At 71.3% G+C, this 55,243-nt stretch carries 50 protein-coding genes (1 of these 50 cut by a window edge); 23 read left to right on the top strand and 27 right to left on the bottom strand.

All coding sequences use genetic code 11. The features are described 5' to 3' along the window. Window positions 1-364: the 5' portion of a carboxymuconolactone decarboxylase family protein gene (locus KIS93_RS41240; RefSeq protein WP_080042579.1), read on the bottom strand. Its footprint begins 164 nt before the window's first position; only the first 364 of its 528 coding nucleotides appear in the window; the start codon lies at window positions 362-364; its stop codon lies beyond the left edge, outside the window. A 64-nt stretch (window positions 365-428) separates the two neighbouring features. Between KIS93_RS41240 and KIS93_RS41235 the strand changes: the two genes are divergently transcribed. Next, on the top strand, window positions 429-1,874 hold the full coding sequence (locus KIS93_RS41235; RefSeq protein WP_080042580.1) for a nitrilase-related carbon-nitrogen hydrolase: 1,446 nt from the start codon (window positions 429-431) through the stop codon (window positions 1,872-1,874). Between the two features lie 233 nt (window positions 1,875-2,107). Here KIS93_RS41235 and KIS93_RS41230 read toward each other — a convergent pair whose 3' ends face one another. The 6 genes from KIS93_RS41230 to KIS93_RS41205 all read right to left on the bottom strand — a co-directional run bounded on the left by KIS93_RS41230 (window position 2,108) and on the right by KIS93_RS41205 (window position 12,089). Beyond that, on the bottom strand, window positions 2,108-5,344 hold the full coding sequence (locus tag KIS93_RS41230) for a CHAT domain-containing tetratricopeptide repeat protein (RefSeq protein WP_155128472.1): 3,237 nt from the start codon (window positions 5,342-5,344) through the stop codon (window positions 2,108-2,110). A gap of 32 nt (window positions 5,345-5,376) precedes the next feature. Then, on the bottom strand, window positions 5,377-6,894 hold the full coding sequence (locus KIS93_RS41225) for a glycoside hydrolase family 13 protein (protein WP_186404688.1): 1,518 nt from the start codon (window positions 6,892-6,894) through the stop codon (window positions 5,377-5,379). A gap of 4 nt (window positions 6,895-6,898) precedes the next feature. Next, complete coding sequence (locus tag KIS93_RS41220; protein ID WP_080042582.1) at window positions 6,899-7,831, bottom strand: carbohydrate ABC transporter permease; 933 nt, start codon at window positions 7,829-7,831, stop codon at window positions 6,899-6,901. Next, window positions 7,828-8,694: a carbohydrate ABC transporter permease gene (locus KIS93_RS41215; protein WP_080042583.1), complete on the bottom strand. Its 867-nt coding sequence runs from the start codon at window positions 8,692-8,694 to the stop codon at window positions 7,828-7,830. The genes KIS93_RS41220 and KIS93_RS41215 overlap by 4 nt, the downstream gene beginning before the upstream one ends. A 4-nt stretch (window positions 8,695-8,698) precedes the next feature. Further along, window positions 8,699-10,048, bottom strand: coding sequence for an ABC transporter substrate-binding protein (locus tag KIS93_RS41210; RefSeq protein WP_186404687.1), 1,350 nt, complete (start codon window positions 10,046-10,048; stop codon window positions 8,699-8,701). A 1,051-nt stretch (window positions 10,049-11,099) separates the two neighbouring features. After that, the gene (locus KIS93_RS41205) at window positions 11,100-12,089 is read right to left on the bottom strand and encodes a LacI family DNA-binding transcriptional regulator (protein ID WP_080042585.1); all 990 of its coding nucleotides are present in this window, start codon (window positions 12,087-12,089) and stop codon (window positions 11,100-11,102) included. A gap of 238 nt (window positions 12,090-12,327) precedes the next feature. Between KIS93_RS41205 and KIS93_RS41200 the strand changes: the two genes are divergently transcribed. After that, a complete protein-coding gene (locus KIS93_RS41200; RefSeq protein ID WP_080042586.1) occupies window positions 12,328-15,612 on the top strand; it encodes a discoidin domain-containing protein in 3,285 nt (1,094 codons plus the stop codon). On the opposite strand, the gene KIS93_RS41195 is transcribed toward KIS93_RS41200, so the two are convergent. Then, window positions 15,609-16,481: a sugar kinase gene (locus KIS93_RS41195; protein WP_080042587.1), complete on the bottom strand. Its 873-nt coding sequence runs from the start codon at window positions 16,479-16,481 to the stop codon at window positions 15,609-15,611. The two genes, KIS93_RS41200 and KIS93_RS41195, sit on opposite strands and share 4 nt — an antisense overlap. Window positions 16,482-16,673: 192 nt before the next feature. Here KIS93_RS41195 and KIS93_RS41190 point away from each other — a divergent pair, with 192 nt between their 5' ends. From KIS93_RS41190 to KIS93_RS41175, 4 genes are all read left to right on the top strand, one after another. Beyond that, window positions 16,674-17,411 (top strand): hypothetical protein, encoded by a 738-nt coding sequence (locus KIS93_RS41190; protein ID WP_080042588.1) that lies wholly within the window; start codon window positions 16,674-16,676, stop codon window positions 17,409-17,411. 130 nt (window positions 17,412-17,541) lie between these two features. Beyond that, entirely contained in the window at window positions 17,542-18,237 is a 696-nt protein-coding gene (locus KIS93_RS41185) for a DUF4344 domain-containing metallopeptidase (protein ID WP_080042589.1), read from the top strand. Between the two features lie 16 nt (window positions 18,238-18,253). Further along, window positions 18,254-18,958 carry a maleylpyruvate isomerase family mycothiol-dependent enzyme gene (locus KIS93_RS41180; protein ID WP_080042590.1) on the top strand — a complete coding sequence of 235 codons (705 nt, stop codon included), beginning with the start codon at window positions 18,254-18,256 and terminating at the stop codon, window positions 18,956-18,958. 19 nt (window positions 18,959-18,977) lie between these two features. Continuing rightward, the gene (locus tag KIS93_RS41175) at window positions 18,978-19,244 is read left to right on the top strand and encodes a DUF6343 family protein (RefSeq protein ID WP_080042591.1); all 267 of its coding nucleotides are present in this window, start codon (window positions 18,978-18,980) and stop codon (window positions 19,242-19,244) included. Here the strand turns inward: KIS93_RS41175 and KIS93_RS41170 are convergent. Further along, a complete protein-coding gene (locus KIS93_RS41170) occupies window positions 19,215-19,454 on the bottom strand; it encodes a DUF3040 domain-containing protein (RefSeq protein WP_080042592.1) in 240 nt (79 codons plus the stop codon). The two genes, KIS93_RS41175 and KIS93_RS41170, sit on opposite strands and share 30 nt — an antisense overlap. A 129-nt stretch (window positions 19,455-19,583) precedes the next feature. Between KIS93_RS41170 and KIS93_RS41165 the strand changes: the two genes are divergently transcribed. Beyond that, on the top strand, window positions 19,584-20,174 hold the full coding sequence (locus tag KIS93_RS41165; RefSeq protein ID WP_080042593.1) for a TetR/AcrR family transcriptional regulator: 591 nt from the start codon (window positions 19,584-19,586) through the stop codon (window positions 20,172-20,174). Between the two features lie 6 nt (window positions 20,175-20,180). Here the strand turns inward: KIS93_RS41165 and KIS93_RS41160 are convergent, their stop codons facing one another. From KIS93_RS41160 to KIS93_RS41150, 3 genes are read right to left on the bottom strand one after another with little or no spacing between them, the layout of a single operon-like run. Beyond that, on the bottom strand, window positions 20,181-21,128 hold the full coding sequence (locus KIS93_RS41160; protein ID WP_080042594.1) for a DUF1152 domain-containing protein: 948 nt from the start codon (window positions 21,126-21,128) through the stop codon (window positions 20,181-20,183). A 3-nt stretch (window positions 21,129-21,131) separates the two neighbouring features. Next, the gene (locus KIS93_RS41155; RefSeq protein WP_080042595.1) at window positions 21,132-21,377 is read right to left on the bottom strand and encodes a type B 50S ribosomal protein L31; all 246 of its coding nucleotides are present in this window, start codon (window positions 21,375-21,377) and stop codon (window positions 21,132-21,134) included. Window positions 21,378-21,405: 28 nt separating this feature from the next. Further along, on the bottom strand, window positions 21,406-22,146 hold the full coding sequence (locus tag KIS93_RS41150; RefSeq protein WP_080042596.1) for an SDR family NAD(P)-dependent oxidoreductase: 741 nt from the start codon (window positions 22,144-22,146) through the stop codon (window positions 21,406-21,408). A 140-nt stretch (window positions 22,147-22,286) separates the two neighbouring features. On the opposite strand from KIS93_RS41150, the gene KIS93_RS41145 reads away from it, so the two are divergent. After that, window positions 22,287-23,444 (top strand): MFS transporter, encoded by a 1,158-nt coding sequence (locus tag KIS93_RS41145; RefSeq protein WP_080047209.1) that lies wholly within the window; start codon window positions 22,287-22,289, stop codon window positions 23,442-23,444. A gap of 163 nt (window positions 23,445-23,607) precedes the next feature. Next, window positions 23,608-25,482: a DNA helicase RecQ gene (recQ, locus tag KIS93_RS41140; RefSeq protein WP_080042597.1), complete on the top strand. Its 1,875-nt coding sequence runs from the start codon at window positions 23,608-23,610 to the stop codon at window positions 25,480-25,482. A 554-nt stretch (window positions 25,483-26,036) separates the two neighbouring features. On the opposite strand, the gene KIS93_RS41135 is transcribed toward recQ, so the two are convergent. From KIS93_RS41135 to KIS93_RS41125, 3 genes are all read right to left on the bottom strand, one after another. Next, the gene (locus tag KIS93_RS41135; RefSeq protein WP_155128474.1) at window positions 26,037-27,131 is read right to left on the bottom strand and encodes a hypothetical protein; all 1,095 of its coding nucleotides are present in this window, start codon (window positions 27,129-27,131) and stop codon (window positions 26,037-26,039) included. Next, entirely contained in the window at window positions 27,122-27,430 is a 309-nt protein-coding gene (locus KIS93_RS41130; protein ID WP_155128476.1) for a hypothetical protein, read from the bottom strand. The genes KIS93_RS41135 and KIS93_RS41130 overlap by 10 nt, the downstream gene beginning before the upstream one ends. A gap of 571 nt (window positions 27,431-28,001) precedes the next feature. Then, window positions 28,002-29,003, bottom strand: coding sequence for a maleylpyruvate isomerase N-terminal domain-containing protein (locus KIS93_RS41125; RefSeq protein WP_080042600.1), 1,002 nt, complete (start codon window positions 29,001-29,003; stop codon window positions 28,002-28,004). Window positions 29,004-29,139: 136 nt separating this feature from the next. Here KIS93_RS41125 and KIS93_RS41120 point away from each other — a divergent pair, with 136 nt between their 5' ends. Next, window positions 29,140-30,762: a CocE/NonD family hydrolase gene (locus tag KIS93_RS41120; RefSeq protein ID WP_080047210.1), complete on the top strand. Its 1,623-nt coding sequence runs from the start codon at window positions 29,140-29,142 to the stop codon at window positions 30,760-30,762. 214 nt (window positions 30,763-30,976) lie between these two features. Further along, window positions 30,977-31,312 (top strand): hypothetical protein, encoded by a 336-nt coding sequence (locus tag KIS93_RS41115; RefSeq protein ID WP_155128478.1) that lies wholly within the window; start codon window positions 30,977-30,979, stop codon window positions 31,310-31,312. A gap of 7 nt (window positions 31,313-31,319) precedes the next feature. Here the strand turns inward: KIS93_RS41115 and KIS93_RS41110 are convergent, their stop codons facing one another. Further along, entirely contained in the window at window positions 31,320-32,132 is an 813-nt protein-coding gene (locus tag KIS93_RS41110) for an alpha/beta hydrolase (protein ID WP_080042602.1), read from the bottom strand. Window positions 32,133-32,244: 112 nt separating this feature from the next. On the opposite strand from KIS93_RS41110, the gene KIS93_RS41105 reads away from it, so the two are divergent. From KIS93_RS41105 to KIS93_RS41090, 4 genes are read left to right on the top strand one after another with little or no spacing between them, the layout of a single operon-like run. Continuing rightward, entirely contained in the window at window positions 32,245-32,736 is a 492-nt protein-coding gene (locus KIS93_RS41105) for a methylated-DNA--[protein]-cysteine S-methyltransferase (RefSeq protein ID WP_080042603.1), read from the top strand. Beyond that, a complete protein-coding gene (locus KIS93_RS41100; RefSeq protein WP_080042604.1) occupies window positions 32,733-33,419 on the top strand; it encodes a 2OG-Fe(II) oxygenase in 687 nt (228 codons plus the stop codon). The genes KIS93_RS41105 and KIS93_RS41100 overlap by 4 nt, the downstream gene beginning before the upstream one ends. An 8-nt stretch (window positions 33,420-33,427) precedes the next feature. Further along, on the top strand, window positions 33,428-33,913 hold the full coding sequence (locus tag KIS93_RS41095) for a hypothetical protein (RefSeq protein ID WP_080042605.1): 486 nt from the start codon (window positions 33,428-33,430) through the stop codon (window positions 33,911-33,913). Next, window positions 33,907-34,548 (top strand): alpha-ketoglutarate-dependent dioxygenase AlkB family protein, encoded by a 642-nt coding sequence (locus KIS93_RS41090; protein WP_471633771.1) that lies wholly within the window; start codon window positions 33,907-33,909, stop codon window positions 34,546-34,548. Before KIS93_RS41095 ends, KIS93_RS41090 begins: the two co-directional genes overlap by 7 nt. Here the strand turns inward: KIS93_RS41090 and KIS93_RS41085 are convergent. The 7 genes from KIS93_RS41085 to KIS93_RS41055 all read right to left on the bottom strand — a co-directional run bounded on the left by KIS93_RS41085 (window position 34,532) and on the right by KIS93_RS41055 (window position 41,515). Further along, a complete protein-coding gene (locus KIS93_RS41085) occupies window positions 34,532-35,230 on the bottom strand; it encodes a helix-turn-helix domain-containing protein (RefSeq protein WP_230465554.1) in 699 nt (232 codons plus the stop codon). The genes KIS93_RS41090 and KIS93_RS41085 overlap by 17 nt on opposite strands. A gap of 97 nt (window positions 35,231-35,327) precedes the next feature. Further along, on the bottom strand, window positions 35,328-35,936 hold the full coding sequence (locus KIS93_RS41080) for a hypothetical protein (RefSeq protein WP_155128480.1): 609 nt from the start codon (window positions 35,934-35,936) through the stop codon (window positions 35,328-35,330). Between the two features lie 99 nt (window positions 35,937-36,035). Then, window positions 36,036-36,638: a class I SAM-dependent methyltransferase gene (locus tag KIS93_RS41075; RefSeq protein WP_080042608.1), complete on the bottom strand. Its 603-nt coding sequence runs from the start codon at window positions 36,636-36,638 to the stop codon at window positions 36,036-36,038. 124 nt (window positions 36,639-36,762) lie between these two features. Further along, window positions 36,763-37,389: an RloB family protein gene (locus tag KIS93_RS41070; protein ID WP_186404686.1), complete on the bottom strand. Its 627-nt coding sequence runs from the start codon at window positions 37,387-37,389 to the stop codon at window positions 36,763-36,765. Next, complete coding sequence (locus KIS93_RS41065) at window positions 37,373-38,611, bottom strand: AAA family ATPase (RefSeq protein ID WP_186404685.1); 1,239 nt, start codon at window positions 38,609-38,611, stop codon at window positions 37,373-37,375. The genes KIS93_RS41070 and KIS93_RS41065 overlap by 17 nt, the downstream gene beginning before the upstream one ends. A gap of 605 nt (window positions 38,612-39,216) precedes the next feature. Further along, on the bottom strand, window positions 39,217-40,242 hold the full coding sequence (locus tag KIS93_RS41060; RefSeq protein ID WP_080042611.1) for an alpha/beta hydrolase: 1,026 nt from the start codon (window positions 40,240-40,242) through the stop codon (window positions 39,217-39,219). Between the two features lie 58 nt (window positions 40,243-40,300). Further along, window positions 40,301-41,515 carry an amidohydrolase family protein gene (locus KIS93_RS41055; protein ID WP_080042612.1) on the bottom strand — a complete coding sequence of 405 codons (1,215 nt, stop codon included), beginning with the start codon at window positions 41,513-41,515 and terminating at the stop codon, window positions 40,301-40,303. 94 nt (window positions 41,516-41,609) lie between these two features. Here KIS93_RS41055 and KIS93_RS41050 point away from each other — a divergent pair, with 94 nt between their 5' ends. Continuing rightward, window positions 41,610-42,053 carry an SRPBCC family protein gene (locus tag KIS93_RS41050; protein WP_186404684.1) on the top strand — a complete coding sequence of 148 codons (444 nt, stop codon included), beginning with the start codon at window positions 41,610-41,612 and terminating at the stop codon, window positions 42,051-42,053. 81 nt (window positions 42,054-42,134) lie between these two features. On the opposite strand, the gene KIS93_RS41045 is transcribed toward KIS93_RS41050, so the two are convergent. Then, window positions 42,135-45,314 (bottom strand): AfsR/SARP family transcriptional regulator, encoded by a 3,180-nt coding sequence (locus KIS93_RS41045; protein ID WP_080042614.1) that lies wholly within the window; start codon window positions 45,312-45,314, stop codon window positions 42,135-42,137. A gap of 112 nt (window positions 45,315-45,426) precedes the next feature. After that, window positions 45,427-45,777 carry a nucleotide pyrophosphohydrolase gene (locus tag KIS93_RS41040; protein ID WP_080042615.1) on the bottom strand — a complete coding sequence of 117 codons (351 nt, stop codon included), beginning with the start codon at window positions 45,775-45,777 and terminating at the stop codon, window positions 45,427-45,429. Between the two features lie 41 nt (window positions 45,778-45,818). Between KIS93_RS41040 and KIS93_RS41035 the strand changes: the two genes are divergently transcribed. Genes KIS93_RS41035 through KIS93_RS41025 form a run of 3 tightly spaced genes read left to right on the top strand, consistent with a single transcriptional unit; the run spans window position 45,819 to window position 48,681 of the window. Then, entirely contained in the window at window positions 45,819-46,259 is a 441-nt protein-coding gene (locus KIS93_RS41035) for a MarR family transcriptional regulator (protein ID WP_230465555.1), read from the top strand. Window positions 46,260-46,305: 46 nt separating this feature from the next. Further along, window positions 46,306-47,100: an alpha/beta fold hydrolase gene (locus tag KIS93_RS41030; RefSeq protein WP_186404683.1), complete on the top strand. Its 795-nt coding sequence runs from the start codon at window positions 46,306-46,308 to the stop codon at window positions 47,098-47,100. Window positions 47,101-47,124: 24 nt separating this feature from the next. After that, window positions 47,125-48,681, top strand: coding sequence for a serine/threonine-protein kinase (locus KIS93_RS41025; RefSeq protein WP_080042616.1), 1,557 nt, complete (start codon window positions 47,125-47,127; stop codon window positions 48,679-48,681). A gap of 68 nt (window positions 48,682-48,749) precedes the next feature. Here the strand turns inward: KIS93_RS41025 and KIS93_RS41020 are convergent, their stop codons facing one another. Both KIS93_RS41020 and KIS93_RS41015 read right to left on the bottom strand, forming a co-directional pair. After that, on the bottom strand, window positions 48,750-49,004 hold the full coding sequence (locus tag KIS93_RS41020; RefSeq protein WP_222107739.1) for a type II toxin-antitoxin system Phd/YefM family antitoxin: 255 nt from the start codon (window positions 49,002-49,004) through the stop codon (window positions 48,750-48,752). Between the two features lie 582 nt (window positions 49,005-49,586). Beyond that, window positions 49,587-50,597: a LacI family DNA-binding transcriptional regulator gene (locus KIS93_RS41015; RefSeq protein ID WP_080042618.1), complete on the bottom strand. Its 1,011-nt coding sequence runs from the start codon at window positions 50,595-50,597 to the stop codon at window positions 49,587-49,589. Window positions 50,598-50,743: 146 nt separating this feature from the next. Here KIS93_RS41015 and KIS93_RS41010 point away from each other — a divergent pair, with 146 nt between their 5' ends. The 4 genes from KIS93_RS41010 to KIS93_RS40995 are packed head-to-tail and all read left to right on the top strand — an operon-like array spanning window position 50,744 to window position 55,200. Beyond that, the gene (locus KIS93_RS41010) at window positions 50,744-52,033 is read left to right on the top strand and encodes an extracellular solute-binding protein (RefSeq protein WP_080042619.1); all 1,290 of its coding nucleotides are present in this window, start codon (window positions 50,744-50,746) and stop codon (window positions 52,031-52,033) included. Continuing rightward, window positions 52,030-52,992, top strand: coding sequence for a carbohydrate ABC transporter permease (locus KIS93_RS41005; protein WP_080042620.1), 963 nt, complete (start codon window positions 52,030-52,032; stop codon window positions 52,990-52,992). The genes KIS93_RS41010 and KIS93_RS41005 overlap by 4 nt, the downstream gene beginning before the upstream one ends. Beyond that, on the top strand, window positions 52,989-53,828 hold the full coding sequence (locus tag KIS93_RS41000; RefSeq protein WP_080042621.1) for a carbohydrate ABC transporter permease: 840 nt from the start codon (window positions 52,989-52,991) through the stop codon (window positions 53,826-53,828). Before KIS93_RS41005 ends, KIS93_RS41000 begins: the two co-directional genes overlap by 4 nt. 4 nt (window positions 53,829-53,832) lie before the next feature. Beyond that, window positions 53,833-55,200: a glycoside hydrolase family 5 protein gene (locus KIS93_RS40995; RefSeq protein ID WP_080042622.1), complete on the top strand. Its 1,368-nt coding sequence runs from the start codon at window positions 53,833-53,835 to the stop codon at window positions 55,198-55,200. Window positions 55,201-55,243 lie beyond the last annotated feature (43 nt).

Raw genomic sequence — 55,243 nt, 5'->3', positions numbered from 1 at the left:
GGTCGTCGAGCGTCAGGGGCGCGCCGTCGCGCAACGCCTGGAGCTGCTCCTCACTGAAGCCCAGCTCCCGCGCGATCGGCTCGTGCGCGGCCCGCTCGAACGCGCTGTCGTGGTGCCCGGCCACCACCAGGATCGCCAGCTCCCGCGCCCGGTCGCTGAGCGTGGAGCGGTAGCGGACGGCGGCCCCCAGCTCCTGGAGCGGATCGCCGAGGGGCGGGCTGAGCAGCATGGCGTTGAACGGCCCCGTGAGCCCGCCCTGCCCGTCCACCATGAACCGGCCGCGCGGCCCTGAGGTGATCTTGTCGTAGAGCGCCCTGGCCTCCGGGTCCAGCTCGTGCGGGGGTGTCCTGCGCAGGCGTGCCATCCCGTGATCGTAACCCTGGAATTCATTGTTGACGCCGTAAACAAGGCACGTTTACGGTGTATACATGGTCAAGATCCCAGCGGCGCTGCTCGCGTCGGCGGTGCTGTTCCTGCTCGGCACCGGGTTCGCCCCGATCCCCGCGCTGACCTGGCTCGCGCCGCTGCCGGTGCTGTGGCTGGCGCCCCGGGTGAGCGGGCGGGCCGCGTTCGGCGCGGCGTCCGCCGCCTACCTGCTCGGGCAGGCGGGGCAGTTCGAGTTCTTCCTGCGCACGCCGTCGGTGCCGCTGCCGATCGGGATCACGATCGTGGCGGGCAGCTCGCTGCTGTTCGGCCTCGTGGTGGCGTTCTTCCGCGCGTTGCTGCGGCGGGGCCGGGCGCTGACGGCGGTGCTCGCGGCGCCGGCGACGTGGGTGGCGGCGATGCACCTGATCACGCTGGCCAACCCGTCGGGCATCATCTGGCCGCTGGCCACCAACCAGGCCGAGGTGCCGGTGGTGACCCAGATCGCGTCGGTGACCGGGGCGTGGGGCGTGGAGTTCCTGGTGCTGATGGTGCCGTGCGCGGTGGCGGCGCTGCTGTCCACGCGGGCACGGCTGCGGGTCGGGGTGGTGGCGGCCGTGATCTGCGCGCTGACGCTCGCGTTCGGGGCCTGGCGGCTGGCCGGCGCCGGCGACGCGGTGCTGCGGCGGGTGGCGGTGCTCGCCGCCACCCGCTACCAGTGGGCGCCGGACGCCGCCGGCCCGGAGGGGCAGGAGCTGGTGCGCGGGTACGCCGCCCGGATCGCCTCTTTGCCGGCCGGCGTGCGGACGGTGGTGCTGCCCGAAGGGGCGTTCGGCACCGACGAGGCCGGCCTGCCCCGCGTCATCGGGCCGCTGGCGGAGGCCGGGCGCGGGCGGGGCGTGGACGTGGTGGTGGGCATCGTGCACACCACGCCCGCGATCAAGTACAACTACTCGGTGCTGCTGCCGGCCGACGGGTCGGCGCCCGCGTACTACACCAAATGGCACTTCGCGCCCGGGGCGCCCTTCAAGCGCGGCACGGAGCTGGTGACGGCGGGCGGCCGGATCGGCCTCGCCAACTGCATGGACCTCAACTTCGCCGCCCCCAGCAGGGACTACGGGCGGGCCGGGACGCGGCTGCTGGCCGTCCCGGCGGCCGACGAGTTCGGCAACGGCTGGCAGCACAGCAGGATGGGGCTGCTGCGCGGGGTGGAGAGCGGGTTCTCGCTGGCCTGGTCGGCGCAGTGGGGCACGCCGATGATCTCGGACCCGTGGGGGCGGGTGCTGGCCGGCACGTCCACCGAGGGCACGCGCGAGCCCTTCGTGACGGCCGTCGCCGACGTGCCCGCCGGGCCGTCAGGCGTCACCCTCTACGCGCGGTTCGGCGACTGGTTCGGGTGGGTCTGCGTCGCCGGGGCTCTCCTGGCCGCCCTGTATGGCCGTCAGCGTCTCGTGGACGGTGAGGGTGATGACCTCGTCGTCGCGGGCCGTGAGCCGGCGGGAGCGGCGTAGCTCGGTGCGGACCGTGCGGGTGATGACGTCGGGCGACGGCGGGTCCGTCTTTTTCCTGAGGTCCCGGTAGACGGTCCAGGCCAGGGCGGCGGCGCTGACGATCAGGGAGGCCAGGGAGATCGGGTCCACGTACTGGTCGGGGCGGCGCCCTCGCAACGCCGTCTCCACGTCGGCGGTCAGGTCGAGACGGCGGGCGGCGGCCCTGGCGCCGTCGGCTACGGGGTCGGGCACGGTCAGCTCCTTGTCAGGATGTCGAGGGAGTCGCGCTCGCGGTCCGCGTCCGCGCGCATGCCGAGCAGCTCCGCGAGCGCGAGCGCCTGGCCGAACCAGCGCTCCGCCTCCTGCCGCCGGCCGAGCGACGCGGCCAGCACGCCGAGCTGGTGGTAGGTGGCGACCAGCTCGGAGCGGAGGCCGAGCTGCTCCTTGATGGTCAGCGACTCGAGGTGCCAGCGCTCGGCCTCCGCCCATCGCCGGCGATCCTGCGCCAGGATGCCGAGCTGGTGGTAGGTGGCGGCGAGGTGCGGACGGTCGCCGGCCTCCTCGTAGATGGCGAGCGAGCGGTCGTACCACTGCTCCGCCTCCTCCCACCGGCCGCGCTCCTGCGCCACCATGCCGAGCTGGTGGCAACTGCCGGCCACGCCGGGGCGGTCGCCGAGCTCCTGGGCGATCGCGAGCGACCTGCGGTACCACCGCTCCGCCTCCTTCCATCGCCCGCGCTCCTGCGCCAGCAGGCCGAGCTGGTGGCAGTTGCCGGCGACGGCGGCCCGGTCGCCGAGCCGCTCGTTGGCGGCCAGCGCCTCGCGGTACCACCGCCCGGCCTCGTCCCACCGCCGCAGGGCCGCCGCGACCACCCCGAGCTGGTGGTGGACGGTCGGCAGGACGTCCTGCCCGGCGTGCCGCAGGACGGTCGCGTAGATGTCGCGCGCCTGCTCGATGCGCTGGGCTTTCAGGTGCCTGACCGCTTCGGCGGTCACCACGAAGAGCCAGCAGCCACTCTTGTCGGACAGGCTGCCGTCGGCGTCCTCCAGGGCCAGGCGCATCCGGTCGGTCCAGCCCTGCGCCTCCTCCGTCAGGCCGCGGATCTCCCAGTACCTGTCCAGCGTCTGGGCGATGCACTGGGCACGGTCCCAGATCCGGTGCTCGACGGCGTGGCCGAGCATGTCGCCGAAGTCGCGGGCGTGCATGCGCACCAGCAGGACCAGCGCCTTGGCGTCCGCGCCCGACAGCCGCGGCCACACGAAGTCGGCCAGCGCCGAGTAGGCCGACAGCTTGGCGTGCACGGCGGCGGCGTGCTCCTCGGCGAAGGTGTCCTCGGCCCGCCAGCGCCCCATCAGGTAGGCGGGCAGGGCGGGATGGGCGCGGTACATCCCCCTGCCGACCCGGGTGAGCAGGCCGACGGCGGCGGCGCCGTCCAGGATGCGGGTCCAGTCGGCGGCCGTCAGCCCCCGGATCCGGTCCGGAACGTCGTCCAGGCCGGACATCCAGTCGAGCAGGTTCGCGTCCAGCACGCCGTGGAACAGCGCGGTCGCGGTCAGGGCCCGCCGGTCGGCCTCCGGCAGGCGCTCGAAGGAGTAGCCGAGGCCGGCCGCCAGCGTGTCGTGGCCGGGCAGCGGGGCGGTGCCGCGTAACCCGTCGAGGAGGGCGGCCGGACCGGTGGTGTCGAGGTGCGGCAGGACGACGCGCATGGTGAGCGGGTGGCCGTCCAGCCACTCCATCAGGTCGGCGAACGCCGGGCTCTCGCGCCGCCGCGCGGCCTGCGGGAACGGCTCCAGCAGCCGGTCGGCGTAGTCCACCGCCTCCTCCGCGCTCAGCCCGGCCACCTCGACGCGCCGCAGGTCACCGAGCCATTCCTCCGGGTTGCGGCTGGTGATCAGGACCGTGCCGGCCTCGTGCAGGAAACGCTTGAGCTCGTCCAGCTCGGCGGCGGACAGCGGCGGCGTGACCGGGTTCGGCATCGTGTGCACGGACTCGAAGTCGTCCCAGACGAGCAGCAGGCGCCGCTCCCGCAGCAGCCGGCGCACGGCCTCCAGCCGCTGCCCCGGGTCCCTGCTCGCGAAGTCCGTGCCGAAGACGCGCAGGCCGATCTCGGCGACCACCCCGGCCAGCCCGAACGAGGCGAGGCCCGGCTCGAAGGAGTGCCAGATCACCCAGTCCGGCCGGTCGACCCCGCCGGTGTCGCGCCACCAGCGCCCGAACGCCTTGGCCAGCTCGCTCTTCCCCACCCCCGCCGGGCCGTGCAGGATCACCACCCGCTGCAGGCGGGCCGCCGATTCGAGGGTGTGGAACAGGTCGTCGCGGCCCACGAACGCGCCCACCGGTGCCAGGTCGTCCTCCGGCGACGGCTCCTCGCGCGGGCGGTCCAGCAGGTCGTCCAGCGAGGGGCCGCGGCGCTCGGTGCGCAGGCCGGGGAAGCTGACGTCGCGCCGCAGGTAGTGCACCGGCACCACCCAGTCCGCCAGCGGCAGGCCGCCCTTAGGGCTGGGCCGCTCGTCACGCAGCGCCAGATGGGCCCGGCCGGCGGTGACGGCGTCGGCGATCCGGTCGCCGGCGAACAGCCGCTCGTAGCAGGTGGCCATGAACTCGGCCGCCGCGACCGCGTACACGCTGTAGCCCATGGCCACCACGGACGCCGCCCCGCCCCGCACCAGCCGGGGCGCGACCTCGGCGGAGCGGCAGGCGTTCAGCAGCACGACCGGCACGCGGCCGTCGGCCAGCACCCGCGCGACCTTCTCCGGGGGCACCCGGTCGGCTCCCCCGCCCTCTTTCTCGAACACGATCGCCCCGCCGGACACGCCGTGCCCGTCGAAGTGCACCACCTGGAACGGCTCCGCCTCCTGGAGGGTGCGGTGCAGGTGGGCGAGGGTGGGCGGGCGCAGCACCACCAGCTCGACGTTGCCGCGTACCGCGTCGAGCATGCCGAGGAGCGGGCGGGCGATCATCCGGTAGCCCACGTCGTCGCGCCCGTCCGGGCGGGAGATCACCATCAGCACCCGCAGCCGCCCCTCGGCGGCGGGGAACGAGCCGCCCAGATCCGATACAGGCAGGCCGCGGGTCAGGGCCACACCGTCGAGCACGAGCGGCCTGCCCCGCCCCGGGTCGCGCATCAGCTCCCACGGCAGCCCGAGCAGCTCCGGCGACTCGGACCGGATCACCACCTCCACCTGGTTGCCCCGCGCCCGCACCGCCGCATAGGCCGCCCGCGACTCCGGCGCCCCGAAGACGGCGTGGAACAGGCCCTCCCCCCACGCCGGCAGCCGGGCCGCGACGTCCGAGCCGCGCTCCGCGTAGGCGGCGTAGGGGTGCTTGAGGTAGTCCTCCAGGTACCAGCGCAGGTCTTCGAGCGAGTCGCCGTCGAGCGGCAGCACCAGCGGGGCCGGCGGGCCGACCCGGGCGGGCAGCTCGCCGGCCGGCCACGCGGACAACGACAGCAGGCCGCCGTCCGCGACGTCCACCAGCAACCGATCGATCATCGGCACACCCGCCCAGGCTGACTGCCCCCAGGCTAACTCTCCGGCGACAGCCAGACCGTGGTGTCGGACGGCAGGAGCCCGTCCACGACCGGGCCGCTGGCCAGCAGCACCTCGCCCGGCGGCAGCGGCACCGCCTCCGCGCCCAGGTTCGTCACGCAGGTCAGGCCGGAGTCGCGGGTGAACGCCAGCACCTGCTCCCCCAGCGGCAGCCAGGTCAGCGTGCCGTCGCCGAGCAGCTCGCGGCGGATGCGCAGCGCCGTACGGTAGAGGTTCAGCATCGAGCCCAGGTCCGTACGCTGCGCCTCGGCCGTCAGCTTGCGCCAGCTCTCCGGCTGCGGCAGCCACGGCGTGCCCGTGCCGAAGCCGAACGGCGGCTCCTCGCCCGACCACGGCAGCGGGATGCGGCAGCCGTCGCGGCCCGGGTTCTTGCCGCCCGAGCGGGCGTACATCGGGTCCTGGCGCACCTCGTCCGGCAGGTCCTCCACCTCCGGCAGGCCCAGCTCCTCGCCCTGGTAGACGTAGACCGCGCCGGGCAGCGCCATCGCCAGCAGCGCCGCGGCGCGGGCCCGGCGGTAGCCGAGCTCCAGGTCCGTCGGGGTGCCGTGCAGGGCGCCGCCGTGGGCGAAGGAGGTGTCGGCGCGGCCGTACCGGGTGACGGGCCTGGTCACGTCGTGGTTGGACAGCACCCACGTCGGCGGGGCGCCGATGGGGGTGTGCGTGGCCAGCGTCAGCTCGATCGACCTGCGCAGGTCCGCCGGGTCCCACGCGCACGACAGGAAGTCGAAGTTGAAGGCCGTGTGCAGCTCGTCGGGGCGCAGGTACCGGGCGAAACGCTCCTGGTCGGGGAGCCAGACCTCGCCGATCAGGACGCGCTCGCCGTACTCGTCGGCCACCTCGCGCCACCGGCGGTAGACGTCATGGACCTCGTCGAGGTCCTCGTACGACGTGTCGGACTTGATCAGCAGCGCCGCCGAGTCGATGCGCACGCCGTCCACGCCCCGGTCGAACCAGAAGCGCAGCACGTCCTCGAACTCCTGGTGGACCTCCGGGTTGTTCCAGTTGAAGTCGGGCTGCTCCGGGGCGAACAGGTGCAGGTACCACTGCCCGTCGGGCACCTGCGTCCAGGCGGAGCCGCCGAAGATGGACTGCCAGTCGTTCAGCGGCTCGTCGGCGAACCAGAACCGGTCGCGGGCCGCCGGGTTCGCCAGCGCCTCCTTGAACCAGGCGCTCTCGGTGGAGCTGTGGTTCGGGACGACGTCGATGATGACCTTGATGTCGAGCTCGTGCGCCTCCTCGATGAACCGCTCGGCCTCTTCCAGCGTCCCGAAGACCGGCTCGATGCCGCGGTAGTCGGCCACGTCGTAGCCCCCGTCGGCCATCGGCGACGGGTACCACGGGTTGAGCCAGACGGCGTCGATCCCGAGATCCTTCAGGTACGGCAGGCGGGAGCGCAGACCGGCCAGGTCACCGGCGCCGTCGCCGTTCCCGTCGGCGAAACTACGCAGGTAGACCTGGTAGATCGCGGCCCCCCGCCACCACGTTTGCGACATGCGCTTATCCCTTGATGCTTCCGGCGGTGAGCCCCGCCATGATGTGCCGTTGGAAGATGAAGAAAACAATGATCATGGGGATGCTGGTGATCAGCAGGCCGCCCATGACCTGGTTCTGGGTGACGGCCCCGGCCGTCTGCGACAGGCCGACGCTGATCGTCATCTTGTCGCTGTCGGTCATGACGAGCAGCGGCCAGACGAAGTCCTTGAACGAGGTGACGATCGTGAAGATCGACACCACGCCGAGGATGGGCCGGGAGATGGGCAGGACCACCGAACGCAGGATCCGCACCGCGCCCGCGCCGTCGATCTGCGCGGCCTCGATCAGCTCGCGCGGGATCGAGTCGAAGAAGCGTTTGAGCAGGAAGATGTTGAACCCGTTGGCCGCCGCGGGCAACCACAGCGCCCACGGGTTGTTCAGCAGGCCCAGGTCCACGACCGTCACGTAGAGCGGGATGAGCACCACCATCGCCGGGATCATCAGCGTGGCCAGCATCATGCCGAGGATGACGTTGCCGAACATCGGGCGCAGCTTCGACAGCGCGTACGCCGCCGACACGTCCACCGCCATGCAGACGACCCAGCCGCCCAGCGAGTAGTAACCCGTGTTCAGCAGCAGCGTGCCGATGTCGAACAGGTCCCACGCCTCGAAGAACGCGGTCGGCGTCGGATCGGCCGGGAAGAGCGTCGGAGGCATCTGCGCCAGCTCCTCCGGCGTCTTCAGCGCGCCGGTGACCATCCAGTACAGCGGGAAGACGAACGCCAGCGTGAACAGCACGAGCACGGCCACCAGCACGACCCAGTAGATGCGCCGGCCCCACCTGCTGTTGAGCTGGTGCGGCGAGACGATCGTGCGGAACTGCACCTCGATCGGCTTCGGCGACCGCCTCCTGCCCCGCTTGCCGCCGGTCGCGGCCCGGGCCCCGACGGAGATCACGCCTTGTCCTCCCTCGTCAGGCGAAGCTGGAAGGCGGCGAACACGAGCAGCACGATCATCAGCATCATGCCGAGCGCCCCCGCCGAGCCGTAGTCCTGCAACGTGAACGCGTTCTGGAACATCAGGTACGCGACCGTCACCGTCGCGTTCTCCGGACCGCCGCCCGTCAGCATGTACGGCTCGATGAACACCTGCATGGTCGCCACGATCTGCAACATCAGCATGAGCAGCAGGATCAGCCGCGTCTGCGGGATCGTGACGTGCCTGATCCGCTTCCAGATGCCCGCCCCGTCCAGCTCGGCCGCCTCGTACAGCTCCGGCGGGATGTTCTGCAGCGCGGCCAGATAGATCAGCGTCGCGCTGCCCATGTTCATCCACGTCGAGACGATGACCAGCGAGATCAGCGCGGTGGACGAGCTGTCCAGCCAGGCCAGCGGCGGCAGGCCGAACGCGTCCAGCACCTGGTTGAACAGCCCGGGCCCCGGATCGTAGAACCACCGGAACAGCAGCACCGCCACGATCGGCGGCAACATGACCGGCAGGTAGACCACGAACCGCAGGTAGGCCCGGGCGTGGCGCAGCTCGTTCAGGACGAGCGCGACGACGAACGGCACGGCATAGCCGCACAGCAGCGCGAGGAACGTGAACTCCAGCGTGTTCAGCCACGCCTCGCCGAAGGCCGGATCCTGGAACGCCGTGACGAAGTTGTCCAGGCCCACCCAGATCGGCTCGTTGATCAGGTCGGTCTTCTGGAAGCTCAGAATGAACTCCCTGACCATCGGATACCAGGCGAACACCGTGAAACAGGCCAGCGCCGCGCACAAGAACCCGTAGGCCGTCAGATTGCGCCTCAAGATCTGCATAGGGTCAGCCCTTGGCCGCCAGCACCGCGTTGGCCTTCGTCTCGGCGTCCGCGAGGAGCTGGTCGATGCTGGCGTCCTTACGGCTCAGGACGCCCGACATGGCCACGTCGAGGATGGCGTACAGCTCCTGCGCGTGCAGCGGCTCCGCCTTCGGCGGGATCGTGCCGGCGGCCTGCACGTACGACTCGTAGTTCGCGACCGGCAGCGAGGCGTTCTTCACCCGGTCCGCCTGGATGGCCTTGCCGGTCGGCGAGTCGCCGTAGACCGCGTTGTCCGGGACGCCGACCGGGTTGCCGATGCTCTTGCCGCGGGCGAAGTCGAAGCGGCCCTTGCCGACCGTGTTGAAGCGGAAGTCGATCCACTCCAGCGCCGCCTTGGCCTCCTCCGGCGTGGCCTTCGGGTTGATCATGAACGCCTCGCCGCCGCTCAGCGACGCCTTCGCCTCCGGGAAACCGGTGATGCCGTAGTCGGCGACGTTGCCCTTGAACTTGTTGACCACGTCCGTGACCACGTCCGGCGCGCCCAGCATCATGCCGACCTTGCCGCTGCCCATCGCCACCATGAGCGACTCCCAGCCGACCAGCAGCTTCGTGCCCATGCTGTTGTCCACCCAGCGCATGTCGTGCAACGTCTGCAGCACGGCCTTGCCCTCGGGCGAGTTGAACGCCGCCTTCTTGTTGTCGGGCGTCAGGATGTCGCCGCCACGGCCGTAGATCGCCTGCGTGAAGTGCCAGCCACCGGTGTTCCCGCCCGAGTACTCGCCGTACCCCACGTAACCCGGGCCCAGCCCCGCGATCTTCTTCGCCGCCTCCCGCACCTCCGCCCACGTCTTCGGCGGGGCGTCCGGGTTCAGCCCGGCCTTCGTGAACAGCGCCCGGTTGTAGACCAGACCCACGCTGTAGTGCACGTTCGGGACGCCGTACACCTTCCCGTCCTTGGTGACCAGCTCCTTGTGGTCCTGGCGCAGGTCGTTCCAGTTCTTGATCAGATTCGTGTACGGGGTGATGTCGAGGGCCTGGCCCTTGCCGATCACGTCGTTGTAGTTCGTCACCGGCACCACGAACGCCGTCTCCATCTGGCCGCCCGCCAGCTTCGGACCGAACGTCTTGGGGTCGAAGCACGGCTGCTGGTCCGTACTCTTGACCGTCACGCCGGGGTGCGCCTTCATGAACGCGGCCACGTCGTCATCCCACGCCTGCCGCTCCTTCGGCGCGGACTTCGCCGGCTGGCAGGCCACCGTGATCGACACGGCCTTGGCGCCGCCGGCGCTCGGAGCAGGCTCACCCCCGGAGCCGCAGGCGGCGGTGGAGAGGGCTAGTGCGGATACGAGCAAGAGTCCGGTGGATCTCTGCATGGTCTGACCCTTCTGATGCGAGGTGCCCACACCATAGGATCCGTGACGGATGTGCGCAATATTTCGACTTCACATTGCAAGATAACGACTGAGTTACGCCGGGCCGTCGCCCAGGCCGCACCCCGCCTTCGTCCCCCGCCCCCCTCGGCGCCCCCCTCCGCCCTTGCCTCCCCGGCGCAGGCAAGGGCACGACCGCACCGCCTTCGACCCACCACACCCCGCACCCCGGGCACCACGGCCACCACCTGCAGCGCCGCACACGTTGCGCCGCCCCCCGCCGCACACCATCCCACCGACCCGGCGCAGGCAAGGGCGTGGCGACGCCTGCCGTGCAGCCGCACGCCTCGCACCGCAGCGCCGCGCCCACCGCATCACCGCACTACGCCCACCGCGCCACGCCCCACAGCACCGCGCCACGCCGCGCCGCGCCGCGCGCCACGCCCGCCACGTGCAGCGCCGCACACGTTGCGCCGGCCCCCGCCGCACACCATCCCACCGACCCGGCGCAGGCAAGGGCGCGGCGACGCCTGCCGGGCAGCAGCCCGCATGCACTGCCGCCGCACGCCTAGCACCGCAGCGCCGCACCCATCGCAGCGTCGCGCCCACCGCAGCGCCGCCCTACGCCCCACCGCGTCCAGCGCCACGCCCAGGCAGCACCCGCGCCGGCGGCCTCGCATCCCGCGCGACGCCCCACAGCACCGCGCCACGCCGCGCCGCCGCACCACGCGCCGCCATGTGCAGCGCCGCACACCTTGCGCCGGCCCCCGCCGCACACCGTCCCGCCGACCCGGCGCAGGCGCGGCCGTGGCGACGCTCGCCGTGGGCGGCCCTGCACACGCCACGCTGCGCTGCCCTACCGCCACAGCGGCCTGGCGCCCGGCCACCCGGCCACCCGGCCACCCGGCCACCCGGCCGCCCGCGCCGGCAGCCTCGCATCACGCGGCGCACCACACCGCATCTCCGCGCGACGGCCACCACGTGCGGCGCCGGGCCCCTGGGGCAGGTCCCCACCCCGCCGTCCCGCCGCACCGGAGCAAGGGCGGGTGGTGGGTCAGGAGCGGGCGCGGGTGGTGGAGGCGCGGACGACGAGTTCCGGCTCGAAGAGGAGTTCGTCCGCCGGGACCACGGCCTTGTCGATCTGGGCGACCAGCAGGTCCACGGCGGCGCGGCCCATCGCGTCGATGGGTTGGCGGACGGTGGTCAGGGGAGGTTCGGTGCAGTTCATGAGGGCGGAGTCGTCGAAGCCGATGACGGACAGGTCGGCGGGGACGGCGAGGCCGGCGCGGCGGGCGGCGCGGACGGTGCCGAGGGCGAGCAGGTCGCTGGCGCAGATGACGCCGGTGACGCCGCGTTTGACGAGGCGGGCGGCGGCGGCGTGGCCGCCTTCGAGGGAGAACATGGTGTGCTCGACGAGCTCGGCGTCTCCGCCGGACGCCTGGAAGGTCTCGAGTTTGCGGCGGGACGGCATGTGGTCTTTGGGGCCGAGGACCATGCCGATGCGTTCGTGGCCGAGGGCGCGCAGGTGGGCGATGGCCATTTCGGCGGCGACCACGTCGTCGCACGACACTTGGGGGAAGTCGAGGTGCTGGACGGCGGCGTTGACGAGGACGGTGGGGAGTTTGCGCTCGTGCAGCAGCTCGTAGTGGCCGTGGGAGGCGTCGGCCTGGGCGTAGAGGCCGCCGGCGAAGACGACGCCGCTGACCTGCTGCTGGAGCAGGAGGTCGACGTAGTCGGCTTCGGAGACGCCGCCGACGGTGCGGGTGCACAGCACGGAGGTGAAGCCCTGCTGGGCGAGGGCGCCGCCGACCACTTCCGCGAACGCGGGGAAGATCGGGTTCTGTAGTTCGGGGAGTACGAGGCCGACCAGCCTGGCGCGGTCGCCGCGGAGCTGGGTGGGGCGTTCGTAGCCGAGGACGTCGAGTGCCGTGAGCACGGCCTCGCGGGTCGCGTCGGACACCCCTGGCTTGCCGTTGAGCACGCGGCTCACGGTCGCCTCGCTCACTCCGACCTTCTTGGCCACCTCTGCGAGTCGTCGCGTCATGCGCAAACTATACGACCTTCCACGCAAGCGCTTGCAACGGCTTACGTGGATCGGACGTCGTGGCTTGCACCGCGCCCACGGCGGCGTTCGTGCGCTTTATCGGGGTCTGACCAGCGGGAGGAGGCGGAAGCGGGCAGGCAGAGTCAGTCGATTGCTTGCGAAATGTCGTCGAAATATTGCGGCCATCTGTTCGACATCTTATGGTTCGGCCATCCGCCTTACCCGAAGGGCCACCCCCATGCGAGCACTGTTAGCCGCCCTTACGTTACTCATCGGATCCCTCGCCGTACCGGCCGCGGCTGCGCAGGCCGCGGCCGACGTCAACCTCGCCGCCGGCAAGACGGCCACGGCGAGCAGCTTCACCGACGTCTACCGCCCGGCCAACCTCACCGACGGCAACCAGGCCACCTACTGGGAGTCGGCCAACAACGCCTTCCCGCAGTGGGCGCAGGTCGATCTCGGCGCCGCCGCGAGCCTGAGCAAGGTGGTGCTCAAGCTGCCGAACGGCTGGCCGGGCCGCACCGAGACGCTGACCGTCCAGGGCAGCACGAACGGCTCCAGCTTCACCACCCTGGCCGCCTCGGCCACCTACACGATCAGCCCGGCGGCCACCGTCACGCTGCCCGCCGGCACCACCGCCCGCTACGTCCGCGTGCACATCACCGCCAACTCCGGCTGGCCGGCCGGGCAGCTCTCGGAGCTGGAGGTGTGGGGCAGCACCCAGGACAACCCGGGCCCCGGCCCCGACGGCCCGAACCTGGCTCTCGGCAAGACCATGACCGAGTCGGGCCACACCCACACCTATGCCGCCGCCAACGCCAACGACGACAACCTCCAGACCTACTGGGAGGGCGGCGCCTACCCGGCCACGCTGACCGCGCAGCTCGGCGCGAACGCCGACCTGACCGCCGTCACCCTCAAGCTGAACCCCGACCCGGTCTGGGGCCGCCGCACCCAGACGCTGCAGGTGCTCGGCCGCGAGCAGTCCGCCACCTCCTTCACCACCCTGGCCGCCCAGGCCACCTACACCTTCGACCCGGCCACCGGCAACACCGTGACCATCCCGGTCTCCGGCAAGGCCGCCGACGTGCGGCTGCAGTTCACCGGGAACTCCGGCGCCCCCAGCGGCCAGGTCGCCGAGTTCCAGATCTTCGGCACCCCGGCGCCCAATCCCGACCTGACCGTGTCGGGCCTGTCCTCCTCCCCCGCCGCTCCGGTGGAGACCGACGCCGTGACGCTGTCGGCCACGGTGAAGAACACGGGCACCGCCGCCTCGGCCGCGACCACGGTGAACTTCTACGCGGGCACCGCGAAGGCGGGCAGCGCCGACGTGGGCGCGCTGGCCGCCGGAGCCTCCACCACCGTGTCCGCGAATATCGGGACAAAGGAGGCGGGGACGTACCAGCTCTCCGCCAAGGTGGACGAGGACAACAAGGTCATCGAGCAGAACGAGGCCAACAACGCCACCACGGGCACCCTGACGGTCAAGCCGGTCGACACGGCCGACCTGATCGCCGCGCCCGTCGCCTGGACGCCGGGCAACCCGGCCGCGGGCAGCACGGTGACGTTCTCGGTGGCGATCAGGAACCAGGGCACGATCGCGTCCGGCGCCGGCGCGCACGGCATCACGTTCACCGTCGCCGACGGCTCGGGCAACGTCGTCAAGACGCTGACCGGCTCGATCAGCGGCGCGATCGCCGCCGGGGCCACCACGAGCCCGGTGACGCTGGGCACGTGGACGGCGGCCAACGGCCGGTACACGGTCAAGACCGTGCTCGCCGACGACGCCAACGAGCTGCCGGTCAAGCGGGCCAACAACACGAGCACGCTGCCGCTGTTCGTCGGCCGGGGCGCGAACATGCCGTACGACACCTATGAGGCCGAGGACGCCGCGATCGGCGGCGGCGCGGCGCGGGTCGGCCCGAGCAGGGAGATCGGCACGATCGCCGGCGAGGCGTCGGGCCGGCGCGCGGTCACGCTGAACCAGACCGGCGCGTACGTCGAGTTCACCACGAGGGCGGACACGAACACGCTGGTCACCCGCTTCTCGATGCCGGACGCGCCGGGCGGCGGCGGCCAGAGCTCGACGCTGAACGTCTACGTGAACGGCTCCTTCCTCAAGGCGATCAACCTGACCTCCCGCTACGCCTGGTTGTACGGCGCGGAGGCGAGCCCGAACAACAACCCGTCCTCCGGCCCGCCCCGGCACATCTACGACGAGGCGAACCTGCTGCTCGGCACCACCGTCCCCAAGGGCAGCAAGATCAGGCTGCAGAAGGACACGGCCAACTCGCTGAACTACGCGATCGACTTCGTGGACTTCGAGCTGGCCACCCAGATCCCGAACCCGGACCCGGCGAAGTACGCCGTACCAACCGGATTCGGGCACCAGGACGTGCAGAACGCCCTCGACAAGGCCCGCATGGACGCCAACCTGAGCGGCGTCTACCTGCCGCCGGGCGACTACCAGACGAACGGCAAGTTCCAGGTGTACGGCAAGGCGGTCAAGGTCGTCGGGGCGGGCCCCTGGTTCACCAGGTTCTCCGCGCCGGCCGGCCAGTCGGGCACCGACATCGGCTTCCGCGCGGAGGCTTCGGCGAACGGGTCGGTGTTCTCCGGGTTCGCCTACTTCGGCAACTACGTGGAGCGCATCGACGGGCCGGGCAAGGTGTTCGACTTCAACAACGTGGCGAACATGACGATCGACAACGTGTGGATCGAGCACCAGATCTGCATGTTGTGGGGCTCGAACACGGACAACCTGACGATCAGGAACTCCCGGATCCGCAACACGTTCGCCGACGGCCTGAACATGACGAACGGCAGCACCGGCAACCACGTCACCAACGTGGAGACCCGGTCCACGGGCGACGACAGCTTCGCGTTGTTCTCGGCCATCGACAACAACGCGGGCGAGCAGACCGGCAACGTCTTCGAGAACCTGACGTCGCTGCTGACCTGGCGGGCCGCGGGCCTGGCGGTGTACGGCGGCTACGACAACACGTTCAGGAACATCTACATCGCCGACACGCTGGTCTACTCGGGCGTGACGATCAGCTCGCTGGACTTCGGCATCCCGATGCTGGGCTTCGGCGCCAGCCCGCCCACGACGTTCGACAACATCTCGCTGGTCCGGGCGGGCGGGCACTTCTGGGGGCAGCAGACGTTCCCGGCGATGTGGCTGTTCTCCTCCTCGAAGGTGTTCCAGGGCATCCGGGTCAGCAACCTGGACATCGTGGACCCGACGTACAGCGGGATCATGTTCCAGACCGGCTACTCGAGCCCGAGCACGCCGCTGAACCCGATCAAGGACACGGCCTTCACGAACGTGTCGATCAGCGGGGCGCAGCGCAGCGGTGACGCCTTCGACGCCAAGTCCGGGTTCGGCATCTGGGTGAACGAGCTGCCCGAGCCCGGCCAGGGCCCGGCGATCGGCTCGGCCACGTTCACCAACCTGCGGTTCAGCAACAACTACCAGAACATCAGGAACACGACCTCGACGTTCACCCTGACGATCAACTAGAGCTCGGCCCTGGTGGGCAGCCCCTGCCAGTCGCTCACGCCGGACACCGCGGCGGCGCTCAGCAGCGCCCCGCGGTGCAGGCGTTCCTGGGGGGTGAGGCCGTCGAGCGCGGCGCTGATGTAGCCGGCGGCGAACGCCTCGCCCGCCCCCGCGGTGTCCACCACGGGCACCTGCCAGCCCTGGACGTCGTAGCGCATGCGGTCGGCCCGCACGCTGGCGCCCTTCGCGCCGCGGTCCACCACGACCTCCCGCTCGGGGGTGAGGGCGGATTTGACCAGGTCGAGCTCGTCCTGGCGGAGGAAGAGCAGGTGCGCCTGGCAGGCCAGCTCGCTGAGCACCTCCTCGGCCTCGCGCACGGAGGGCCACAGCTCCGGTACGTACTCGACGGAGAAGGAGATCGGCACCTCGGCGGTCCTGGCGGCGGAGACGGCGGCGCGCACGGCGTCCTGCGCGTCCCTGCTCAGGGCGGCGGTGAGACCGGTCACGTGGAGCATGCGCGCGGCCGCGATGCGGTCGATGGGCACGTTGCCGGGCGCGAGCAGCGCGCCGGCGGAGCCGGTGCGGTAGTGGGTCACGGCGGGCTCGCGGCCGACGCGCGACTCGCGCAGGAGCAGCCCCGTGCGCGCGCCCTCGGTCACGCGCACGTCCTCGACGTCCACGCCCTCGCCCCGCAGGACGGTCAGTGCCCGGGCGCCCAGCTCGTCGCCGGCCACCTTGCCCAGGTACGCGCACCGGTGCCCGAGCCGGGCCAGGGCGATGGCCAGCGTGAACTCGGGCCCGCACACGTCCAGCCTGGCCTCGCTCTCGTGGCGGACCCGGCCGCTGGAGACCACCCCCACCGGCTCGCCGAGCGTGTAGACGTCGGTCATGCGGCAGACTGTAGCCGGTTAAGATCCCCCAAAACCGATTTTTCCGCATAAGTGCTGGTTAAAGCCGTGATCAAATATTTTCTGTAACTTTAGCCAACCTTTCCCCATGATCGTGCCTCAAAGTAGTAGAGGGAGTCCGGCCACCCCGAAGCCGGCTCCGAAGTCAATACGGGGAGAGGAATCAGCACCCTCATGAAGAAGATCGCAGTAGGTATCCTTTCCGCCACTATCGGCGGTGCTCTGCTGGTGTCGGGCGCGGGAGCCGCTTCGGCCACGGCCACGCGGCACGACACCCAGCTCAAGATCCGTGACATCAGCCCCAACCCCGTCGTGGTGAAGAAGGGCTCCGAGACCACGGCCTACTTCGACGTCGGCGCCAGCTCGGACGTCGAGAAGGTCGAGCTCAGCGTCTCGCCCGCGGAGAACAACTTCCGCACGATGCGCACGAAGGACATCAAGGACCTCGAGGGCTGGCGCTGGGCCATCGGGTTCAACGAGAACGACTACGAGGGCAAGTGGAAGGCCACCGCCGTGGCCTTCGACAAGGCCGGCAAGGAGATCGCGAAGGACGACGCGTTCTTCACGGTCGAGATCGAGCAGGGCAAGCTCGACACCCGGATCTCCCGCTTCAGCGCCGACCCGTACAAGGTCCGCAAGGGCAAGTCGATCTACTTCGAAGGCCGTCTCCTGGCCGACGACGACGGCTGGGAAGGCGTCCGCGGCGAGAAGGTGAACATCTACTACAAGGCCAACTACGGCAGTGGCTGGAAGTGGGTGGCCTCCGACTGGACCGGTCGCGGCGGCAAGTTCTACGCCAAGACCAGGGCGTACAAGAGCGGCACCTTCCGTGCCGTGTACGCCGGTGACGACGAGCTCAACGGCTCGACGAGCCGCACGGACTACGTGCGCGTCTACTCCTGGCGCCGATAGTCACTCCCGCTGAGGCCCAGTCCCGCCCGGGGCTGGGCCTCCAGCTTTTCTCCTCCGGCAGGTTTAGCGATCACTCGTGGGAAGCATGGGAAGTCCCACGCGTTGATCGAACCCCCGAAGGAGCACCCGCATGCCGCATCCCGTCCTCGCCCTCGTCCTGAGCATGACGAGCACGCTGGGAGCGGCCCCGTCCCCCGAGCCGTCCGTCCGCTACGAACCTCCCGCATCGCCGCGCGCCGAGCAGGCCGAGCGGCTGCTGAAGGACACGGGCGCGCTGGAGACGGACGTCCGGCTGCCCGAGCCGGTCAAGGTCGTCGCCCGCGACTGCGAGGCGCCGAAGGCCACGTGGGACCACGGCAAACGCGAGATCACCATCTGCTACTCGCTCGTGGACCAGGTGCAACGCACGATCAAGGGCATCTCGCAGACAGAGGAGACCGGCGAGAAGGCCGCCGAGGCACGCGTGCGCGGCGCCCTGTCCGTGCTCTTCCACCACCAGCTCGGCCACGCGCTCACCACGCTCAACGGCATGACGGACGGTGAGGCGCAGGCCGACGAGTTCGCCGCGCTGACGCTCGTGGCCGACACGCCCAAGCGGGTGGTGGCCGCCGCCGAGGCCCGGCACCTGCTGGCCGGGCACGCGGGCATCGACCACCTGTCGGGCATGGAGCAGTCGGCCACGTTCGCCTGCCTGCTCTACGGCTCCGACCCCGGCGCGTACAGCAAGATCGTCAAGGGCGGGTGGGTGCCGCCCGAGCGGGCCCCGTCCTGCGCCGGCGAGCACGACCGCGTCAGGTCCGCCATCGGCGATAAAGTCCGGACGTGAGGGGTAGCGTCGGGGTATGGCCGACGAGCTGCTCAAAGACTTCAACCCGTTCGACATCTTCGACGCCGAGGCCGCCCGGCTCGACCGGTTCTTCTCCAGCCTCGACGACGCCGGCTGGCAGCGGCCGTCCCGCTGCGACGGCTGGTCGGTCCGCGACGTGCTGGCGCACCTGGCCGGCGAGGAGCTGTACAACCACGCCTGCCTCGACGGCACCGTGCCCGACCTGATGAGCCGGCTGGCCGAGGAGGGCATCGGCGGCTACAACGAGTTCAACGAGTGGTGCGTGCGCGAGCGCGCGGGCCTGCCCGTCGCCGACGTCCTGGCCGAGTGGCGCACGAAGAACGCCGAGACGCGCGAGCGCATGCGCGCGCTGGGCCGCGACGCCGTGCTCGACACCATGGCCGGGCCGTACCCCGTCGGGCACCAGACCTTCCACTACGACTCCGAGTACGCCACCCACGCCGACGACGTGGGCGCGCCCGTCGGCGAGGACGAGAGCGACGGCCGGACGCTGTGGCGGGTGGCGGTCGGCCGGTTCGTGCTGGCCGAGCAGAACGCCAAGGTGCAGGTCGAGCAGACGGCCGAGCAGATCTTCGCCGCCGTGGACGGGCTCACCGCCACGCTGTCCTACCCCGAGTTCGTCGAGGCCACGGTGGGCCGGCTGCCCGCCTCGCACGGCCTCGACCCGCGCATCGCCTCGGCACTGAGGTGTCTCGCCTGAACGTCCTGAGGAGGAGGCCATGTGGCTGCGTAACCGCGCGGGCACCGAACCGGTGACGGCCCGCAGCCCGCTGCGGGCGCGACGGGCCCTGTCGCTCGCCGCGCTGGTGCTGGGGGTCGTGGCGGCGGTGTTCTTCGCCGTGCAGGCCATGCGCACGGGGCAGGAGGTGTGGCGCTGGGAGGCCGCCATCGCCGCCGCCGTGGCCGTGATCGCCGCCATCGACCTGGTGGTGCTGCGCCGCCGCCGCTCGGGCTCGTCAGGTCGTCAGCACGGCCAGGAGCAGTAACACGATCACCAGGGCGGCCATCCAGAACAGCACCCAGACATGCGCCAACGCCCACATGCGCAACCGGTCACCGTACGGCTGCGGGGGCAGGTCGCCGCCCGCCTCGATCCGGTTGATGGCCGCGACGCGCTTGGCCAGCTCGGGGTCGTCCCGCTCCAGGGCGCGCTCGATCTCGGCGAGAATACGGCGTTCCCTTCCGGAGAGACTCATCGCACCACCACTGCTCTCACGCCGGTGACCTGTTCTTACCCACCGGTAGACCCCGCATGCCCGGCCGATGACCGGCGCTTGACGGTGATCACTCCGCGTGCCGACGCCGGAACTCTGGATAATGAGGGCATGTCGACACCGCGACAGCGTTACCGGGAGCAGGTGAGAAGGGAGATCAAGCAGGCCGCGCTCGCCCAGATCGGCGCGGGCGAGCCCCTGAGCCTGACGGCGGTGGCCAGGCGCCTCGGCATGACCGGGCCCGCGCTCTACAAGTACTTCGCCGGCCGCGACCGGCTGCTCGCGGAGCTGATCGACGACGGGCTGGCCGAGCTGGCGGCGGCCGTCCGCGCCGGCTCCCCCGCCGGCGGCGGCCCCCGCGCCCGGCTGCACGCGCTGGCCAGGGCCTTCTACGACTGGGCGCTGGCCAACCGGGGGCTGTTCCAGCTCGTGGCCGCGGCTCCGCGCCGGGCGGGCGTCGAGGAGGTGCTCGGCCCGTTCCTGCCGGTGCTCGGGCAGGGCCGCGCGGTGCCCGGCCTGGAGCCCCCGGAGTGGGCGCACCCGCCCGCCGGCGACCGAACGGCGGCGCTGACCGGGGCCGTGCTGGTGTGGGCGCGGTTGCAGGGGGTGCTGAGCGTGGAGCTGCGCGGCCCCTTCACCGGTACGGGCCGCGCGTTACTGACGGCCGAGATCGACTCCCTGGCCGACACCATGGGCCTCTAGTGCCTTCTAGTGCGGGAAGACCTTCGGCGGCCGGGGCGCCACCTCATCGCGGAACGCCTCGATCTCGGAGACGACCTGGCGCATGAGGACGGTGTCGCGCAGCCGGTCCAGGTAGAGCGAGCGCCGGGCCAGCGCGTCGAGGTCCACGGCGAAGCAGATGGCCATCAACGGGTTGACGAACAGCTCGCTGCCCTTCGTACGGTCGGTGAAGCGCACGTCCCCGAACTCCCCGCGCACGGCCGCCGCGATCGAGCCGTTCACGATGCTCGGGTACGCCGGCAGCTCGGCCTGGGCGTGCGCGACCGCGTCGAGGTAGAGCGCGCCCGCGCGCGTCGCCCTGGAGACGGAGAAGGCGCCCAGGTAGGCGCCCTCGCGTTCGAGCGCCGCGAGGTTCTCCAGCACCTGGACGTGGTTGATGCCGTGGTAGGCGTCCACGCCGAAGCCCAGGCAGGCCACCGCCTTGGTGGGCACGTCGAGGGCGTGGGCGGCGGCCAGGCTGACCATGTCCTCGGCCGGGGTGCCGAGGCCGGCCTCGTCGCCGCGCATGAGGATGTCGGTGCCGCCGTCCACCAGCACCACCGCATCGAGGCCGAGGTGCTCGGCGAGCCTGGCGTACGCGGCGCGCAGCGGCCGGACCCCCACCTTGGGGAAGGCGTACACGGTGGAGGGCAGGCCCTGGGCGGCCAGCCAGCGGGACAGGCAGCCCTCGGGGAAGTACCAGTCGCGGGCCTCGGTGCCGGGCCGGATCTCGGCGACGTCCTCGAACAGCCAGACGTCGAGGTCGAGGGCGTCGAGGCGGCTGAACGACAGGTTCGCCAGGTGCACCTCCTTGCCCGCCTCCCGTAAGGAGAGAGCGAGGGGCAACCCGGCGTACACGTCGAAGCCTCCGCCCGCCCCGGCCACGAGGATCCGGCGGGAACGCCCGAGCCGGGCGGACAGCGGCGAGTCGAGCATGCGTCACATCTTCCCGTACCTCTGCTTGAACCGCTCGACGCGGCCGGCGGTGTCGAGGATGCGGCCACGTCCGGTGTAGAACGGGTGGCTCGCGGAGGAGACGTCCACGTCGACGACCGGGTACGTCCTGCCGTCCTCCCACTCGATCGTCCTGTCGCTGGTCAGGGTCGAGCGGGTGAGGAAGGCGAAGCCGACGCTCGGGTCGCGGAAGACGATGGGGCGGTAGGCGGGATGCAGGTTCTTCTTCATGGCCCCTGCAACCATGTGGGAACGGTTTTCATTCCCGGGCTTCCGGATCCAGTCCGAGCACCGTCCGGCCGCCGTCCACCGGGATGGTTGCGCCGTTGACGAACGCGGCGTCCGGGGAGAGCAGGTGCGCCACCACGGAGGCCACCTCCGCCGGGGTGGCGACGCGGCCCAGGGGGTGCAACCGCGCCAGCTCCGCCGCCATTTCCGGCGTGCGCTGCCGCTCGTACCGCTCCGTGGCCACCGAGCCGGGGGCGACGGCGTTCACGCGGATGCCGTGCCGGCCGTACTCCACCGCCAGCGCCCTGGTCAGGCCCTCCGTCGCGGCCTTCGCGGTGGAGTAGGGGAGGCTGCCGGGGACGGCCCTGGTGGCCTGGTGGGAGGTGACGTTCACGATGGCGCCCGGGGTGCCGGCCTCCAGGAAGTGGCGTACGGCGGTGGCGCAGCCGACCACGGCCAGGTCGAGGTTGGCCGCGATCAGCGCCCTGACCTCGGAGATCGGCGACGAGTGCACGGAGGCGTCCCGGAACACGGCGGCGTTGTTGACCCAGCCGGCCAGGGTGCCCGACTCCTGGGCCAGGTCGGCGGCCCAGGCGGCGACCTCCTCGTCCGCCGCGTCCCCGATCACCGGGACGACCCTCGGGCCCGCCCACTCCAGGGCCTCCTTGTCGCGCTCGACGACCACCACGACGTCCCGTTCGCCGAGGAGCCGCTCCACCACCGCCCTGCCGATGCCGCGCCCGCCGCCGGTCACCACGTACGAAAGAGTCATGATCCGAAGTTATGCCGGGAAGGCGGGAAAGGGCGGTGATTATTCGGCGGCGAAGTGACCTTTATCACCGTATTTACCGCAAGTGAACGGGAACAAATGAAGGCGTGATCGCCACCGCGGGACCGAAGGCGCCGGCGCGAATGATCGGCGCACTCGCGATCACGCAGACCGCCGGATACGGCATTCTCTATTACGCCTTCTCCGTGTTCATCCCGCCCATGTCGCGCGAACTCCACGCCGGCGTCGCGCAGCTCACCGGGGCGATCACGCTGTCCGTCCTCGTGTCCGGGCTCGTCGCCCCGCTCATCGGGCGCTGGCTCGACCGGCACGGCGGGCGCGGCCTGATGACCCTCGGGTCCGTGCTCGGCGCGCTGGCGGTGCTCGCCTGGTCGCAGGTGCGCTCCGTGGTGCAGCTCTACCTCGTGTGCGGAGTGCTCGGCGTGGCGTCGGCCATGGTGCTGTACGAGGCGGCGTTCGCGGTGATCGTGGCCTGGTTCGACGCGGCCCGGCGGGCGCGGGCACTGCTCGCCGTCACCGTCGTCGCCGGGTTCGCCTCCAGCATCTTCCTGCCGCTCACCGGGCTCCTCGTCGAGCTGTACGGGTGGCGGCGGGCGCTGGTCGTCCTGGCCGTCGGGTACGCGCTGACGGCCGTCCCCCTGCACGGGCTCGCCGTCCGCGGCCGGGCCGCGCCCGCCCACGTCGACCGGGGCGAGATCGTCGGCGCGGCACTGCGCGAGCGGCCCTTCTGGCTGCTGGCGGCGGCCTTCCTCACCCAGACGGGCGCCGTGGCCGTCATGGGGGTGCTGCTCGTCACGTACCTGATCGCCCTCGGCCACGCCCCCGTCTTCGCCGCCGGAGTGGCCGGGCTGCTCGGGGTGCTGTCCGTGACGGGGCGGCTGGTCACCACCGGGCTGCAGGCCCGCTGGCCCGTGGCGCTGATCGCGGCGGCCATCTTCGGGCTGCAGGGCCTCGCCGCCGTCCTGCTGCCGCTGATCGGGCGGGACGCCTTTGGGGCGGTGGTGGCGGTGGTGCTGTTCGGGCTGGGGTTCGGGGTCGGCACCATCGCCCGTCCCGCCCTGCTCGCCGACCGGTACGGCACGGCCGCGTACGCGTCACTGAGCGGGGCGCTCGCCCTGCCCATCACGGTGGCCAAGGCCGTCGCGCCCTTGGCGGCGGCCGGGGTGGCGCAGGTCGCCGGGTATCCGGCGGTCATGGGGGTGGTGGCGGTGGCTTGCGTGCTGGGGGCGGTGTCGCTGGTGCTCTATGCCCGGGTACGTCCGGCGGAGGCGACCGGGTAGCGACTCGCGCACGCTGCCGGGGAGCGGCCTTCGGGCGGTGCCGGGTTGTCGGTCGTGGCGGCTAGCATCGCCAAGGTGTGCATGCAGGAACCACCGGCGCTGCTCCGCTCCGCCATCGGCGGAACTGACGATCCGCTCATCCCCGAACACGTAAGGTAGCCGCATGGATACCCCCACCGAGGTCCTGCACCGCGTGTTCGGCTACGACTCGTTCCGGTCGGGCCAGCAGGAGATCATCGACCACGTCGTGGCCGGCGGCGACGCCCTCGTCCTGATGCCCACCGGCGGCGGCAAGTCGCTCTGCTACCAGATCCCCGCCCTGGTGCGAAAAGGCGTGGGGGTGGTCATCTCCCCCCTGATCGCGCTGATGCAGGATCAGGTCGACGCGCTGCGGGCGCTCGGCGTGCGCGCGGGGTTCCTCAACTCGACGCAGGGCTTCGACGAGCGGCAGCTCGTCGAGTCGGAGTTCCTGGCCGGCGAGCTCGACCTGCTCTACCTCGCCCCCGAACGGCTGCGCGTCGACGCGACGCTGCGGCTGCTGGGCAAGGGCGACATCGCGGTGTTCGCCATCGACGAGGCGCACTGCGTCGCCCAGTGGGGCCACGACTTCCGTCCCGACTACCTGGAGCTGTCGAAGCTGCGCGAGCTGTGGCCCGAGGTGCCGCGCATCGCGCTGACCGCCACCGCCACGCCGGCCACGCACGCCGAGATTTCCTCCCGGCTGGGCCTCGACCAGGCCCGCCATTTCGTGGCCGGCTTCGACCGGCCCAACATCCACTACCGCATCACGCCCAAGAGCGAGCCCAAGCGGCAGCTGCTCGACTTCCTGCGCACCGAGCATCCCGGCGACTCCGGCATCGTCTACTGCCTGTCGCGCTCCTCCGTGGAGAAGATCGCCGAGTTCCTGGTGGAGCACGGCATCGCGGCGGTGCCGTACCACGCGGGGCTCGACGCCCGCACCCGCGCCCACCACCAGGCCCGATTCCTGCGCGAGGACGGCCTGATCGTGGTGGCCACGATCGCGTTCGGCATGGGCATCGACAAGCCCGACGTCCGCTTCGTGGCCCACCTCGACCTGCCCAAGTCCGTCGAGGGCTACTACCAGGAGACCGGGCGGGCGGGGCGCGACGGGCTGCCCGCGACCGCGTGGATGGCCTACGGACTGCAGGACGTCGTCCAGCACCGCCGCATGGCGATGGAGGGCGACGACGCCCACCGCCGCCGCCAGGTGCAGCACCTCGACGCGATGCTCGCGCTCTGCGAGACCGTCGGCTGCCGCCGCATGATGCTGCTCGACTACTTCGGGCAGAAGGGGTCGCAGCCGTGCGGAAACTGCGACACCTGCCAGACCCCTCCCGAGTCCTGGGACGGCACGATCCCGGCACAAAAGGTGCTGTCCACGGTGCTGCGGCTGCTCAGGGAGCGGCGGCAGAAGTTCGGCGTGGGGCAGGTGGTCGACATCCTGCTCGGCAAGAAGACCGCCAAGGTGCTGCAGCACGGGCACGACACCTTGTCGGTGTTCGGGGTCGGCACCGACCTGGGCAACGCCGAGTGGCACGGCGTGGTCCGCCAGCTCCTGGCCCAGGGCCTGCTCGCGGTGGAGTCCGACTACGGCGCGCTGGTGCTCACCGACGACAGCGCGGCGGTGCTGCGCGGCCAGCGCGAGGTACGCCTGCGCCGCGACACCCACCGCCCCGCCCGCGCCAAGACCTCCTCCGGCACCAAGCCCGCCCAGGCCGCCGTGGAGCTCCCCGCCGAGGCCGCCGCCCTCTTCGAACGCCTGCGCGCCTGGCGCGGCGCCACCGCCAAGGAGCAGGGGGTGCCTGCCTACGTCATCTTCCACGACGCCACCCTCCGCGAGATCGCCACCCTGGCTCCCACGTCGCTGGCGGAGCTGAGCAAGGTGAACGGCGTCGGGGAGAACAAACTGGCCAAGTACGGGGAGCAGGTCCTGAGCACCCTCCACGGAGACGACGCCACCCCACCACCTGCGCAGCAAACCCTGGAAACACCCGAGGAGGACGACACACTGCTCTGAGCCTGCTCCGAACGGGAGGGCCCGTGGCCTGGGGGCGCTCGGGGGGTGGCGTGCGTGGTGTCATAGTGCCCCACCGCCCGCCGTGCCGCCGCAGAGACGACGCGCCTCGTCACCGGCGATCCGGGCGGTCAGTCTCAGAGGCGGCCCGCCTGTGAGCCGCAGATCCGGGCCGTCGGTCTTAAAGACGGGCCGCCGGTGAGCCGCAGATCCGGGCCGTCAGTTTAGAGACGGGCCGCCCGTCAGCCCCAGATTTGGGCCGTCAGTCCCAGGGACGGCTCGCCCCGAGCGGCAAACGGCCCGTCAGCCACAAAAACGACCCGTCAACGGCAGGAGCAGCCGTCAGACGCAGCAACGCCCCGGCCAGCGGCACCACGGCCCTCGGCCTCAGAGACCACCCGTCAACGGCAGGAGCAGCCGTCCGCCGCAGCCCGGCCAGCGGCCGAACGGCCCGTTCGACCTGCCAGCGGCGAACGGGCCGTCGAGCTGCAGAGACGACCTACCAACGGCAGGAACGACCGTCGGAGTCGCAGAGACGACCCGTCAGAAGGGACTCATCATGGATTCACGCCCGTCCCGACGCAGTTGGGGCACGTCCGGCCGTCCTTGAAGGGGTCGTCGCCGCTGCCGCCGCAGTAGTCGCAGGTCTGCCCCGACTTCCCGGGCTTGTCGTGAGACTCGTTGCTGTTGCGCTTGGGCAGCCAGGAGAAGCCCTCGTCGTCGTCCTTCTTCCGCCCCATGTTCATCCGGGTCCCGTCCAGGGCCGGCGCGTGACCGGGCAGGCCCGCGTACGCCGGGCGCGGCGTCGACCCTGCCAGCCGGGTCCCGAGGGTGTCGGCCGCGCCGCGCAGCCGTCCCGCCGCCTCGCGCAGCAGGGCGATGGCGCGGCGGACGACCGGCACCGCCACGTCCCGCAACCGGCGGCCGAGCTCGCGGACGACCTCGCCGATCGCGACCCGCGAGGCCAGCACGTTCGCGATGCCGGCCAGCCGCCCGGCCGGGCCGCCGAGGGTCGACAGGGCCAGCTGGCGGGCGCACCAGGCCAGGCGGGCCAGCACGACGGTCTTGGCCGCCCTGATCTCCATCGCCGCAAAGCCGAGCGCGGCGGCCGTCCAGCCTGCCGCGCGCAGCACGTCATCGGCGCCGCCCGCACCCGCCATGGCGGTCCAGTGACTGACGAACGCGTCCCCAGCCGCGCTACCGCCCCCGACGCCACCGGCTGCGCCGTTACCCCCGGCGGTGCCGCCACCCGCGCCGTTACCCGCAAGGGTGCCGCCACCCGCACCATTGCCCCCAGCAGCGCCGCTGCCTGCGCCATCGCGCCCAGGGGTGCCGCCACCCGCGCCGTTGACCCCAGGGGTGTCGCCGCCCGAACCACCACTCGCACTCGCCAAGGCGGCCGTGCCCTGAGCCGCACTCGCCAAACCCGTCACACCGCCGGTTCCGGTCGTGAGGCCGGATGCGCCGGTCGCGGCGGCGAAGCGGGTGGCGGCCTGGCGCAGGTCCTGCGTTCCTGGCTCGACGTCCTGCAAGAAGGTCGAGATGGTGCCGGCGAGCCGTTCGAGCTGGTCCTCGTCCCACAGGAACAGCTCGGCGGACAGGCCGACCAGGGCCGCGGCCTCCGCGTACTCGGGCGGGAGCGTCAGACCCATGACACGGGCACCGGAGTGAGAGCGGTGGCGGGTGCCGTGGCGCGGCTGTCGGCGGAGCGTGCCGCGGTCACGGAGGCCGACATGCCTTCGGCCGTGGACCCGTACGCCTGTGCGGTGCGGTCGGCCGTGTCCAGCAGCAGCCCCGTGAACTCCTCGATGGCCGCCGCCAGGTCGGAGCCCTCGGCACCCACCGGCCCGGCGGCGGCCAGGTCGGCGCGCAGCCTGGCCACAGCCGTGGCGTAGGTGGACGTGCCGTGCACCGCTTGCCTGGCGGACGTCTCGGCCGTGTCCACATCCATCCGCATACGGTCGGGCATTGGGACCCCCTGCTCACCTCTCCGACATCGACGAGCTTCTCAAGGGTGAACGGCGGACGGACCTGATTCAAAGATCGTGGAAACGTCTCAGCGGAAGGGGGCTTCGAGCGTCGGCCAGTGGGGCGGCTCAGGCGGGCAAAGCGGGGGCTGGATGAGCCGCGCTGGGCAGGGTGAGCCGCGCTCGGAAAGATGAGCCGCATCCGTGCAGGTGAGCCCGGGTGGGGGCGAAGTGAGCTGAGGGCGTCAGGTGGGGTGGGCGGCGTGGTGGTGGCGACGGCCGCACGAAGAACGGTCGTCGCCACCACGTTGGTCGGCCGGTCCGCGGCGATGTCGTGCGCCGCCTCGCGGATCGGGCCGCAAGGTTCCCGTCGCCCTGGACGGTGTGGTCTGGGTGGTCGCCCCGCCGTGCCGGGTCGGCCATAACCGATCTTCTCACCGTATCGGACAGGACGTCGCGGATTCCGCCAAGAGTGGTGCCGCGATATGTGGTCTGACTTTCCGTACATGGTGATCGTACGGCGTGGCGGCGGTGGATGTGAGGGCGGGCGGGTGTTCAGTCCTCTCCCGGTCGGTCGCATCCCGGTCGGTCGTGGTCTGGCCAGTTGGGGTGGCGGCCGAGGTGGGCGAGGAGGTGGTCCTGGGTGGGTGCGTACATGGGCAAGGTCACCGGGCGGGCGAAGCGGGCGGGACGGTCGGCGTTCGTGACGAACAGGTGGGCCAGGTCGAGCAGATCCTCCGCGAGGTGCGGCGGGATCGGGCGGGGATCGCCGCAGGCCCTGGCCACGTCCCAGGCGTGCACGGTGATCTCGACGGCGCCTGCCGCGGCCACCATCGGGCTGGTCAGGTGGCGGTCGTGGACGGTGACGAGGTCGGCGGTGATCAGGGCGGCCCATCTGCCGAGCACTTCTGTGGCGCTGTCCCTGAGGAGGAGGGCGGGGTTGGGGGCTTGGAGCGCTGGTTCCGGCCGAGGTCCAGACACAACGGCACCGGCCGTCTCCACGGGTGTGGGTTGCGACGCGGCACTGAAGGTGTCTGCCGCCTGCACCGGCGGCGCGGGCGGTGTGCCAGGCGCAGGGATGCCTGCCGCCTGCACCGGTGACGCGGGCGGTGTGCCGGGCGCGGGGATGCCTGCCGCCTGCACCGGTGACGCGGGCGGCGTGCCGGGCGTGGGGATGCTCGTTGTTCGCGAGCCGAGCCCACCAGCGGTGCCTGCGGTCCGCGGGCCGGACGTGGGGGTGCCTGGTGTGCGTGGGCATGGCACCGCGGGCGTGCCTGTCGTGCCGGGTACGGCGGGTGGGGTGGCCGGGGTGGTCGCCTGGTGTGCCGTCGGAAGGGCAGCGCCGTGGGCGAGGAGGATGTGGCCGGTGGCGGCCTCGTCCAGGGTTTGGAGGGAGTCGCCCAGGTGGGCGAGGAGCTGGTGGAGGTTCCAGCCCGTGCAGGGGGTGGGGCGGCACAGGGCCGGCGGGGTCACGATGCGCAGGCTGCCGAGCGCGTAGTCGATCGCCCGTTCCAGCAGCGCCACGCCTGCCGTCAGTGCCCGTTTCTGGTCGCTCATGTCGCCTCCTCACAAGTGCAGACCCGGGGGTGGGGGAAAAGTCATCGCGTCCGCCGGCGAACGGGGCGGGGACGATCCTCTTCGTGCCGGGAGGCGGGCCGTACTCTGGGGCGGAGCGAAAGGATCTGCCATGGGGATGCTCAGCAGACTGATCGATCGACTTCTCGGCCTGCCCGAGGCCACCGTTCGGGACATCGAAGTGGTCCATGACCTGCGCGTTCCGATGCCGGACGGGGTCGTGTTGCGGGCCGACCGTTACCGGCCGCGCGGGTCGGAGCCGTTGCCGGTGGTGCTGGTGCGCACGCCGTACGGCAAGCACAAGCTCGACGCCAAGGGGACGGCGCGGGTGCTGGCGCGGCGCGGCATGCAGGTCGTGGTGCAGAACGCCCGGGGCACGTTCGGGTCGGGAGGCCGGTTCTCGGCCTTCCACCAGGAGAAGGAGGACGGCCTGGCCACGGCGGCGTGGTTGCGGGAGCAGCCGTGGTGTGACGGGCGGCTGGCGATGACCGGGGCGAGTTACCTGGGGTTCACGCAGTGGGCGGTGGGGCCTTACCTGGATCCGCCGCTGGAGGCCATGTGTCTGGGGGTGACGGCCAGCGAGTTCAGGACGACGTTCTATCCGGGCGGCGTGTTCGCGCTGCACAACCTGCTGACGTGGGCGGCGCTCATCGGCACGCAGGAGGAGGCGCGGCTGGGCGGGATGCTGCCCGGCCCGCGCGGGGAGCGGCGGTTGCGGCGGGCGATGGCGCACGTCCCGCTCGGCAGGTCGGACGTGGCCGCGATCGGCAAGGAGGTGCCGTTCCTGCGGGAGGCGGCGGCGCACTCCGGCGCGGGCGACCCGTTCTGGACGGACGTCGACAACAGCGCGGCGGCGGTCAAGATGACGACGCCGACCAGCATGGTCACCGGCTGGTGGGACCTGCTCCTGCCCGCCCAGCTCCGCGACTACGCCGCGCTGCGCGAGGCCGGGCGGCGCAGCAGGATCCTGATCGGGCCGTGGGGGCACGACCTGGGGGCGTTGCGGGCGTTCCTGGCGGAGGAGGTGTCGTGGTTGTCGGCGCACCTGCTCGGCGACACCGCCCAGCTGCAGCGCTCACCCGTGCGGCTCTACCTGCAGCGGGCCGGCCGCTGGCTGGACTTCGAGCGGTGGCCGCCCCCGCAGTCGGTGCCGACGCCGCTGCACCTGCTCTCGTACGGCAGGCTCGGCTGGAGCGCGCCCGGCGAGAGCGCCCCCGACACGTTCACCTACGATCCGGCACATCCCACCCGCACCGTCGGCGGGCCGCTCCTGGACATGCGGCAGGGCAAGCAGCGCGACAACCGTCCCATCGAGGCCCGCCCCGACGTGCTCGTCTACACCGGCGGGCCGCTCCCCCGCGACCTCGACCTGATCGGCCCGGTCTCGGCCACCGTGTACGTGCGGACCGACACGGGGCACGCCGACGTGTTCGTCCGGCTGTGCGACGTGGACGCGTCCGGCGTGTCGCGCAACGTCACGGACGGCATCGTGCGGCTGCCCGCCGGGAGCGAGGGCGTGGTGAAGGCGGAGGTGGAGCTGCATCCGACCGGGTACCGGTTCCGGCGCGGGCACCGGCTGCGGGTGCAGGTGGCGGGCGGCGCGTTCCCGCGGTTCGCCCGCAACCACGGGACGGGCGAGCCGGTGGCGGAGGCGGTGCGGACCCGGGCCACGCGGTTCGAGATCTTCCATGACGGGACGCATCCGTCGTCGCTCACGCTGCCCGTGTTCGGGGGGCGGTAGGGTCGGAACCTTTCTCTCGCCGCCCCGGTAGTGAAGGCGAGGAGGTTCGATGCGGTTGATGAAGGTTTGTGCCGGGGTGGTTGTCGTGGTGATGGTGGCCAGTGGGTGTGCCTCGGGCGCGGGGGCGGGCTCACGTACGGACGTCAAAGCGAGCCCGAGCGGCGAGGCCAGCCCGCGCCCGACCGCTACCGGCGCCGGCTGTCACGGCACGCCGGTGTTGGAGGGAGAGGGCTTCCCCGAGGTGCGGGGGACGGCGCGGGACGCCGAGCTGTGGGGGTTGCTGTTCGTGAAGGCCACCCCCCTCAGCGCGGGCGACGAGGTCAAGATCGTGTGGCGGATGACCGGGGAGGGCCCGCTGCGCGCCCGGGCGGTCCACCCGGACGGGACGCTCGCCAGGCCGGTGTGGGGGCCGGAGGAGCATGGGAGCTCGACCTGGCGGCGGCCCGGGCAGGAGTGGGGCACGGGGTTCGTGTTCCCGAAGCGGGGGTGCTGGAAGGTCGAGCTGTCCCGCGACCGAGGTTCGGGGCACGTCTGGCTACCCGTCCACTAGCCGACAGTCACGCACCGGGCAGGGCGCGGTCGATGAAGGACGTGACGTCGTCCAGCACCTCGTCCTTGTTGATCTCGTTGAACACCTCGTGCCGGGCCCCCGGATAGATCCGCTCCGTCAGGTCGCTCCCCTTGACGGCCTCGATGCCGGCGCGGCTGCCGGCGAGCGGCACGAGCTGGTCGTCGTCCCCGTGCACCCACAGGGTGGGCAGCGCGCCGAACGTGCCGCCCTTGGCGATCGTCTCGAGCGTCGCCGCGAACGATTCCAGCGTCGCCCGCTTGAACGGCCCGTGCCACACGAGCGGGTCGGCGGCGTACGCGGCGCCCACGGAGGGGTCGCGGGAGAGCGTGCTCGGGTCGATCGGCACGTCCGGCGGCTCCTCGAACGCCAGCAGCGCCGGCACGGCCCCCCACTCCCCGATCACCGGCCCGGACAGGACGAGCGCGGTCAGCCCTGACCCGTACCGCTGGGCGTAGCGGGCGGCGATCATGCCGCCCATGGAGTGGCCGATCAGCACGACGGGCACGCCGGGGTGCTCGGCCCTGGCGTGCTCCTCAACGGCGTGCACGTCGGTGACGACGTCCTCGAAGTCCTCGACGAGTGCCCGGTCGCCCTCGGACTTGCCGTGCCCCACGTGGTCGAGGCCGTACACGGCGGCGCCGTGCCGGACGAGCCGGTCGGCGACGTGCTCGTAGCGGCCGATGTGCTCGCCGTAGCCGTGGACCAGGATCGCGAGGTATCGGGGCTGCTCATGGGGCCACTCGCGGGCCGTGTTGCGGCCCCTCGTGCCGGTGAAGGTACGCTCGCGCGACTCGGCCATGCTCTCTCACTCCTTGCTCGACGACGAAGTGAGCCTATGACGGCACGAGAACGGGTGCCACGACGTCCGAAAACCGCCGACCTCGGACGGGGCCGCTGGTGTTCGTACAAGTATGGACATCTACACCACGATCGACAGCCCGCTGGGCGAGATCCTGCTCGTGGGGGACGGCACGGCGCTGACCCGCCTGTCGTTCGCCCCGGCTGCCCCGCACACGGCGGGCCTGCGGCGCGACGACCTCAAGTTCGCGGAGGCGGCGCGGCAGCTCGGCGAGTACTTCGCGGGCGAGCGCACCGCCTTCGACCTGCCGCTCCGGCCGCGCGGCAGCACGTTCCAGGAACGGGTGTGGACGGAGCTGGCCGGGCTCCCGTACGGGACGACGACCAGCTACGGCGCGCTCGCCGCCCGCATCGGCGCGCCCGCCGACCGGATCCGCGCGGTCGGTGCGGCCGTCGGCGCGAACCCGCTGCTCGTCCTGCTCCCCTGCCACCGCGTCGTCGCCGCCGACGGCGCCCTGACGGGCTACGCGGCCGGCCTGGAACGCAAGCGCGCGCTGCTCACGCTCGAAGGCGTCCTGCAGCCCCAGCTCTGGAGCACGCTGTGAACGCCGACTGGAACAAGCTCGCGGCCGAGCTGGACGCCTACGGGTGCGCGCTGACGCCGCCCCTCCTCACGCGGGAGGAGTGCGAGGAGATCTCCGGTCTGTACGACGAGACCGCGTTCTTCCGCGCCACCATCGACATGGAGCGCTACCGCTTCGGCGCCGGCCAGTACCGCTACTTCGACCACCCGCTGCCGCCCCTGGTGCAGCGGCTGCGCGCCGAGTTCTACCCCCCGTTGCTGCCGATCGCCAGGGACTGGGCGGCCCGCCTCGGGCAGCCCGCCCCCTGGCCGGACGACTTCGGCGAGTGGCTGGACATGTGCCACCGCGCCGGCCAGACCCGCCCGACACCGATCCTGCTCCGCTACCGGGAGAATGACTGGAACGCGTTGCACCGCGACCTGTACGGGGATCTGGTGTTCCCGCTGCAGGTGGTGATCGGGCTGGACCGGCCGGGCGAGGACTACACCGGGGGCGAGTTCCTGCTGGTGGAGCAGCGGCCGCGGGCGCAGTCGCGGGGGACGGTGACGTTGCTGCCGCAGGGCCACGGGCTGATCTTCACGACCCGCGACCGGCCCGTGCGGTCGTCGCGCGGCTGGTCGGCCGCGCCGGTGCGGCACGGCGTCAGCACCGTACGCTCGGGGCTGCGGCACACGCTCGGCCTCGTCCTCCACGACGCGAAGTGAGCCCTCGCATGACGGGGGTCACGGCTCGCGAGCTGGAGACGGTGGTCGCGCTCGTCCGGGCGCAACGGGCCCGTACCGTCGTGATCGGGCACGGGCGGGAGGCCGCGCCCGCCGCCGAGGCGTTCGCGCGGGCGTGGGACGGGACGGTGCTGGCGGTGGTCGGCTGGCCGGAGGTGGCGGCGTCCTGGTTGCGGCAGGCCAGGCGGTTCACGGCGGGCGAGCCGGACGCGTGGGTGGTGGCGGGCGAGGCACGCGGGTGGGCCGGGATGAGCGAGCGGCTGCGGCGCAGCACGGGCTGGGATCCCGGCCGTACGTACGGGTTCGCGGGGACGGCGGCGGCCGTGGCGATCGCGCCGCCTGGGACACTGGAGGGGATGCGGGGCGCCGGCCGGGACGGGACGGTGTGGCGCATCGGACGTAACCTGATATTTCGGGAAAGTAGCGTGACCTGCCAGGACAGTCGCGCGGAGTCACCTCAGGAGCAGCGATCGTGATCCCGCTACCCATGAGGGAGATCGCGCCCGGCGCGGTCCACGTGCCCGGCTGGCTGACGCTCGACGAGCAACGCCACCTCGTCCAGGAATGCCGGGAATGGGCGCGCGGCCCGGTGCCGATGCGGCACACCGTGCTGCCGAGCGGCGGCGTCATGTCGGTGCAGACGGTGTGCCTGGGCTGGCACTGGCGGCCGTACGCGTACACGCGCGTCGCGCACGACGTGAACGGCCGCCAGGTGGCCGCCTTCCCCGGCTGGCTGGCCGACCTCGGCCGGCGCGCCCTGGCCGACGCCTACGGGCGCGACGTCCCGTACGAACCCGACACCGCTCTGATCAACTTCTACGACGGCCAGGCCAAGATGGGCATGCACCAGGACAAGGACGAGCGTTCCGACGCCCCTGTGGTGTCGTTGAGCATCGGCGACACGTGCCTGTTCCGCTTCGGCAACACCGAGACGCGCGGCCGGCCGTACACCGACGTGCGGCTCGCCTCGGGCGACCTGTTCGTGTTCGGCGGGCCGTCGCGCTTCGCCTACCACGGCGTGCCGAAGGTCTACCCGGGCACCGGCGACCCCGCCACCGGGCTGACCTCCGGCCGGCTCAACCTCACCCTGCGGGTCACTGGCCTGCGGTGACGTACCCGAACTCGTCGTCCGACAGCGTCCGCCGCAGCGTCCGCACCACCCGGGCGGGGTCGTCCTCCGGCCCCTCCACGTAGAACGGCTTCCCGTCGCGGCCGAACGTGACCGCCGACTCCTCCTCCCACTTGCCGAGCAGGTCGGAGCCGAGCGCGAACAGGTCGTGCGGCTCGAACCCGAGCTTGCGCGCGTAGTCCACCGACCCGAACACCAGGTGCCTGGCCAGCTCGATCGGCGCCTCCTGCCAGCCCGGGTACTCGCCGAAGAAGTACTCGCGGAACCGCACCAGGTCACGGTCGTCGAGCACGTCGGGACCGATCACGCTCTTGACGCCCAGGCAGTAGACATCGGCCAGGTACCCGCACACGGACAGCCGGTCCCACGTGTGCCGCCGGGCGACGAGCACGGACACCATGCCGCCCACCCCGGAATTCGGCGCCTCGTCCACCCAGCCGCGCGCCGGATCGAGGCCGAGCCCCTCGCTCCACCCCACGTTGATCCAGCACCCGACCACCTCGGCCTCCCCCGGCCCCTGCGCCTCGGCGGCCTCAGCCGTCTCGGCGGCGATCGCCCGGACGATCGGCGCCACCACCGACGGCGAGACCTTGAGCGCGCGGGCGATCTCCTTGGGGGACTTGCCCTGCAGGCGCAGCTCGCGTACCTGCTCTTTCAGATCCATGGCGGCAGACTAGCGCCCTGCGGCGGGACGGCGCGGCAGGTCACGCCTCCCGACCGGCGACCGGGTGTCGCCGGTGACGGGCCGAGGAGCACACCCGTCAGGCCGGCTGGCACAGCGTGCCGAGGTCCGCCATATCCGCGTTGATGTCCGTGATCACCTGGTTCGGATCGCCGCCGTTCATGCCGCTGAGCCGGAAGTACAGCTCCTGGAACTCGGCGGCCAGCCGGCTGATCTTCTGCCCCACCACTCCCTGCGCGTCGAGGACCGCCCCCATCAGGTCGAGGTAGGCCTGATGAGCCGCCGCCGCCTGGGTGCTGCGGGCGCTCCCGGCATTCCGCCGGTACGCGGCCAGCGCCGCGGCCGCATCGTCACAACCGCCGGGCCGGACCGCTGACAACGGCGCGGCACTGCCCCCGGCCTCTTGCGTGGGCCGCACGGCAGGCGGCTCGGCCGTACTGGGCTCCGCCGTCGGGGTCGGGCTGGTGCTCGGCTCCGTAGCGGGTGGCTGTGTGGCGGCCGGGGTCGACTCCACCACGTCGGCCGAGTGCGAGGGCGGGGGCTGCGCGGGTGCGGGCGGCGGCCTCAGGTAGGCGACCAGCGCGATCACGGCGGCGAGCGTCCCGGCCAGGGCGCTCACTGCCGTCCAGTTCGTACGCGATCTCGCCCCTCCACCCGACGGCGACTGCGCGGATCGGTTCTCCGTCATCTCCTCATCGTCTCCGAGGCGGCCAGGGAACGACGGGAGAACGGCGACGACGGTTACGCGGTGAGGACGCGCGCGCCGGCGATCTCGCGACACAGCAGGTCAGCCGGTCTTGCGCCAGACGACGGCGTACCGGAAGAGCGGTAGCCGGCGCCACCGCATCCCTGGCAGAACAGCGGAAGCCACCTGCTTCACCTGGGCGTAGGTGTGGGGAAAGGTCATCTGCACGGGTGCCGTGTGGTTCCAGTAGCCGCGGGTGCGTGAGAGCACCTGATGCTGGACGATCCCGGCAAGGTCCATCAGGTAGTCGCGCGGATGCCCGTTCCTGGCGCAACCGATCACGACCAGCGCCCCGCCCGGCGCCGTGAGCGACGCCAGCCTCGCCAGTGCGGCGCCCAGGTCGGGCAGGTGATGCACGGTGGCGATGGACGTGACGACGTCGAAATGCCCCTCCGGCAACGGGCTGCTCATCACATCACCCACGACCCAGTCCACGTCCGCTCCCGTCGCGCGAGCCCGGTCCAGGACTTCGGGATCCAGATCGATGGCGGTCACGTGCGGCACCAGCTCCCGTAGCGCCGTCGCCAGCAGCCCATCGCCTGTCCCGACGTCCAGAGCCGTCCGCGCGGCGGGCGCGACGGCCTCCAGGGCCAGGTGGTGGTAGTGCGTGTTGTGATTCCACCGGGCGCGTAGATCGGTCGGCATGCCTGAGATCTTCGCATGCGCGCTCCTCCCGTCCACCTGACGGCGACTGCGGCCCACATCGTGACCGAGCCGCCGAGAGCCTGGTCGGCTCAGCGCTTACATATAAAGATCTTGTACGTGATGCTCATTCGTTGCTGAAGCTCTTGATGTGGTCCACAAGCACCCAGACTGAAGACCAGGGATTTCTCTCGACCAGATTCGCGGCCTCGCCGAACTTCGCCCCAAGGTCCACGGCGCGCGACCGGCCACCTGAATACAGCTCCGCGAACGCATCGAAGCTGATCCGTTTGTTGTAGTCAGGAAGGTGCACTGCTAACTTCGTGCAGGCGTTCGCCGTGGTGAGATAGGCCCGCTGCTCCTGAAAATGCAGGAGCAGCCAGAGCTCGAAGCACGGGTTCGACACCGCGAGCTTGATCCCATACTTGGAAGCCAGCTTCTCGGCCTCCTCAATGCCCGGGTGGCACTGCGGAGCCTCCACGTCGAAGACGCACCAGACCTGATCCCCGCGCTGGAAGTCGATATCGCTCCTGCGCGCCAGACCCGTGTCATTGATCGCATAGCGGACGATCGAATGCGAGTTTCCCTTCGTGGGCACGACGCGAACATCGACGTTCGCCGCCCGCAGGGTGGATCTGAGGCCGCAGAAGTAGATTTTCTCCGTGACCCTGCCTTCACAGTATATCGAGAGCCTTTTGCGCGGCGGCTTGGGCTTCCCGGATTTCCGATCCAGCGGCCTATTGCCCCGAGGCATGCTCGATATCACCCGCTTGGATGAGCTCAAGGAGGATGGTCTCATCGAAGAACGGCGTGGCACCATAGCGCCCGCGCAGGTAGGAGCGTTCGATGTTGTCCAATCCTTCCCGCACTCTGTACTCCGTCAACGGATACACGCGGGTACCGCCGGTCTCGTCCTTCTCGGTGAACCAGATCTGATCTCGGTGCAGACGGAACTGCGCCTTCCCGCCCAGCAAGGTGACGTCGTGGGAGTTGAAGAGGAGCTGGCCGCCCTTGGTGTTGATGGCCGGATCCTGAAAGAGTCGCACCAGCTCGGCGGTCAGGGATGGGTGCAGTCGCGCGTCCAGCTCGTCCACCACCAAAAGACTGCCGGTGCCCAGAGTCACCAGAATGGGCCCCAGCATGGAGAGCCACGTGCGGGTGCCGGTCGACTCCGAGTTGAAATCCAGCGACTTGGGCCCGGTCGCCGTCCGATGCTGGATTTCGACCTCGCGTGAGACGCTGTCGAGGTTGACACCGGTGTCGTCGATTTCAAGGGCTTGCAGGACACGGTAGAACTTCTCCCGGTCCTCCTTGCTCATCTCCAGCTTCTTGATGCTCATGCCGACCACGCCCAGGTCCGCGAAGTTCAGCAGATCCAGAACGGCTTTACTGTCGTGCTTCTCCAGCAGGTGCAGGCTGGTGCCCAGCCTCGCCTGCTCATTCGCCGTGTTCGCGGAGCGGCACCGCCGGCTGAACCAGCGGTAGATCGGCCGGATGGACTCCAGATTGTTGGCGTACGCGGCCGAGAGGAAGAGACTGTTGTCGCGGACGGCACGCTCGGTCACCTTGCGCTGTCCGGTGAGCGTCGGCCCGAAGCGCATCGGCTCGCCACGGGTTCGCTCGAAGAGCATCCTTCGACGCTTCTCCGGATATGCGTACAGCCACTCTTCCCGGACGCACATGTCGTCCAGCGAGAAGCCGTAGTTATAGCGCACTCCTTCTGCGACTATATCCACCTCATACTCGCTGGGACGGGCCGGCCCGTCATCGTCGAGCAGGAACGGCCGCCGGGATATCGGGCCATCAGGATTCCATTTCTGATGGGAATTCCTGACCGCCCAACACATGTACTTCAGAGCATCGAGAAGGTTTGATTTGCCCGACGCGTTCGGCCCGAAAACCCCTACCGCCGGCAGGGCGTATCGCCCGGTTTGGCCTGGAATCTCCTGAACGGCGAGATCGTCGTGGCGGTCCATCGCAACCATGCTCAGTTCCTGGCGATCTCGCAGCGATGCATGGTTCGTAGCAGCGAACCTCAAGAGCATGTCGCCCCCTCTTCCGGAAGCCATCGTACGCCTTATGCCCGCTGATTCGTCAATTATTGACGCCAGGGGCCTCGAAACATGGGCACGAGGGCTGTTTGAGGGGAGTGCGCACCACCGCTTCAACCCGTTCGCCCCGCCATCGGGCCGGGCCTCCGACGCCTGACGGCTCCACCTTGCGGAGACAAACGGTGCGGTGCGCTGCCCCAGCTCATCCACCTGAAGCATGTCTTCCTGCCCGCAAGAACGGCACATGACGTGCTCACGAAGCACACGACGAGGCGGCCCCCCTGAGCCGGCCCTACCTCTGGTCTTCTGTGCCCTTCAGCCAGCGTGCTCAAGGGTGATGACGTCTTGATGGTGGTGTGCCGGCCATGCGGAGATCGGGGCGCGGCCGGGGAGCGCGAGGGGCTGGGAAGCCCCTCGCCCGGGGGTGTGGGGGCTTGCCCCCCACCGGGCGCTGCCTGAGCCCCGTCGCGCGTAGCGCGTCCCAGGGAGAAGACCTTGCAGTGCCCCCCGGGTCTTCCCGGAATGCGGGTTTATGTGAGGCGGTGGGAGAGCCAGGACAGGGCCAGGGGGTAGCGGTATTCGATGCCGCCGTGGCCGGCCTCGAAGAGCTCGAAGTGCACCCGATCCGCCGGGACCCCCGCCGCCTCCAACGCCCGGTGGAAGGAGACCGCGCCGAAGTCGAGGTAGTACTCGTCGCGGCTGCCGGCGTCCACCCAGATCGCGCGCATCGAGCGGAGTGCGTCGGCGTGGCGGGGGTCTGCGGCCATGACGACCGGGTCGAGGGAGAGCCAGCGGTCCCACACCTCCGGCACGACCGCGCCTGTGTCGTCGAAGGGGAGGCGGACGATGCCGTCGTCGGAGTAGGCGGCGGCGTAGGCGTACATTTCGAGGAGTTCGAGGTCGCCGTCCTTGGTGCCGGGCAGGCGGCTGCGGAAGTCGGCGAGGAACTTGTCGTACGAGCCGTCGTACATGTCGCGCAGCCGGCGGGCCAGCGCGGGGAAGCGTGGGCGGTGGCAGACCTCGAACAGGGCGTCCCCGGCGTGCGTGGCGAGCGCGCCGAACACGTCGGGCGCGAGCATGGCGGTCACCATGGCCCCGTAGCCGCCGCTCGACTTGCCGGTGACGGCGCGGTGGTCGCGGTCGGCGAGGGTGCGGTAGCGGGCGTCGACGAAGGGGACGATCTCGTCGCGCAGGTACGAGTGGTAGCGGCCGGTGGCGGGCGAGTCGAGGTACTGGCTGCCGCCGAGCGCGGTCCACGCATCCACGTACACGACGATGGCGGGCGGTGCGTCGCCGGCGGCGAACATGGCGTCGGCGAGCTCCGGGTACGGCTGGCGGAACGGCGTCCGGTTGAACCACATGCCGACGTGGCCGGAGTAGCCGAGCAGCACGTACATGGCGGGGTAGCGGCGTTCGGGCGAGTCGTCGTACCCGGGCGGCACGTACACCACCAGCGGGCGTTCGTGCGGATCCCCCAGCGGGTTGCCGCGCAACAGGTCGCTCTCGACGACGTGATGGTCGAGGCGGCCGGCCAGGTCGGCGGACCAAGGCAGCATCACAGTTCCTTCCGGCGAGCGGGACGTCGAGCCCGCGGATCTCAGGTTTTCGGCACGTTCAGCCCACGGACGTCGTCACGGTGTCCACGGTTCCCTGCCCGACCGAGCGGCCCGACACCAGGACGAGGGCGAGGTTGCGCAGGTCCGAGATGCGTTCGAGGGGGTCGCCCGCGACGGCGATGAGGTCGGCCCGCTTGCCCGGGTCGAGGCTGCCGGTGACCTCGCCCACCCCGCAGGCGTCGGCGGCGCGGATGGTGGCCATCTCGATGATCTCCGCGTTGCCGTAGCCGACCGACGCGAACGTCTCCAGTCCTCCGACGTACCCGTCGGTGGGGTTGGGAATGTCGCCGACCGCGAACCCGGCGTCCGTGCCGGCGATGACCCGGATGCCGGCGTCGCGCATGGCGGCGACGCCGGCGAGCCAGGCGTCGAGCATCTGCTGCCCGTGCACCTCGGCGATGCGGGAGATCACGCCGTGCACGGTGGGGCACACGTACGTGCCGCTCGCCGCGACGAGGTCGGCGAGCCGGGCGTCGTACTGGTGGCCGGACGGGGTGAAGAACGAGCAGTGCTCGATCGTGGTGACGCCGGCCTCGACGCTGCTGCGGATGGAGTCGTGCGCGTGGGCGTGCGCGGCGACGTGCTTGCCGCGCGTGGCGGCCTCCTCGACGACCACGCGGAGCTGGCCGGTGGTGTACTGCGGCGTCCAGCTCGGCGGCGCGCCGGGTGTCATGAGGCCGCCGGAGGCCATGACCTTGAGGCAGTCGGCGCCGGCGCGGAGGTTCTCCCTGGCCACGCGGCGGATGGCGGGCTCGTCGTCGGCCTCGCCGCCCATGTACCAGCAGTGGCCGCCGGTGATGGTGATGGGCCGGGTGGCGACCACGAGATGCGGGCCGACGGCCAGGCCCTCCTCGATCGCGTCGCGCAGCACCACGTCGAGGAAGCCGCGCCCGCCCAGGTCGCGGGCGGTGGTGACGCCGGCGGAGACGAGCTTGCGGGCGTTCTCGGCCATCCGCAGCAGCAGGTGGTGGTCGCTCTCGGAGCTGCGCCGCGTCACCGGGTCGACCTTGTCGTCGAACCCGAGGTGCACGTGCGCGTCCACCATCCCCGGCAGCACGGTGTGCCCGGGCAGGTCGAGCACGTCCCCCGCCTCCCCCGCGCTGCCGCGCGGCCCCACGGAGACGATCTTCGTGCCGTCGACGAGGACCTCCCCGTCCTCGATCGCCTCTCCTGGACGCCCGGTCAGCACCTTGGCGGCGCGAATGATCCGCATGCGTCCCAGACTGCCACCGCCTAAAGGTCGCGAGAAGGGGATCGTAAGCCCCGCCGGTCATCGTGGACCCATCGACAACAAGGAGGGCAGCACGATGACCCAGACCGCCGAGTACGAACTCACCCGCCTCTTCGACGCGCCCCGCGAGCACGTGTGGGCGGCGTGGACGGAGCCCGAGCGGTTCGCCCGCTGGTTCGGGCCGCGCGGGCTGGCCACGCCGGTCGGCCGGATCACGCTCGACACCTGGCCGGGCGGGGTGTGGCGGGCCACGCTGGTCGGCGAGGAGGGGTTCGAGGTGACGCTGGACGGGACGTATCGGGAGGTGGTGGCGCCGGAGCGGCTGGTGTTCACGACGGGCGACCCCGACGATCCCGGTGACGGGCCGGCGTCCGTCGTGACGGTCGCTCTCGCCGACGTGGGCGGCAAGACCGAGATGCGCTTCCATCAGTACGGGGTCAACACCGACCAGGAGCATGCCGAGGGGGCCAAGGCGGGCTGGAACGAGTTCTTCGACCGCCTGGCCGCCTGCCTGAAGTGAGCCGCCTGCCTCAAGTGAGCCGCCTGGCCGCCCGCCTCAAGCGAGCCCACCTGCTCACGTGCCGCAAGTGAGCCCGCCTGCTCACAGCAGGCTCTGGGCTTCGTCCAGCTTGTAGGTGCCGCCCCGGGCGAACGCCGCCGCGAACGCCTCCTCCCCCAGCGCCTCGCGCGTGCGGGCGGTGACGCGGTGGAGGTCCTCCAGCTCGGCCTCGTTCGGCGCAAGCTGGTAGCTCTCCCTGGCCGCCGCCGCCAGCCCCAGCAGCAGCGCCGACTTCTCGGTGAGCCCCGAGGCGGCGGCCGCGCCCTCCACGGCGCCGATCGTCGTGCGCGGGTCGCCGATGCGCCAGGCGAACGCGAACGCCTCGGCGTGCAGCGCCAGGGCGCCGGCCAGGTCGCCGCGCAGCTCGGTGAGCCAGCCCAGCTCGATGAGGGTGTCGGGCAGGTGCAGGGCGGGGTCGCCGTCGGGGTCGCGCGACAGCCCTTCGAGCAGGTGGAGCAGGTGGTGCTCGGCCAGGTCGAGCCGGCCGGCCCGGCGGGCGGCGTAGGCGAGGCCCATCTCGGCCATGGTCGCGCCCTTGTTGTAGCCCTGGGCGTTCGCCTGCTTGAGCGCGCTGCCGCACAGCTCGATGGCCCGGTCGTACTGGGCGCTCTCCAGCGCCACCCAGCCCAGCCACGCGGTGTGCGTGGCGACCTCCGGCCACAGCCCCAGGTCTTCGGCCATCCGCAGGCCCTCGCCGAACAGCCGGTTGGCCTGCTCGGCGTCGCGCCGCATCTCGGCCAGCGAGGCCAGCCACTCGGTGGCGCGCAGCAGGCCCCACCGGTCACCCAGCTCGGTGAACAGGCGGGCGCTCTCTCCCGCGATGCGCTCGATGGCCTCCTGGTCGCGCAGCGTGAAGGCGTCCATGGCCTGCCGGGTGAGCGCGGTGGCGATGCCCCACCGGTCGCCGAGCTCCCTGAACACGGCCAGCGCCAGCTCCGTCTGCTGCTGCCCGGCCGGCATGTCGTCGGCGTGCAGGCCGACGAAGAGCCTGGCCCTGGCCTGCTCGCCCGGGTCGTCGACGGCGTCGAGCACGGGCTGCCAGTCGGGCTGCTCACCGAGACACAGCGCGAACCCCACCTCCCAGGCCGCCGCCCTGCGCCGCGCGGCCCCGCCATCATCCGCCGCTTCCGGGACGGACAGTGCCTGGGCCATGGCGCGGCGGCCCTCGGCGAGCCTGCCCCGCAGGAACCAGTACCAGGCCAGCGCGTTCACCAGCCGGGCCGCGCGGTGCCCGTCGCCGCGCGCCGCCGCCGTGTCGAGGGCCGCCCGCATGTTGGCCGCCTCCGCGTCGAGCCGCAGCAGCCAGTCGCGCTGCTCGGGCCCGTACAGGCCGGGCTCCGCGCGTACGGCCAGGTCGAGGTAGTGGCGCAGGTGCGCGTCGCGTACGGCGTCGAGCTCGCCCGCGTCGGACATCCTCGCCCGGCAGTACTCCGACACCGACTCCAGCAGCCGGTACCGGACGCCCGTCGGGGCGTCCACGACCACCACCAGCGACCGGTCCACGAGACGGGCCAGTAGATCCAGCACGTCGAGGTCGCCGGCAGCCTCCCCGGCGGCGCAGACGGACTCGGCGGCGCAGACGGACTCGGCCGCCTCCAGCGTGCAGCCGTCGGCGTGCACGGCCAGCCGCCGCAGGACGACCCGTTCGTCCTCCGACAGCAGGTCCCAGCTCCAGTCGATCACGGCCGTGAGCGTCTGCTGCCGGGCCGGCGCGCCGCGCTGGCCGGAGGCCAGCAGCCGGAACCTGTCGTCCAGCCGGTCCACGACGCCCTGCACGCCGAGCGCGCGCACCCTCGTCGCGGCCAGCTCCAGCGCCAGCGGGATGCCGTCGAGGCGCCGGCAGAGCTGCGCGACGGCCTGCGCGTTGCCCGCCTCCAGCCGGAACCCGCGCGCGGACGCGGCGGCCCTGGCCACGAAGAGCCGCACGGCGTCGGAGCGGGCCATGACGGCGAGGTCGGCGCCGGCGGGCACGTCGAGCGGTGGGACGCTCCACAGCACCTCGCCCGCCACGGCCAGCGGCTCCCGGCTCGTCGCCAGGATGCGCAGGCCGGGGCAGCCGCGCAGCAGCACCTCGGCCAGGTCGGCGACCTGCTCGACCACGTGCTCGCAGTTGTCCAGCACGAGCAGCATCCGCCGCGCCTTGAGCACGGCGGCCAGCCGCCCCACGAGCCCGGCCTCGCCGAGGGCGGGGGCGCCGGCCTCCTCCCTGATGTCCAGCGCCGCCATGACGGCCTCCGCCGGCGAGCGGGGCCCCTGGTCGAGCGCGACCAGCCAGGCGCCGTCGGCGAACGTGTCGAGCAGCCGGTCGGCGGCCTCCAGCGCCAGCCGGGTCTTGCCGACGCCGCCGCTGCCGGTGAGCGTGATCAGCCGCTCCTCCTCGACCAGCGCGCACACCTCGGCGAGGGCGTCGTCGCGGCCGATGAGCTTGCTGACGGAGGCGGGCAGGTTGGTGACGGGACGGTCGGCGGGCACGCTCAGCGCTGGATCCTGCCCGAGTATCGCCTGGTGCAGCGCGACCAGCTCGGGGCCCGGATCGAGGCCGAGCTCGTCGGCCAGCCGCTCGCGCAGCTCGGCGAAGCTGGCCAGCGCCTCGCTCTGCCGCCCGGCCCGGTAGAGGGCCCGCATGTGGACGGCGCGCAGCCGCTCCCTGAGCGGATGCCGGCCGACCAGGTCGCCCAGCTCGCCCACGAGCAGCCCGTGCTCGCCCAGCTCCAGCCGCGCCTCGGCGTGCTGCTCCAGCGCCGACAGCCGCTGCTCCTCCAGGCGGTGGACGGCCGACCTCGTGTACTCCTCGTCGGCGAAGTCCGCGTATGCCGGGCCTCGCCACAGCGCCAGCGCGTCGGCCAGCAGCCCCGCCTTGGCCCTGGGGCTGTCGGCGGCCTCGGCCTTGGCCAGCAGGCCGGCGAAGCGCACGGCGTCGACGGCGCCGTCGTCGGCGCGCAGCAGGTAGCCGGGGGCGCGGGAGACGACGAGGTTCTTCCCGCCGGGCTCGGCGTCCTCGAACGCCTTGCGCAGCTGCGAGACGCGCACCTGCAGCGCACCCGCCGGGTTGGCCGGCGGCTCCGCGCCCCACAGGTCGTCGACCAGCCGGTCCACCGACACCGGGTGCCCCTCGTGGACGAGCAGGTCGACAAGGAGCGCCCGGACCTTGAGCCCGGGAACCGTGACGGTCTCCCCGGCGTCCGTCCAGACGGCCAGCGGGCCCAGCACCCCGAATCGCATGCCCGTCACCTTACGAGAAGCCTCCGACAAACGTGCGGCAGCGGGCGCTCCCCCGGCCTCACGGCTCCAGGACATCGGTTCCCTGGCTGCAGGACGGCGGTTTCCGGTTGCTTCAGGACGGCGGAGCTTTCCTGGCCGAGCCCCGATAGAGCTCGGCGTCGTAGCGCCGGTCGTTGTCGTCGAGCTTGGCCCGCGCCGCCTCCAGCAGGTCGACGCCGAGGACGTCCGCCAGCCGGACCAGGTAGAGGGTGACGTCGCCGAGCTCGGTGCGCATCCTGGCGAGCGTCTCGGGGTCGGGGGCGCGCGACTCGTCCGCCGTGAGCCACTGGAACTCCGCGACCAGCTCTCCGACCTCGCCCGCCAGCGCCATCGCGAGGTTCTTCGGGGTGTGGAACTGCTCCCACTCCCTGACCCGCGCGAACTCGCGCAGCCGTGCGGCCAGGCACTCCAACTCCGTCGTCACGTCACCCGACCCTACCGAGCCGCGCCGGTATGTTGCCTAGCGTGAATGGGGTCGAACTGTTCCTGCTGGGCCGGACGCTGATGAAGATCGGCGAAGAGGCGATGCCGTCCGAGGGGATCGGTGAGCAGTCCACGAGCGCGCGCACCGTCCTGATCGTCGTGAGCGACCTGCGCGCCCATCCCGAGACGACGGTGGGTGAGATCGCCGCCCGTACGGGGCTGCCGCAGAGCGCGGTGTCGGCGGCCATCGGGCGGTTGCGGTCGGTGGGCGCGGTGATCGCGGAGACCGATCCCCGGGATCGCCGCCGCACGATCATCCGGGAGGCGCCGGAGGTGTCGGAGCGGGTGACGCGGGTGCGTGACACGCCGATCGACGCCGCCGTGGCCGCCGCGTTGCGCACGAACGATCCGCAGCGGGTGCGCGAGACCGTGGTCGCCCTTGAGGAGCTGGCCGACCGTCTCATTCCGCATCTCCGCAAATAATCCATCATTATTGATACATCAATTCTGATGCATTAGAGTCGTCGGCATGACGATGCTGCGCGTGGACGACGCCGACCTCTACTACGAGACCCGCGGCGCCGGGCCGTACCTGCTGATCTCCCAGAGCGGTGAAGGCGACGCCGGCCGCAGCGTCGACCTGGCCGACCGCCTCACCGACACCCACACCGTGATCACCTACGACCGGCGCGGCCTCAGCCGCAGCACCGGGACGCCCACGAGCATCCGGCAGCACGCCGACGACGTGCACCGGCTGCTCGCCCACCTCACCGACCGGCCCGTCCTCATGCTCGGCCTGAGCCTGGGCGCCTCCATCGGCCTCCACCTGGCCATGCGCCACCCCGAGCAGCTCAGCCTGCTCATCGCGCACGAGCCGGTCTCGCCCTGGCTGCTGCCCGCCCCCGAACGGGACCGGCACCGCGCGGAGCTGGCCGGGATCCGCGACCTCTACCTCGACGCCGGCCTCCCGCCCGCGCTCAAGGAGGTGGCCCGCGTGCTCGGCATCACCGGCGGCGGCGACACCGAGCCCGGCCTCACCCCGCAACCCATGGACGCCCAGCGCCAGGCCAACTTCGACGTCTTCATCCGCCACGACTTCCAGGCCGTCATCGAGGACGACCTCGACCTGACCGGCTGCCGCGTCCCCATCCTGCCCGCCGCCGGCCGCACCACCCCGGCCGAGGTGTTCGACCGCCGCTGCGCGGACGAGCTGGCCGCCCTCCTGGGCACGGACGTCGCGACGCTCCCCGGCGGCCACAACGGCAACCTCAGCCACCCGCGTGCCTACGCTGCCCGCCTGCGCGAACTTCTGCCCGCCGCCTGACCACACCCGTGTACGCTTCCGCGCGTGTCGGATTTATCGGTCCCGGGGTACGAGATCAAGGGCGTGCTCGGCCAAGGCGGCTTCGGCGTGGTCTACCTCGCCGTGCAATCGGCCGTCGGCCGCGAGGTGGCGCTCAAGGTCGACAACCGGGTGCTGCTGTCCGACCGTGACAGGAGGCGCTTCCTCCGCGAGGTCACCGCCGCCGGCGCCCTGTCCGGCCACCCGCACGTGGTGCCCGTCTACGACGCCGGCCTGCTGCCGGACGGCCGGCCGTACATGGTGCTGGAGCTGTGCCCCGGCGGCTCGCTGGCCGGACGGACGCTCTCCCCCGCCGACGCCAGGGACGTCGGCGTCCGCATCGCGGACGCGCTCTCCGCCGCGCACGCGCAAGGCGTGCTGCACCGCGACGTCAAGCCCGCCAACCTCCTCCTCAACCGGTACGGCCAGGTGGCGCTCTCGGACTTCGGCCTGGCCACCATGCCCGCCTCCGGCCCCGACGCCTCGGTCACCCGCGAATCCCTCACCCCCTCCTACGCCCCTCCAGAGGCGTTCGAGCTGGCCGAGCCGTCACCGGCGGGCGACGTGTACGCGCTCGCGGCCACCGTCTACGCGCTGCTGTCGGGCCGCCCGCCGCGCTTCCCGGAGAGCGGCGTCCCCAACCTGGCCATGATCCTCGCCCTGCACCGCCTGCCCGTCCCGGACATCCCGGGCGTACCGCCGGAGCTGACGGCCGTCCTCCGCCGTGCCCTCGCCACCGACCCCCGCCACCGCACGCCGAGCGCGGCCGCCTTCCGCGACGAACTCGCCGCCATCCCCCTCTCGTCCGCCCCGCCCTTGCCCTCTGCCTCCCCTCCTCCGCGCCATCACTCCCCCGCCGCCCCGCCCCCTGGCCACCACCGCCAGGCCCCGCCCTTCACGCCGGCCCCTTCACACCCCACCCACCCCCCGTACGAACCCGTCACCGGCCCCACGGCACCCCAGCCGCACGGCATCAACAAGGTCCTGGTGGCGATCATCGCCGCCCTGTCCCTGGTGATCGTGGCCGGCGCCGGCGTGTTCTTCTACAACCAGTTCGCCCCGCAACAGCCAGGAGGCAGGCACCAGCAGGCCGCACCGACCACCACCGCCTCGGCCACGCCCCCGAAGAAGACCCCCAACGTCTTCGCCGGCCTGTCCACCTACACCGAGAACTGCCCGGCCGCGAAGGTCGCCGGCGCCGGCGCTGCCTGCGTGCGGGAGGCGGAGTGCTGGGGCGGCCTGGTCATCATCGTCGGCGACACGAAGGCCAGGCGGCTGGGCTGCGAGGAGCTGCACTCGTGGGAGACGTTCGCCGTCGCCCCCATCCCGAAGGACGCCGAGACGTACGTCCAGCAGGACCTCGCCAAGCACCCGACCGTGAAGAAGGTCTGCAGCCGCTCCAACCTGCTGGCCACCAGGGTCGGCACGGCGAAGAGCATCAAGGGGCAATGGCGGGCGGACGTGATGCCGCCGTCACAGTCGCAGTTCGAGGACGGGATCCGGTACTACCGCTGCATCGGCAGCCTCACCGGCCAGCAACCCCGCCGCACGTTCTTCCACTGATCCTTGGTCCCCTCATCTCTGATCCCCAGAAGCGGCGCCATACCGCGCCAGTGCGCACGTTGCGAAGATCAGGCGTCGGGCCACGTACTCCTCATCCCGTCGCCGTCCGCTTCCCTGACCGCCGCGACATCGGCCTCGAAGCCGGTGTCCACCCTGCTTGCGCTTCTGGCCAGGAACGCCTTGACCGCCCGGCCCTGGGCGGCGGGCGCGGAGGTGATCACAGCGACTCGCTTCCCGCCCCGGGTGACCACGATGGTCTCCCCCCGTTCGGCTTCGCGGAGGACCTCGGCGAAGCTGCGCGCCACCTCTGCGGCCGTCATCATCTTCATAGGATCCGATCGCCTTGCAGTCTGTTCCAGATGCGCAGATCCTCACGATTGCGCCAGCCGGCCTCATCCGACGAGGCGATCGATACCGTAGCGGTCGCCGGACGCAAGGACTACTCAGGCGGCGGCACACCCCTACAGCGAAACCTTGGCGCCGGCCGTGCGAAGCCCTCAGTGCGAAGCACCAGCGGCGCAAGCCGCCCCGCGAAGCCCCGAAGGCGTAGCCCCATCGGCGCAGCCCCCTGAATGCGTAGCCCATCGGCGCAGCCGCCCCGAGGCGAAGCCCCGAGCGCGAAGCGCCAGCGGCGCGAGCCGCCCCCTCGCGTAGCCCCATCGGCGCGAGCCGCCCCCGGCGCAGCCGTGCTTTCGGGGCGGGCTCCCAACGGCCAACCCGGTAAACGGGATTGGGGCGGGCGAGAGGCGCCGAAGGCGCCGTGGGTTGCGCCGCCAGGCGCCCAAGATCAAAACGACCTGAGCCCCATGCGCGACAGCGCCGCACAGCGAAGCCCTTTGTCCGGGGCGGGCTCCCAACGGCCGGCCACGCGATCGGGTAACGGGTGGGTGGGTGCGGCGCGGGGTTCACTCGTACCGTGCCGTGCTCTCCCTGACGATGAGTTCCGTGGCCAGTTCCACCCGCTTCGTCTCCGGTACCTCCCCGTGCCCCATGGCCAGCACCGTCCGGGTCGCGAGTGCGGCCATCTCTTGGAGGGGCTGGCGGACGGTGGTGAGTGGGGGCCAGGCGGATTTGGCGAGGGGGAGGTCGTCGAAGCCGACGACGCTGAGGTCTTCGGGGACGCGCAGGCCGCGTTGCCGGGCGGCTTCGAAGACGCCGAAGGCCATGAGGTCGCTGCCGGCGAAGATGGCGGTGGGGGGTTCGGGGAGGGACAGGAGGGCGTGGCCTTGGTCGTGGCCCGAATCGACGAGGAAGGTGCCGCGTCTGATGAGGTCGGGGACGACGGGGAGGCCGGCGGTTTCGAGGGCGGCGCGGTAGCCGTCGATGCGGGCTTGGCTGCAGAGCATGTCGGCGGGGCCGCTGATCATGCCGATGCGGCGGTGGCCGAGTTCGAGGAGGTGGCGGGTGGCGGCGAGGCCGCCGTTCCAGTTGGTGGCGCCGACGGAGATGACGCCGGGTGCGGGCTCGCCTTCGGGGTCGACCACTGCGAACGGCAGTGACCGCGCGCTGAGCTGCGCCTGGATGCCGGTGGAGAGGCGGGAGGCGACGATGACGACGCCGTCGGTCCGCCGGGCGGCCAGCCGTTCGAGCCAGTCCCGTCCCGGGCCGGCGTGCGTGTGCAGCACGGAGATGACGACGCTGGCGCCGGCCTCGTGGGCCGCGCTCTCGGCCCCCCGCACGATCTCCATGGCCCAGGGCGACTCGATCTCGGCGAAGACGAGGTCGACCAGGCCGGCGGGGGTGTCGTCCTGGCTGATGCGCCGCTGGTAGCCGTGCTCCTGCAGCAGCCGTTCGACCCTGTGGCGGGTCGCCGGTGCGACTTCCGGACGCCCGTTGATGACCTTTGAGACCGTCGGGATGGAGACCCCGGCCTCCTCCGCGATCAGTGCGATCGTGACCCGCCTCTTCGCTGACACAAATCGGGAGTGTATCCGAAAGTTTCGGTTTGGGATCGCTCCCACTTGAGGTGTTGACGCTTTACCTGGCGTTTACCTACGATCGCGCCAAAGAAATTATCGGGGGGTTCACGAAACTTTCGACTATCGCTGAGGAAGGGACCCCTATGAAACGCAGTCTGGTGTTAGTCGCCGCGGCGGTGCTCCTGGCCGGCTGCAGCGGTGGTGGCGGCGGGGGGACGACCTCTCAGCAGAGCTCCGGCGGGGCGCCCGCCAAGGTCACGCTGGAGTGGTGGCACCTCTCCACCGCCGAGCCGCTCAAGTCGCTCTGGGCGCAGCGCGCCAAGGAGTACATGGCCAAGCACCCCAACGTCACGATCAAGGCCACCGTTCTGGAGAACGAGGCGTACAAGGCCAAGCTCACCACCATCACCCAGTCCGGCAAGGCCCCCGACGTCTTCGCCTCGTGGGGCGGCGGCGTGCTCAAGCAGCAGGTCGACGCGGGGCTGGTCAAGGACATCTCCGCGGACGTCGCCGACGTGCTGCCGACGTTCACCCCGGCGGCGCTGAGCGCGTACCAGCTCGACGGCAAGACCTACGGCCTGCCGACCGACATCGGCCTGGTGGGTTTCTGGTACAACAAGAAACTTTTCGAGAAGGCCGGAATCTCGGAGCCGCCCGCCACCTGGTCGGCGTTCCTGGACGACGTCAAGAAGCTGAAGGCCGCCGGCGTCACCCCGATCGCGCTGGCCGGCAAGGAGAAGTGGCCCGGTCACTACTACTGGGCCTACCTGGCGCTGCGCATCGGCGGCCTCGACGCGCTGAAGCAGGCGGCCGTCGACCACGACTTCACCAAGCCCGACTTCGTGGCCGCCGGCCAGCAGGTGAAGGCGCTGGCCGACCTGCAGCCGTTCCAGAAGGGCTTCCTGGGTGCGGCCTACTCCACCCCGGACGGCCAGTCGGCCACGGTCAGCAACGGCAAGGCGGCCATGGAGCTGATGGGCCAGTGGGCGCCGAGCGTGCAGAAGGACTCGGGCAAGGGGCTCGGCGACGACCTCGGCTTCTTCCCGTTCCCCGCGGTCGAGGGCGGCAAGGGCTCGATCGGTGACGCGTTCGGCGGTGGCGGCGGCCTGGCCGTCGGCGCGGACGCGCCGAAGGAGGCCGTCGACTTCGTCAAGTTCATGACGGAGATGGGCAACCACTCCAAGGCCGTGGAGTCCGGCGGCGTGCTGCCGGTGCTCAAGGGCGAGGAGAGCGCGGTCAAGGACCCGAACCTCAAGCAGGTGGCGACGCTGCTGGCCGGCGCGACGGGCTACCAGCTCTACCTGGACCAGGCGTATCCGCCGGCCGTCGGCCAGCAGGTCAACGACAGCGTGGCCGAGCTGATCGCCGGCACGAAGACGCCTGAGCAGGTCGGCGCGGCCATCACCGAAGTAGCCAAGAGCGAAGCCGGATGACGACGCTCACGAAAGGGCCGGAGGCGCTGCGGCGGCTTCCGGCCCCGTCCCCTGCCGTGCGGCACCGTGGCCGCGGGGTGACGATCGCGCTGTTCCTGCTGCCCGCGCTGGTGCTGTTCCTCATGCTGGTCGTGGCGCCGATGCTGGTGGCCGTCTACGCGAGCGTGTTCCGCTGGAACGGCTTCGGCGGCCTGCCCACGAACTTCATCGGCCTGGACAACTTCACCCGCCTGTTCAGCAGCGAGATCTTCGCCCAGGACCTGTGGCACCTGCTGGTGCTGGTCCTGCTGTCGCTGCTGGTGCAGCTCCCGCTCTCGCTGGCCATCGCGATGCTGCTGAACCAGCGCATGCGCGGCCGGGCGGTCTACCGGGTGCTGTTCTTCGCCCCGTACGTGCTCAGCGAGGTCATCACGGGCGTGCTGTTCTCGCTGATCCTCTCGCCCGGGTCGGGGATGGCGAACCAGGTGCTGCGGGTGTTCGGCTGGGAGTCGGAGTGGCTGGCCGACCCCGCCACCGTGATGCCGTCGCTGTTCCTGGTCATGACCTGGAAGTACTTCGGGTTCCACATGATGATCTATCTGGCCGGCCGGCAGAACATCCCGAACGAGCTCATCGAGGCCGCCCAGATCGACGGCGCGACGGGCTGGCGGACGTTCAGGCACGTGACGCTGCCGCTGCTCGGCCCGACGATCCGGATCAGCATCTTCCTGTCCGTCATCTACACCATCCAGCTCTTCGACCTGGTCTGGATCCTGACCGGCGGCGGGCCGTCGCACTCCTCGGAGACGATGGCCGTCACCATGATGGACTGGGGTTTCAAGCGTTCCCAGGTCGGTTACGCCAGCGCGATCAGCGTCGTGATGTTCGCGCTCAGCCTCGTCTTCGCCCTCGTCTACCAGCGGTTCGTGATGCGCCGCGACCTGGAGGGCGCGATGACCTCCCAAGGGGGCCGATCATGAGCCGGGCGAAGACGAAGGTGCGGCGCCACACGCTGCCGCTGCACGTGATCGCGATCATCGTGGGCGTGTTCATGGTCATCCCGGTCTTCTACGCGCTGCTGGGCGGTTTCAAGACCAACAGCGAGCTGTCCGGAAACCCGTTCGGCCTGCCCAGCGACTGGATCACGGCGAACTACACGGACGTGCTGGGCTCCGGCTCGTTCTGGCGGCAGCTGTGGAACAGCACGTTCATCGCGATCGCCACGACGGTGGTGACGATCGCGCTGTCGGCGCTGGCGGCGTTCGTGTTCGCCAGGTTCGCCTTCCGCGGCAGGGAGCTGTACTTCACGTTGTTCACCGCGGGGCTGATGTTCCCGTTCGCGGTGGCGATCCTGCCCATCTTCGTGATGCTGCGCACGCTGGGGCTGCTGGACAACCCGCTGGGCGTGATCCTCACGCAGGCCGCTTTCGGCCTGCCGCTGACGATCATCATCCTGCGCGGGTTCTTCCGCAGCATCCCGGGCGAGATCGAGGAGGCGGCCACGATCGACGGGTGCTCGCCGTTCGGGTTCTTCTGGCGCATCCTGCTGCCGATGGCCAGGCCCGCCATCGCGACCGTCTCGGTGCTGGCCATCGTGGGCAGCTGGAACAACTTCATGCTCCCGCTGGTGGTGTTCAGCGAGGAGACGAGCTGGACGCTGCCGCTGGGCATCCAGCAGTTCCAGGGCCAGTACGCCTCCGACACCGCCCGCATCCTGGCCTATCTGGTCCTGGCCATGGTGCCCGCGCTCGGGTTCTACGCCATTGCGGAACGTCACCTGGTCGGTGGGCTCACCGCGGGTGCGACGAAGGGGTGAGTGCATGCTGCACGTGTCCGGATCCCATCTCGTCACGGACGACGACACGCCGGTACGGCTACGGGGGGTGGGTCTCGGGGGCTGGATGAACATGGAGAACTTCATCACCGGCTACCCGGCCAACGAGAGCTCCATGCGGTCCGCGGTGCGCTCGGTGCTCGGCGACGACCTGGCCGAGCTGTTCTTCGACCGGCTGCTGACCTCGTTCTTCACCGAGCGGGACGCGGCCCTGCTGGCCGGGATGGGCATGAACTGCGTGCGGATCCCGGTCAACTACCGCCACTGGGAGTCCGACGACCGGCCCCTGGAGATCGACCCCAGGGGCTTCCGCCACCTGGACCGGGTGATCGGCCTGCTGGGCGATCACGGCATCTACAGCGTGATCGACCTGCACGCGCTGCCCGGCGCCCAGAACCAGCACTGGCACTCCGACAACCCCACCCATGTGGCGGCGTTCTGGCAGCACCGGCACTTCCAGGACCGGGCGGTGCGCCTGTGGGAGGTCATCGCCGACCACTACCGCGACCATCCGTGGGTGGCCGGCTACAACCCGGTCAACGAGCCGGGCGACCTGACGGGCAAGGTGATCGGCCCGTTCTACGACCGGCTGGTGAAGGCGATCAGGGCGGCCGACCCGCGGCACGTCCTGTTCCTGGACGGCAACACCTACGCCACCGATTTCTCGATATTTCGGGAGGTGTATGAGAACACGGTCTTCGTGATGCACGATTACGCGCTGGCCGGGTTCGCGCACGGCGGTCCGTACCCGGGGTACACGCGCGGCGAGTGGTGCGACCGGGCCGAGCTGGAGCGCACGTTCGCCAAGCGCTCCCGCTTCCAGCGCGAGACGGGCACGCCGCTGTGGGTGGGCGAGTTCGGGCCCGTCTACACGGGGGACCCGGACGTGGACCGGCAGCGGTACCAGATCCTGCGCGACCAGCTCGCGATCTACGACGAGCAGGACGTGGGCTGGTCGCTGTGGACGTACAAGGACGTGGGGTTGCAGGGGCTGGTGTACGCGGCGGGCCCGTACATGGACCGGTTCGGCGGCTTCATCGCGCGGAAGCGGCGGCTCGGCGTGGACCGCTGGGGCTCGACGATGGAGGAGTCGGCGGACGTGCTGGCCCCGTTGCACGCGCTGGTCGAGACGGAGTTCCCCGGCTGGGACCCGTACCCGTGGGGCGCGCGCTACCAGACGGACGACCTGATCAGGCACATCCTGCTGGCGCAGGCGATGCTGCCCGAGTACGCCGAGCTGTTCAGGGGCCTCGGCGAGGAGGAGCTGCTCGCGCTGGCCGACTCGTTCCTGCTGGAGCGGTGCGTACGCCGCGAGCCGCTGCTCGATCTCCTGGCGGACAACCTCAAGGAGTGAGAACCCCGTCACGGTCGCTTGTAGGTTTGGGCTGCTTGTCCTA

The sequence above is a fragment of the [Actinomadura] parvosata subsp. kistnae genome (assembly GCF_900323885.1).
Lineage (GTDB): Bacteria > Actinomycetota > Actinomycetes > Streptosporangiales > Streptosporangiaceae > Nonomuraea > Nonomuraea composti.
Note: the sequence above shows the minus strand (reverse complement) of the source record. Positions and strands in the feature narration are given on the sequence as shown.

What these genes read in the sequence shown, in the direction of transcription:
- KIS93_RS41235 (WP_080042580.1), top strand. Translation starts at nt 429, where the DNA reads ATGGTCAAGATCCCAGCGGCGCTGCTCGCGTCGGCGGTGCTGTTCCTG.
- KIS93_RS41230 (WP_155128472.1), bottom strand. Translation starts at nt 5,344, where the DNA reads ATGATCGATCGGTTGCTGGTGGACGTCGCGGACGGCGGCCTGCTGTCG.
- KIS93_RS41225 (WP_186404688.1), bottom strand. Translation starts at nt 6,894, where the DNA reads ATGTCGCAAACGTGGTGGCGGGGGGCCGCGATCTACCAGGTCTACCTG.
- KIS93_RS41215 (WP_080042583.1), bottom strand. Translation starts at nt 8,694, where the DNA reads ATGCAGATCTTGAGGCGCAATCTGACGGCCTACGGGTTCTTGTGCGCG.
- KIS93_RS41210 (WP_186404687.1), bottom strand. Translation starts at nt 10,048, where the DNA reads ATGCAGAGATCCACCGGACTCTTGCTCGTATCCGCACTAGCCCTCTCC.
- KIS93_RS41205 (WP_080042585.1), bottom strand. Translation starts at nt 12,089, where the DNA reads ATGACGCGACGACTCGCAGAGGTGGCCAAGAAGGTCGGAGTGAGCGAG.
- KIS93_RS41200 (WP_080042586.1), top strand. Translation starts at nt 12,328, where the DNA reads ATGCGAGCACTGTTAGCCGCCCTTACGTTACTCATCGGATCCCTCGCC.
- KIS93_RS41195 (WP_080042587.1), bottom strand. Translation starts at nt 16,481, where the DNA reads ATGACCGACGTCTACACGCTCGGCGAGCCGGTGGGGGTGGTCTCCAGC.
- KIS93_RS41190 (WP_080042588.1), top strand. Translation starts at nt 16,674, where the DNA reads ATGAAGAAGATCGCAGTAGGTATCCTTTCCGCCACTATCGGCGGTGCT.
- KIS93_RS41185 (WP_080042589.1), top strand. Translation starts at nt 17,542, where the DNA reads ATGCCGCATCCCGTCCTCGCCCTCGTCCTGAGCATGACGAGCACGCTG.
- KIS93_RS41180 (WP_080042590.1), top strand. Translation starts at nt 18,254, where the DNA reads ATGGCCGACGAGCTGCTCAAAGACTTCAACCCGTTCGACATCTTCGAC.
- KIS93_RS41175 (WP_080042591.1), top strand. Translation starts at nt 18,978, where the DNA reads ATGTGGCTGCGTAACCGCGCGGGCACCGAACCGGTGACGGCCCGCAGC.
- KIS93_RS41170 (WP_080042592.1), bottom strand. Translation starts at nt 19,454, where the DNA reads ATGAGTCTCTCCGGAAGGGAACGCCGTATTCTCGCCGAGATCGAGCGC.
- KIS93_RS41165 (WP_080042593.1), top strand. Translation starts at nt 19,584, where the DNA reads ATGTCGACACCGCGACAGCGTTACCGGGAGCAGGTGAGAAGGGAGATC.
- KIS93_RS41160 (WP_080042594.1), bottom strand. Translation starts at nt 21,128, where the DNA reads ATGCTCGACTCGCCGCTGTCCGCCCGGCTCGGGCGTTCCCGCCGGATC.
- KIS93_RS41155 (WP_080042595.1), bottom strand. Translation starts at nt 21,377, where the DNA reads ATGAAGAAGAACCTGCATCCCGCCTACCGCCCCATCGTCTTCCGCGAC.
- KIS93_RS41150 (WP_080042596.1), bottom strand. Translation starts at nt 22,146, where the DNA reads ATGACTCTTTCGTACGTGGTGACCGGCGGCGGGCGCGGCATCGGCAGG.
- KIS93_RS41145 (WP_080047209.1), top strand. Translation starts at nt 22,287, where the DNA reads ATGATCGGCGCACTCGCGATCACGCAGACCGCCGGATACGGCATTCTC.
- recQ (WP_080042597.1), top strand. Translation starts at nt 23,608, where the DNA reads ATGGATACCCCCACCGAGGTCCTGCACCGCGTGTTCGGCTACGACTCG.
- KIS93_RS41135 (WP_155128474.1), bottom strand. Translation starts at nt 27,131, where the DNA reads ATGGGTCTGACGCTCCCGCCCGAGTACGCGGAGGCCGCGGCCCTGGTC.
- KIS93_RS41130 (WP_155128476.1), bottom strand. Translation starts at nt 27,430, where the DNA reads ATGGATGTGGACACGGCCGAGACGTCCGCCAGGCAAGCGGTGCACGGC.
- KIS93_RS41125 (WP_080042600.1), bottom strand. Translation starts at nt 29,003, where the DNA reads ATGAGCGACCAGAAACGGGCACTGACGGCAGGCGTGGCGCTGCTGGAA.
- KIS93_RS41120 (WP_080047210.1), top strand. Translation starts at nt 29,140, where the DNA reads ATGCTCAGCAGACTGATCGATCGACTTCTCGGCCTGCCCGAGGCCACC.
- KIS93_RS41110 (WP_080042602.1), bottom strand. Translation starts at nt 32,132, where the DNA reads ATGGCCGAGTCGCGCGAGCGTACCTTCACCGGCACGAGGGGCCGCAAC.
- KIS93_RS41105 (WP_080042603.1), top strand. Translation starts at nt 32,245, where the DNA reads ATGGACATCTACACCACGATCGACAGCCCGCTGGGCGAGATCCTGCTC.
- KIS93_RS41095 (WP_080042605.1), top strand. Translation starts at nt 33,428, where the DNA reads ATGACGGGGGTCACGGCTCGCGAGCTGGAGACGGTGGTCGCGCTCGTC.
- KIS93_RS41085 (WP_230465554.1), bottom strand. Translation starts at nt 35,230, where the DNA reads ATGGATCTGAAAGAGCAGGTACGCGAGCTGCGCCTGCAGGGCAAGTCC.
- KIS93_RS41080 (WP_155128480.1), bottom strand. Translation starts at nt 35,936, where the DNA reads ATGACGGAGAACCGATCCGCGCAGTCGCCGTCGGGTGGAGGGGCGAGA.
- KIS93_RS41075 (WP_080042608.1), bottom strand. Translation starts at nt 36,638, where the DNA reads ATGCCGACCGATCTACGCGCCCGGTGGAATCACAACACGCACTACCAC.
- KIS93_RS41070 (WP_186404686.1), bottom strand. Translation starts at nt 37,389, where the DNA reads ATGCCTCGGGGCAATAGGCCGCTGGATCGGAAATCCGGGAAGCCCAAG.
- KIS93_RS41065 (WP_186404685.1), bottom strand. Translation starts at nt 38,611, where the DNA reads ATGGACCGCCACGACGATCTCGCCGTTCAGGAGATTCCAGGCCAAACC.
- KIS93_RS41060 (WP_080042611.1), bottom strand. Translation starts at nt 40,242, where the DNA reads ATGCTGCCTTGGTCCGCCGACCTGGCCGGCCGCCTCGACCATCACGTC.
- KIS93_RS41055 (WP_080042612.1), bottom strand. Translation starts at nt 41,515, where the DNA reads ATGCGGATCATTCGCGCCGCCAAGGTGCTGACCGGGCGTCCAGGAGAG.
- KIS93_RS41050 (WP_186404684.1), top strand. Translation starts at nt 41,610, where the DNA reads ATGACCCAGACCGCCGAGTACGAACTCACCCGCCTCTTCGACGCGCCC.
- KIS93_RS41045 (WP_080042614.1), bottom strand. Translation starts at nt 45,314, where the DNA reads ATGCGATTCGGGGTGCTGGGCCCGCTGGCCGTCTGGACGGACGCCGGG.
- KIS93_RS41030 (WP_186404683.1), top strand. Translation starts at nt 46,306, where the DNA reads ATGACGATGCTGCGCGTGGACGACGCCGACCTCTACTACGAGACCCGC.
- KIS93_RS41020 (WP_222107739.1), bottom strand. Translation starts at nt 49,004, where the DNA reads ATGATGACGGCCGCAGAGGTGGCGCGCAGCTTCGCCGAGGTCCTCCGC.
- KIS93_RS41010 (WP_080042619.1), top strand. Translation starts at nt 50,744, where the DNA reads ATGAAACGCAGTCTGGTGTTAGTCGCCGCGGCGGTGCTCCTGGCCGGC.
- KIS93_RS41005 (WP_080042620.1), top strand. Translation starts at nt 52,030, where the DNA reads ATGACGACGCTCACGAAAGGGCCGGAGGCGCTGCGGCGGCTTCCGGCC.
- KIS93_RS41000 (WP_080042621.1), top strand. Translation starts at nt 52,989, where the DNA reads ATGAGCCGGGCGAAGACGAAGGTGCGGCGCCACACGCTGCCGCTGCAC.
- KIS93_RS40995 (WP_080042622.1), top strand. Translation starts at nt 53,833, where the DNA reads ATGCTGCACGTGTCCGGATCCCATCTCGTCACGGACGACGACACGCCG.